This is a genomic window from Salinisphaera japonica YTM-1 (assembly GCF_003788585.1).
Classification (GTDB): Bacteria; Pseudomonadota; Gammaproteobacteria; order Nevskiales; family Salinisphaeraceae; genus Salinisphaera; species Salinisphaera japonica.
This window is the reverse complement of the sequence record NZ_AYKG01000026.1, coordinates 1-43,137: the sequence shown is the minus strand read 5'-3', so window position 1 is coordinate 43,137 and position 43,137 is coordinate 1. Positions and strand designations below refer to the sequence as shown.

Genomic DNA, 43,137 nt, shown 5'->3' with positions numbered 1-43,137 from the left:
CGGCGTTGCGAGTCTTGATCGTGGCACGCCACGACGCGGCGACTCGCGCCTTGCAGGACACGATTTGCGGTCTCCAACGCGGCGCTCGCATGAAACGGCAACAGGCCCTAGCCCACGAGTAGGCGCCGCGCCGGGGCGGCCACCCGTGCCAGCCGCGAAGCCGGCGCGATATCGGCCCAAGCGCTTGCCGGCAGGCGCTCAAGATTAGCCAGAAACCGCTCGGCACAGGCGGCCCAGGAAAACGCCAGGGCATGGGCACGGGCGGCCTCGGGCGATAATGAAAGAGCGCCGTCGATCGCGGTGTTCAGATCGTTGTGCAGGCAGGCGACATGCGGCGCATCGCCCAACACGTCCTGTGGCCCCGGCACCGGGTAGGCCGCCACGGGCAGCCCGCTGGCCAGCGCCTCGAGCAGGACCAGCCCGTAAGTATCGGTTCGGCTGGGAAAGACGAAGACATCGGCCGCGGCGTACCAGCGCGCCAGATCGGTGCCGGTCTGCCAACCGGCAAACACGACGTCCGGATAGGCCGCCTCCAACGCGCGCCGCGCAGGCCCGTCACCGACCACGACCTTGGTGCCGGGCCGGTCCAGTTCGAGGAACGCACGGATATTCTTTTCTACCGCCACCCGGCCGACGTAGATCATCACCGGGCCCGGCCCGTCGATGCGCACGCCGTCGTCTCGCGGGGCGAACACGCGGGCATCCACGCCGCGCGGCCAGAGCACGGTGTTGTCGATGCCGTGGCGGGCCAGCTCGTCGGCCAGCGTGGGGGTGGTGACCATCACCCGCGCCGCGGCCTTGTGAAACCGCCGGATCACACCATAGGTCAGCCGTTTCGGCACGCCCAGACGCATTTTCAGATACTGCGGAAAATGGGTGTGATACGAGGTCGTGAAGGCCAGCCCGTGTGCCCGGCACCAGGCCCGGGCGGCCGTGCCCAACGGGCCCTCGGTCGCGATATGAATCGCCTCCGGGGCGATGGCGGTCAGGCGCTCGCCGATGGCCGCCGGGGTGGCCAGCGCCAGCCGGATATCCGGCTCACCCGGACAGGGCAGACCGCGAAAATCCCCCGGCGTGATGGTCGCGACCGCATGACCGGCGCGGGCCAGTTCATCGACCACGATCGACCAGGTCCGCACCACACCGTTGATCTGTGGGTGCCAGGCATCGGTGACCAGCGCGATCGTCATGCCGACACCGCCAGGCCGCGATCAGCCTCGTTTGTCGTCGCCGCACCGTCCCCGGCTTCTCGCCCCCAGTAAAGGAGCTGCATGTTGCCGGCATGGTCTTCGGTCAGGGCAGTACAGGACTCGACCCAGTCGCCGTCGTTGCAGTAGTCGATGCCCTCGATGGTGCGCCGCGAGGGCGTATGGATATGGCCACAGATGATGCCGTCCACGCCGCGGCGCCGGGCCTCATCCGCCAGCGCCTCTTCGAAGTGGCCGATGAAGGCTACGGCGTTCTTCACCTGGTATTTCAGAAACGCCGACAGCGACCAGTAGGGATAACCCAGCCGGCGCCGTACGGTGTTGAAATAACTATTGGCACGAATCACGCCGCGATAGGCCACATCGCCCAGCACCGCCAGCCAGCGCGCCTGGGTACACACGGCATCGAATTCGTCACCGTGGATCACGAGATACCGCTTGCCGGTGGCGGTCTCGTGGATGCACTCGTTACAGACCTCGACCCCGGACAGGTCGATCGGCAGGTAATCGCGCAGTACCTCGTCGTGGTTGCCGGGCACATAGACCACGCGCGTGCCGCGCTCCCGGTGTAGATCCAGGATCGCCCGGATCACGTCCGTATGGCTGGCCGGCCAGTACCAGGCTTTCTTAAGCGCCCAGGCATCGATGACGTCACCCACGAGATACAGGGTGTCGCAGTGCACCTGGGCCAGAAAATCCAGCAGGCGCTCGGCGCGACAGCCGCGCGTGCCCAGATGAAAATCCGAGATCCATACCGCGCGATAGCGGTGCACCTCGGGCGTGCTGCGGGTTGGCGGACGACGGCGCGGCGTGGCCGCGGGCGGAATATTGGCCAGGGTATCGGCCGAGCGATCGATCAGGTCATCGTCGAAGCGCATGGTTGAGCCTCCGTGCAATCGGGACTCCTTGCAGCGTGGCCCTGCCCGATGACGGTTTGACGACCGTTTATTAACGATGCGATGACAGGCGCCCGGCAACGAACACCCAGCGCCGGGTGAGTCCGTAGTTGAGCCCCATGGCCAGCACCCCGCCCGGCACCACCGCCCATAACGGATGGGTCTTGCCGAACACCGTGCCGGCCACGATGAGGGCATAGACGGCGTAGTTGAGCCCCATGCCGATGGCGTTGACGGCCAGATAGCGCGCCCATTCACGGCCCCAGCCGGGCCCTGCCCGGGCCGCGAACGTGGCATGCCGGTTCACGAACCACGAGCTGCTGGTCGCCGACACGATCGAGACGATACGCGAGACGAGACCGGGCCAGCCCAGACCGTGAACCAGCAGGGCCAGCACACTCATGTCCACGCCAAAAGCCAGCCCGCTCACCGCGGCAAAGACCAGGGCCCGCGGCAGGCGATGCCGCCAGCCTGTCGTGCACGACAACTCGAGGATGCGTTGGCTCATTCCCCGGTGCTAACACGCGCGCCTGACACGTGGATGACGGCCGGCGATGACAGCGGTCATGAAGCCGTCATCGCGGCGTCACCCGAACGTCATCGCCGCTGGCCAGTGTGAGGTCAGGCTTTTATGAACAGGCGTTCGCTCATGTCTGCAACCGCGCTTCCTTTCCTGCCGGCCGGGCGCCACGCCGCCCAGCGTGTGCTCATCCTCGGCGGCGACGGCTTTTGTGGCTGGCCGACCGCGCTGCATCTGTCAGCCGCCGGCTACGATGTGGCCATCGTCGACAATCTCTCGCGGCGCAAGATCGACGTCGAGCTGGAGGTTGACTCGCTCACGCCGATCCGGCCCATGAGCGAGCGCCTGGCCGCCTGGGAAACGATTTCGGGCCGGCGTATCGCATTCCATCGTTTCGACGTGGCCCGCAACTATCAGCGCCTGCTGGATCTGTTGGTGGACTGGCGCCCGGAAGCCATCGTGCACTTCGCCGAGCAGCGGGCCGCGCCCTATTCCATGAAATCGGCCTGGCACAAGCGCTATACGATGGATAACAACCTGGGCGCGACCAATACCCTGTTGGCCGCACTGGTCGAATCCGGTGTGGATGCGCATATCGTTCACCTGGGCACCATGGGCGTCTACGGCTACGGCAGCGCGGGCATGAAGATCCCGGAAGGCTATCTAACCGTGCACGTCGAGGCCGAAGACGGGTCGTTGAGCGCCGACGAGATCCTCTACCCGGTCAATCCCGGCAGTATCTATCACCTGACCAAGACCCAGGATCAGCTGGCGTTCGCCTTCTATAACAAGAACGATCACGTGCGCATCACCGATCTGCATCAGGGCATCGTCTGGGGCACCCAGACCGAACAGACCGCACTCGACGAGCGCCTGATCAACCGCTTCGATTACGACGGCGATTACGGCACCGTGCTCAATCGGTTTCTCATGCAGGCGGCCGTGGGCCATCCGCTGTCCGTGCACGGCACCGGCGGGCAGACACGAGCTTTCATTCATATCCAGGACACCGTGCGCTGTATCGAGCTGGCCATTGCCACGCCGCCGGCCGCCGGCGAGCGAGTCCGTATCTACAACCAGATGACCGAGACCCATCGCGTGCGGGATCTGGCCACGCGGATCGCCGCGCAGACGGGTGCGGCCATCGAATACGTCGACAACCCCCGCATCGAGGCCGCGGAAAACGATCTGCACGTCGCCAACGATGCCCTGATCGGCCTGGGCCTGCGCCCGACCACGCTGGACAACGGCCTGTTCGAGGAGGTCACCGATATCGCCGCGCGCTACGCGCATCGCTGTGACGCCCGGCGCATCGCCTGTGTTTCGCAGTGGCGGCGAACACGGTCCGAAACAGCTGATATGGCGACCGGAATGGTTGTCTTGTAGTCGCCGGTTAGCCGGTGGGCCAACAGGACTGGGATCCCTGCCGGGCCGGCCCGCAGGTCCAGGCCGCCGATCCGGCCAAGCCGTCTCACGAATCAAAGACAACAACGCCTGGTATCGGTCACAAACCGAGGCTTTCTGCAGTCAAGGCGAGGCGTTCAAGCTATATCCCTCATTAAGCGGGTCTATTCAATTCGAGACAGAGAACAGGCACCGCCAGCCGGTCAGGAGCAGACAATCTGCGCAGCACACCGGTCAGCCAGGCTGTGCCCCGGCGTGCCGGGGCTGTCGTGCGCCATAACCTGGCCAAATCACGGCCCCAAACCGTTGATTTAGAAAGATACTGAACGATGGCCGACCGGTTGGAAATTTTTTCTTAGACAAAGGTTGTAAAAGTGGTTTTCGGGCGTAGAATTCCGCGTCTCAGCAGTTGCAGGGCCGGTGATCGAGACAATTCTCGGCGCCGATCTCGTCATCGAGACATTCTGTAGCGGTCACACGTTTGAACCACTGCAACGTCAGAATCAGCTGCTGAATCCGGGCTTGTTCCCTAAAGGCATAATTTGTTTTTTATTCCGCGCCATCGATATCGGTCGAGCGCGGACTGAAACCGGGCAATCGACCGTTTCAGTTCGCCTCGAACGGGTGTCGAAAGCCATGCACAGATGCTTCGGGCATCTGGCACTCGTTTTCAGGAGAATTGAAATGAACAACGTGAAGCTCAACGTTGTGAACGCCCTCGTGGTGCTGGGCCTAGTGGCCGCCTCCATGGCCATGCCGCTGGTCGCCGCGAATCTCGCGGATTCCCAGAGCGTGTCCCAGACCACGATCACGCAGAGCAGTACCGATTACGCCAGCTGATCGTCTGATCAGCCTGCGTTACCGAAAGAGCCCGGCCATCGCGCCGGGCTTTTTTGTGCTCGGCGTTCGTGCGTGGCGACCAGCGCGTACGTGCCAGAATCACGCGACAACTCGCGCATCGTCGGCACGGTTTGTGCTATGCGTGTCACACCATGTATCCGGGCCAACCATGATGTTGTATCGCAACCGATCCACCGGTTTTGTTCTTGTCGCACTTGTGATCGCCGGCAGCGCCGGCGCGGCGACTCCGCCAGACAACGACGACGCGCCAGCGGCCGATATGAAGCTCTCGGCGGCCCGGGACGTGTTCGACACCAAGGAACTGGACACCTCGACCAGCGCCTGCAAGAACCTGGATGACTTCGTCAACGCCAAGTGGATCGCCGACAACCCGATTCCGGACGACCAGACCCGCTGGGGCGCATTCAACGTCCTGCGCGAAAAAAGCCTGGCCGATCAGCACACGCTGGTGAAAGCCGCGGCCGATGACGTGGCCCGCGACGATGCCGACCTGGATCCGCTGCGGGCCAAGATCGGCACGCTGTTCGCCGCGGCCATGGATACGACCGCGATCGAAAAAGCCGGCCTTCGCCCGGTCGAGCCACGCCTGAAACAGATTGCCGGCATCGATAGCCGTGATGCCCTGACCGATTACCTGACCCGGGCATTCGCCGACGGCCAGGGCCAGGTTTTCGATCTCGATGCCAGCCCGGATTACAAGAACGCCGAAAACGTCATCGCCTATGCCTATCAGGGCGGGCTGTCGTTGCCCACGCCGGCCTACTACAGCGGCAAGGCGCACGCCGACGAGCGCACGGCCTATGTCGCCTATCTCACACGGCTGTTCAAGCTGGCCGGCCAGGACAAGGAAACGGCGGAGCAGAACGCCCGCCACACCATGGCCTTCGAGACGGCTCTGGCCAAACACTCGCTCAGCCGGGTCGAAATGCGAGACCCGGACAATCAATACCATTTCGTGAGCCTGGCCGAAGCCGAAAAAGCGACCCCGCACTTCGACTGGCAAGCCTTCTTCGCAGCCCAGGACGCCGATATCCAGAACGGGTTTTCGTTATCCGAGCCGAAATTCTTCAAGGAATTCGACCGGCTGCTGGCCAAGGCCCCGCTGGATCAGTGGCGGGCTTATCTTGCTGCCCACGCGCTCGATGACGCGGCCCCGTTGCTGGCCAAGCGTTTTCGGGATGCCCACTTCGATTTCTATGGCACCACGCTGGGCGGCCAGCCCGAGCAGAAAGCCCGTTGGAAACAGAGCCTGGAAGCCGTCAACGGCGCCATGGGCCAGGCGCTGGGCCAGCTGTATGTCGCCGACTACTTTCCGCCCGAGGCCAAGGCCCGTGCCGAGCAGCTGGTCGACAACATCCGCGCCGCGCTCAAGATGCGGCTACAGAACAACGACTGGATGAGCGACGAGACCAAGGCACGGGCGCTGGATAAATGGGCCAAGTTCCTGCCCAAGATCGGTTATCCGGAACAGTGGCGCGACTGGTCGGGGCTTGCGATCGAACAAGACGTCTTCTACGGCGACATGGAAGCCGCGGCCCGCTACAACCATGCCTATGAGATGGCCTATGTCGGCAAGCACCGCGACCGTCAGCGCTGGTCCATGACGCCCCAGACCGTCAACGCCTACTACAACCCCACCGACAACACCATCAACTTCCCGGCCGCGATCCTGCAGCCGCCGTTTTTCTATGCCCACGGCGATGATGCCGTCAATTACGGCGGCATCGGTGCGGTCATCGGGCATGAATCCAGCCACGGCTACGACGACCAGGGCAGCCAGTTCGACGGCGACGGCAACCAGCGCGACTGGTGGACGGCCGCGGATCGCGAGGCGTTTGATGCGCGCACGGCCAGGCTGGTCGATCAGTTCGCCGCCTACACGCCGCTGCCCGACAAGCCCGAGTTGCATATCAACGGCAAGCTCACCCTGGGCGAGAACATCGCCGACCTGGACGGGCTGACGCTGGCCTACGACGCGCTACAAAAAGCCCTGGCCGACAAACCGGCCGAGGCCAAGCAGACAATCGACGGCTATACCCAGCCCCAGCGTTTCTTCATGGCCTGGGCGCGCGTCTGGCGCGGCCATTCCCGGCCCGAGGCCCTGGAAGTGGCCCTGAACGCCGACCCGCACTCGCCGATGACCTATCGCGCCATCGGCGCGCCCTCGAACATGAAAGCCTTTGCCCAGGCCTTCGACTGCAAGACAGGCGACGCCATGGTGCGGCCGCCGAAAAAACGGGTCGAGATCTGGTAGCCCGCCGCGCCGGGCCTGGCGTCACGGGCCGGCGTTGGCCGCCGGCCCGTGCGACCAATCGCCTAGGGCCCTGGAACCGATTTCATCCTAGTCTAGCCGCCCTGTTTCGCATGGCCCGCTCGACATGACCCCGGTTTTATCCACGCCTGCCCTGCTATCGATCGCGATCGGCGCGGTCGCGGTGCTGCTGTTTCTGATCATCCGCCTGCGGGTGCATGCCTTCGTGGCTCTGACGTTGGTCAGCCTGGCTACCGCCCTCGTGGCTGGCCTGCCGGCCGATCAGGTCATCGATGTGCTTTACGAAGGGTTTGGCAGCACGCTGGCGGCCGTGGCTCTGCTGGTGGGCTTCGGGGCCATGCTGGGCCGGCTGGTCGAGCATTCCGGCGGGGCGCGCGTACTGGCAGATCGCATGGTCGCGGTTTTCGGGGAAAAACGCGCCCCCGTGGCCCTTGGCCTGGCCTCACTGGCCATGGGCTTTCCCATGTTTCTGGATGCCGGGCTGATCGTGATGCTGCCGATCATCTTCGCCGTGGCCCGCCGCCTGGATGGCCCGGTGCTGGCCTATGGCCTGCCGGCGGCGGCCGCGTTTTCGGTCATGCATGTCTTTGTCCCGCCCCACCCGGGCCCGGTCACGGCCACCGCGCTCTACGGGGCCAATCCGGGGCTGGTGCTCATCACCGGGCTGGTACTGGCGATTCCCGTGTGGTGGGTTTCGGGCGTGCTGTGGAGTCGTATTGCCGCGCGCCGCCACCCTTTTGGCGTGGCCGCCGATCTGTTCGCGACCGGCGACGACACGCCCGTGACACAGCCGCCGGGTTTCGCCACGGTGCTGGGCGTTCTGGCGATACCGCTCGTGCTCATCGGCATGAGTGCGGCGCTGGATTTCGCCATTCAGGCCGGCACGGTCAACGCCGACGATGCGCTCGTAGCCGGCCTGCAACTGCTGGGGGCAACGCCGGTGGCCCTGCTCATCTCGTTGTTGGTGGCCGTTTATGTGCTGGGGCTTCGTCGGGGCACGCCGGCCGGCGAGCTCGAGGGCTTGATGGACTCGGCCCTGCCGGCCATCTGCTCGGTGGTGCTGATCACCGGGGCCGGCGGCATGTTCGGTGGCGTCCTACAAGCCACCGGTATCGGCGATGCCTTGTCACAGGCCATGTCCGGCCTGGGCCTGCCGGTCATCGTGGCGGTCTATCTCGTGGCCGTGGTGCTGCGCCTGGCCCAGGGCTCGGCCACCGTGGCGCTGGTCACGGCATCCAGCCTGATGGCGCCCACGGTCATTGCCGGTGATTATTCGGCCATGCAGGTCACGGCCATCGTACTGGCCAGTGCCGCCGGTTCGGTGTTCGCCAGCCACGTCAACGACTCCGGCTTCTGGCTTGTCGGCCGGCTCATGGGCATGGATGTCGCCACCACGCTCAAGACCTGGACCGTGCAGCAGTCATTGCAGTCCGTGATCGCCTTCGCGCTGACGGTGCTGATCTACGTGATTTTCTAGCTGCCGGCCTCGGGATCATCGAGATCAACCTGCACCCAGCGCGGGCTCATGTGGATGTCGATGCTCTCCAACGGCCCGGGGCCGGTGTTCTCGAACTTGTGCGGCACGTTGGCCGGTCCCACGACGACATCGCCCTCACCGGCCTCGATGACCCGCTCACCGATGGTAAAGCGCGCACTGCCCCGACGAATGATGAAAATCTCTTCATAGTCGTGGACATGCAGACCGGGACCATCGCCGACGTGTTCCTGGGTGAAATACAGCACGGTGATGTTCGTGCCGATATCCACACCCTCGAAGAAGCCATGCCACGGCGAGCGGCTTGTCAGCCAGTCATCGGCGGCCAGCATCGCGGTGGATTCATCAGTAACCTGCTTGCTCATGCGCCCTCCACGGCCCATACGCCAGAACGTGTACGCCATACCGTGGCCACCAGTCGGGCCACTAGAAAGACGGTCAGGCCGAACCAGATGCCAGTGAGGCCCCAGCCGAAGAACCAGGATGCCCAGATCAGCGGAAAGAACCCGCCGAGTGCGGCGGCCAGCGTGGTGGTGCGCAGAAACCGGGTATCGGCCGCTCCCAGCAGCACGCCGTCCAGGGCGAACACGATCCCGGCGATCGGCTGCTGAACGACGAAGAACCACCAGGCCTCGGGGATACGGGCCAGCACGGCGGTATCCGAGGTGAACAGCCCCGGCAGCACGAGATAACCCAGCGCAAAGGCCAGGCCCAGCACACAGCCCAGCGCGAACGAATAACGCGTGATCTGCCAGGCCGCGGCCATGGCGGCTTTGGCCCGATGCGCGCCCAGCTCGGCGCCGATCAACGCCTGGGCGGCGATGGCCAGGCTGTCCATGACCAGCGAGAGAAACGCCCAGAGCTGGTAGACGATCTGGTGCGCGCCCACGGCGGCCGCCGAGCTGCGCGCGGCCACGGCCGCGGCCGACAGGAAACAGATCTGGAATGAGGCACTGCGCAGGATCAGATCGCGCCCCAGCACCATCTGGGCCCGCATGATGGCCGGACTGGGCCGGCGAAACGCCCGCTCGCGCGCGATGGCCGCCACGAACATCGCCGCCGATAGATACTGTGCCACCACGTTGGCGATCGCCGAGCCGACCAGGCCCAGCCCCACCGGATAAACCAGCACCGGGCAGAGCACGGCCGATATGGCGTTGGCGATCAATACATAGCGCAGCGGGCGCACGGTATCCTGCACGCCGCGCATCCAGCCGTTGCCGGCCAGGGTGATGAGAATCGCCGGCGCCCCCAGCAGGGCGATGCGCAGCCACTGCGCTGAGCGCGCCGCTACGTCGGCGTCGCCGGCCAACAGCATCGACAGATCATAGGCAAACACCTCGCCCAGCCCGAACACGACCAGCCCCACGAATATCGCCAGCCAGGTCGCCTGGCCGCCCTCGGCCACGGCATCGGCCCGCCGATCGGCCCCGTAGAGACGCGAGGTTCGGGCGGTGGTGCCATACGACAGAAACGTCAGCTGGCTGGTCATCACCGATAGCATCGTGCCGCCCAGCGCCAGGCCCGCGAGAGCAAGCGCCCCCAGATGGCCGACGACCGCCGTGTCGATCAGCACATACAACGGCTCGGCGGCCAGCACGCCAAGTGCAGGCACGGCCAGACCGGCGATCCGACGGGCGGTGATCGGCGCGCCGGCGGCCACCCTAGGTCGTGTCGTCATGAGATAAGCCGGCGCACCGGCGGCCAAGCCGCGGCAAGACAAGGCATCGCGCGTGCGGCGTGGTTATTCCACGTAAACGAGCGATAACGCCGTATTGCGGGGGCTTGGCCACCGGCCCATTCGGGTTGCTCGCGCCGGACGCGCCATGCGGCGTTACGGACCTTGACCGTGGCTGGCCACGCTCGGCGGTCCGCGCCTTGCCTGACACGCCCGGCGCGGGCAATGCGACGGCATATCTCATGACGACACGACCTAGACTCACTCATCGACAACAATCGCGGAAAAAACCAAACGATGCGAAGTGTGCCACAGCGCCGCGCGGCCTTTGGCATGGCACACTTCGCCGCCTATGCAATGGTTGAAACATCGCTCGTTGGTGCAATGGATCGGCGTGGCCCTGGTGGCCGGCGTGGCCGCGGGCCTGATGTTGCCCGAGGCGCTGGTGCCGGTGGCCGCCACGCTGGGCGATATCGTGCTGCGCCTGCTCCAGATGCTGATCCTGCCGATCGTGGTGAGCACGATCGTTGTAGGCATCAACCAGAGCGGGCCCGCCGCGCTTGGCCGAACCGGGGCCGCGCTGGCGGTGTACTACGTCACGACCACGGCCGTGGCGATGAGCATCGGCCTGGTCGTCGCACTTGTCTTCTCCCCGGGCGACGGTCTGAGCCTGCCCGCGGCCGGTGAGGGCTCTGCCCCGACACATCCCGGTACGGCAGCCCTGCTGGCCTCGATCGTACCGACGAATATCGTTACGGCCTTTGCCCAACTGAACATGCTGGCCGTGCTGTTCGTGGCTATCGTGTTCGGCCTGGGGATCGCGATCGCCAGACGCCGTGCTGACGATCCGGACGGTGTCGCCGCGCTCTATCGGGCGGTGTCCGGGCTGGAGACGGTCACCCTGCTGCTGATGCGCTGGGTGCTGGCCGTGCTACCGATCGGCATTTTTGCGATCGTTGCACATACCGTGGCCACCCAGGGCACGAGCGCGCTTGCCGCCCTGGCCCGCCTGATCGGCGTGTTTTATCTCGGCCTGGCCGGGCAGCTGGTGTTCTATGGTGTGTTGCTGCTGATGGCTGGCGTGGGCATCACGGGCTTCGTACGCGGGGCACGCACGGCCACCTTGACGGCATTTGCCACACAAAGCTCGACCGGCACCCTGCCCGTCACGCTGGCCGCCGCCCAACGCCTGGGGGTATCACGCGCGGTGCGCGGCACCGCCCTGCCCTTGGGCGCGACGATCAATATGGACGGCGCAGCTTTGCGTATTGCGGTTTCGGCGGTTTTCGCCGCCAATATCGTGGGCCTGGACCTCGGACTGGCCCAGTTGGCCATGATCGTGGCCGTCGGCACCCTCATTTCGATCGGCACGGCCGGCGTACCGGGGGCCGGCATCGTGATGATTGCGACCGTGTTCTCTCAGGTCGGCCTGCCGATGGAGGCGGTCGCGCTGCTGAGCGCTATCGATGCGCTGGTGGGCATGGGGGCGACCGCCCTTAACGTCACCGGTGATCTGGTCGGGACGGTGCTGATCGAGCGCTTCACCAGACGCCAAACGAACGTGGCCGAGCCGGAGACCGCCGATTAGACGGTCTTTTGCAGGCCCTAGCAACGGCCCTTCTTGGCCAGCCCCGGCGGGCAGCCGTGGCCACGGCGGTCGTGGTCATGATCGCGATAGCGGTGGTCACGCCGGTCGTAGTCGTCGTCATCGCCGAGCTTGTCGGCCACGACCGCGCCACCGGCGCCGCCCAGGCCACCGCCGACGATAGCGCCTGTCTGGCCACCAACCTCGTTACCGATCGCGGCACCGGCCGCGCCGCCCAGGCCGCCGCCAATGGCGTTTTCGAGCGTGTCATCAGCCAGCGCGGCACCGGCCGTCATGGCCAGGCCCAAACCGAGTACAAGCGACGTGATCTGTTGTTTCATGACAATCGTTTCCTGTCTGTTTGTTTTGATCGTTTTGCAGTCGCGCCCGATTCGATTCATGCGCGTTTCGCCGCGGCCCGGCGCATGCCGGTAACGACGCTCAACGGGGCACGGGCACCTCAATCGTCGTCGTCATCATCATTATCGTGATCGTAATCATCGTGGTCATGATCATGGCGGTCGTAATGGTCGTCGTCGTCGCTGAGCTTGTCGGCGACAACCGCACCGCCGGCACCGCCCACGCCGCCACCGATGGCAGCGCCGGCCTGACCGCCGATCTCGTTGCCGATGGCCGCACCGGCCGCGCCACCAACACCCCCGCCGACCGCGTTTTCCAGCGTGTTGTCGTCTGCCAACGCGGGCCCGGCGATACCGAGCAAGCCCAGCAGCAGAACAGTCACGTATTTCATGCAATGCCTCCTTTATCTGGTGGACAACATCGCATGCCCAAATGAATAGCACTTGAATCTTGCCCAACCGATGTATGCGTCATCGGGCCAATCAGGCCAAGATAGGGAGATCGAGAACGCCAGCCGATTCGCTAGATGACTGAAGACAAATCCACTGCCAGCACGCTGACGCTGACAGAGTTCACCCGGCGCAGCCTGATCGTGGGCGCCTGTGCGCTGGCGGTGATCCTGCTGGCCTGGTTCTCCTGGACGACCGCCCACGCCGCGCTGCTCATATTCTCGGCCTTTCTCGTGGCCGTGGGTTTGAACGGGCTGGCGCGCCTGCTCCAGCGCGTGTTGCCGATCAGCCGCCATGGGGCGGTGGCCGTGGTGGCCACGGTGCTGGCGCTGTTTCTGGGCCTATCGATCACCGCCACCACGATGAACATCGCCAACCAGGCGCCCGAGCTCAAGCAACAGGTCGCCCAGTCGATCGACCAGCTGCAATCGCGCCTGGACGACTACAAGCTGACCCAGACGTTTCTGAGCGGCTCGATCATGGGCGAGTCTGGCCAGGGTGAGTCCGGCCAGTCGATCGGCCAGCGCCTGACCGGCGAACTCTCCGGCGCGGTGTCGGTCACCATGAGCACGCTCACGGATTTCTTCGTGATCGTGATCATCGGTCTGTATCTGGCCTTGCAGCCGTCGCTGTATCGCGACGGCCTGTTGCGGCTGTTCCCACCCGGCCAGCGCCAGCGCGCCTGGGATATCTCCGAAGAGGCGGCTGATGCCGTGCGCCGCTGGCTGACAGGGCGCGTGGTGTCGATGACCGTGACCGGCATCGCCAGTGCCGCCGGTCTGGCATTGATCGGCATCCCGTTTGCGTTCCTGCTGGGCCTGCTGGCCGGGCTGTTCACTTTCATCCCGTATCTGGGCGCGCTGGTTTCGGCTATCCCCGCGCTGCTGGTGGCCGGGCTGCACGGCTACTGGCCCATGGTGTATGTGGCCGTGCTTTATATCGCGCTGCACACGCTGGAAGGCTATGTCCTGGCGCCCATGATCCAGAAACGGGCCGTATCGATCGCACCGGGGTTTTTGCTTTCGGTACAGGTCATTGGCGGGGCCATCGCCGGGGTACTGGGGGTCGCACTCGCCACGCCGATCGCGCTGGTGATTGCGGTTATCGTGCAACTGGCTTATGTACGGGATGTCATCGGCGACGAGCCGCATCTACCCGGTGCCACGCACGACACCGATTAATTGATCTTGAGGCCAACAGGGCGAGCGACTATGCAACGACAAGTACTGATCACCGGCGGTAACAGCGGCATCGGCTACGAGATGGCCGCCGCCCTGGTGGAAAACGGCGATCACGTGATCATCGCTTCGCGCGATCTGGCCAAGTCGCAGGCCGCGGCTGACGCCATCGCCAAGGCCGCGGGAACGACCGGCGAGCTGGGCACCATCGAAGCACTGGCGCTCGATCTGGCGGATCTGGGCGATGTCGATCGATTCGCGGCTCGTCTGAGCGAGCGCCTGACGCGCCTGGACGTGGCGATTCTCAACGCCGGGCTTTACACCCACGGCACCCGCGCGCTTGACAACGGCCTGGAGGCGATGATCGGCATCATGCATTTCGGGCATTTCCGGCTGATGCAGGGCCTGCGCGGCCTGCTGGAGGCTACCCCGGGCGCTCGCGTGGTTGTCACGGCCTCGATCGCGCATCGCATCGGGCGTATCCGGTTTGACACCTTCGAAGCACCCAACAAGCACCGGGCCGCGATTCAGGCGTATGCCCAGGCCAAGCTGGCCAATATCCTGTTCACCCGCGAGCTGGCCGAGCGTCTGGGCGAGGCCGATGTCCGCGTGAACTGTTTTCATCCCGGGGCGATCGCCACCGGCATCTGGACCGAGCTGCCGGGGCCGATCCGTAAATTGTTTGGTGCGGTGCTCACCGATACCAAGTCCGGCGCGGACACGGGCATCTGGCTGGCCCGCGACGATGACGCGCTGGCCCATCAGGGCGCTTATCTCGTGGGCCGCAAGCCGGCGACGATCAGCAAGGCCGCCGCGGACAAGCGCCTGGCCCGCACCCTCTGGAGCGAAACCGAGAAACGCCTGGCCCGTCTTGTGGGGTGATGACGGGCGTGTTGAATCAGGCGGGCCGCGAGCGCATATAAGACGATATCCCCACGCACGCGCAGGCAGCGATGGCCACCGATCAACTTCAACGCTTTCTCTTTGACGGCACCGCCGTACGCGGCGAGATCGCCCAGCTGAACACCACCTATCAAGAGGTGCTGGCCAACAACACGTATCCCGAGCCGATTCAACGGCTGCTGGGCGAGCTGTTGGCGGCCTGTGCCCTGCTCACGGCCACGGTCAAGCTCGACGGCACGCTCTCGATGGAGGTGCGCGGCTCGGGCGCGCTGAGCTTGTTGATGGCCGAGTCCAACCCCGGCAACCACGAGCGCGCCCAGCAGCTACGGGCCATCGCCCGCTTCGACGAGGCCGCCTGGGCCGAGCTGGCCGGGCATTCGCTGGAAGAACTGTTCGGCAACGGCCGCGTGGTGATCACGCTGGACCCTCGGGAGGGCAAGCGCTACCAAGGCATCGTGCCGCTCGAGGGCGACTCCCTGGCCGCCTGCGTGGAAACCTATTTCAACCAGTCCGAACAGTTGCCGACACGGCTGTGGCTGGCCGCGGACGACGACAACGCCGCCGGCCTGCTGCTGCAGAAACTGCCCAAGGCGGTCGAGGCCGAGGACACCGATGCCTGGGAGCGCATCAACCACCTGGCCGATACGCTGACCGATCACGAGCTGACGGGGCTTGGCGCCGGTGACGTGCTGTATCGTCTGTTCCACGAAGAAAACACGCGGCTGTTCGACCCGGCACCGCTGATGTTCTCGTGTACCTGCTCGCGCGAGCGCTTTGGCGCAGCGCTGCACCAGCTGGGCGCCGACGAGCTGCGCAGCGTGCTCGAGGAGCAGGGCCAGATCGAGACCCAGTGTCATTTCTGCAACACCACCTATGTCTTCACCCCGGCCGACGTCGAAGCCCTGATCGACAACCCCGACGCCGAGCCGCCCACGGTGCATTGATCGGTAACAGTCCGGATAAAGTTGCACGCCGCGGGCTGTTACCGTCGCGGGCGTGAATTGGACAACCGGTGCCGACATGTCGCTCTGGACCGACCAGACCTTCATCGACGGACAATGGCAGCCTGCCGACAGCCCGGCCGCACGTATCAACGTGATCGACCCGGGCAACGAGGAATCGCTGGGCCATGTGCCTGATGCGGATGCCACGCGCATGCAACAGGCCATCGACGCGGCCGCCACGGCGTTTACCGACTGGCGCCACGCCGCGGTGGGTGAGCGTGCCGACATCCTGCTGGCCTGGTATCAAGGCATGCAGGCCAATCGCGAAGATCTGGCACGCCTGATGACCCGCGAGCAGGGCAAGCCGATCGCCGAGGCCCGCGGCGAGGTCGATTACGCGGCCAGCTTCCTGCGCTGGTTTGCCGAAGAGGCCCGGCGTACCTACGGCGCCACCATCCCGCCGGAAGACCCGACCATGGCCATCGGCACCCTGCGCGAACCGATGGGCGTGGCCGCCATCATCACGCCCTGGAACTTTCCGCTGGCGATGATCACCCGCAAGGTGGGGGCCGCCATTGCCGCCGGCTGCACGGCCATCGTCAAACCAGCCTCACAAACGCCGTTCTGCGCCCTGGCGCTGGCGCGCCTGGCCGACGATGCGGGCATGCCGACCGGTGTGTTCAACGTGGTCACCGGCGCCGGCCGGCAATTCGCCGATACCGTCTGCGCCGATGATCGCGTGCGCGCGCTGTCGTTCACCGGCTCGACCCACGTCGGGCGCAGCCTGTTGGCCCAGGCCGCCGACACGGTCAAGGCCACCTCGATGGAGCTGGGCGGCAACGCGCCCTTCATCGTCTGCGAGGATGTTGATATCGATGTGGCGGTCGAGGCCGCCGTCGCCGCCAAGTTCCAGACCTCCGGCCAGGATTGTGTCGCGGCCAATCGTATCTTCGTGCACCGCTCGATCTATGACGCATTCGTGGATCGCTTCGTTGCCCGCATGGACGCCATGCCCGTCGGCTACGGCCTGGATGAAAACAACGAGATCGGCCCGTTGATCCATACGGATGCAGTGGCCGACATGCAATCGCTGGTCGACGATGCCCGTGATCACGGTGCCGTCATCCACGGGCGCGACCAGAGCCAGGCCCCGGGGCCGCAGTTCTTCATGCCCCAGGCCATCGCCGGCTTCACGCACGAGATGCGTATCGCCACCGAAGAATCGTTCGGCCCCGTGGCCGCCATCGCTGCCTTCGATGACGACGCCGATGCGATCGCCGCGGCCAACGACACCATCTATGGCCTGGCCAGCTATATCTACACCCACGACGATGCCCGTATCCGCACGTTCCTGCGCGGGCTGGATTTCGGCATGGTCGGCATCAACACCATGGATATCACCGGCCCGCACGTGCCGTTTGGCGGCGTGAAGCAATCCGGCCTCGGCCGCGAGGGCGCGCATGTCGGCATCGAGGAATATCTGGAAACCAAGTACTACTGCATCGGCAACGCCCACCGCTGAATACGGCAGCCGGCCGCACGTGCCGCACCACCAAGAGCAGATCTGCATGTCCGCAAAAGATACCGATCTAGGCAATCTCGACGCCGGCGATCTCGTCGGCCTCTACCGCAATGGCGATGCCTCGCCGCTGGAAGCCACCCGCGCCTCGCTGGGGCGTATCGACAAGTTCAACGACAGTGTGAATGCCTTCGTTTATGTCGATACCGACGGCGCCGAAGAACAGGCCAAGGCCTCGGCCCGGCGCTGGGGCCGCGGCGAGCCGCTCTCGCCCATCGACGGCGTGCCGGTTTCGCTCAAGGACCTGACCTCGTGCGCCGGCATGCCCTGTCGCGAGGGCTCGGCCACCACCTCCGACGAGCTGTGTGATTTTGACGCGCCGCCGGTCTGTCGTCTGCGCGAGGCCGGTGCCGTCATCCTCGGCAAGACCAATACGCCCGAGTTCGGCTGGAAAGCCGTCACCGACAACCGCCTGTTCGGCGCTACCTCCAACCCCTGGGACACCAGCCTCACCGCCGGCGGCTCCTCGGGCGGTGCGGCCGCCGCGGCCACGCTCAACATGGGCGTGTTGCACCAGGGCGGCGACTCGGGCGGCTCGATCCGTATCCCCTCGGCCTTCTGCGGCGTGTTCGGCTTCATGCCCACCTTCGGGTGGACCCCGCAATGGCCGCCGGCCAAAATGACCACCCTCTCCAGCATCGGCCCGATCACGCGCCACCCGCGCGATGCCGCGCGCATGCTCAACGTCATCGGCCGCTATGACTATCACGACCCCTACGCCCTGCACGGCCAGCCCGACGACTGGGGCGTGGATCTGAACTGTGACCTGACCGGCCTGCGTATCGCCTACTCCCCCGATCTGGGCTATGCCGACGTCAACGATGAGATCGCCACCCGCGTCAAGGAAGCCGCTTCCAACCTGGAAGCCCTGGGGGCGGAAATCGTCGAAGTCGACCCCGGCTTCGAATCACCGATCGAAATCTTTCGCCGGCTCTGGTTCACCGCCTCGCAGGAAGTCTATTCCCAGTGCGACGCCAACCAGAAAGAACTGCTCGACCCCGGCCTGGTCGACAACGCCCGCAAGGCCGAACACTGGGCCGCCATCGACCTGTTCCGCGCCTACGCCGAGCGCGCCGATCTCACCGCCAAGCTCGAGCACTTCAACCAGGATTATCACCTGTTGATGACCCCCTCCGTGCCGATCCCGCCCTTCGAGATCAACCAGGAAGTCCCGCCCGGCTCCGACCTGCACGACTGGGAAGAATGGGCCCAGTTCTCCTACCCCTTCAACCTCTCCAACCAGCCCGCTGCCTCTATCCCCTGCGGCTTCACCCGGGCCGGCCTGCCCGTGGGTTTCCAACTGGCCGGCGGCCGCTTCGACGACATCCGCGTCCTGCGCGCGGCCAACGCCTACCTCGACGCCTATCCCGCACGCTTCCCCACCGTGCCCAACCCGGCCGAGTTTGCGTAAAAACGGAGCACAAGCACGCACATAAAGAAAAAGACGAGTCCGCGAAGGACTCGTCTTTTTTACGCCTGCAGCTTGCAGGAACTGCGGCCTGCTAACTGACTTTCAGTTAACGAACACCGGACAGTTTTAAGCCACGCAGCTTGTGAGGACTGCCGCCGCGGGGGGGGGGGGGGGGGGGGGCAAGGCCCTCCGGCGGCATTGAACCGCTTGCTCTCTTCATAGGTGGCCACACAACATGCTAGCGTCAGCCCCTCTCGGGGGAGGGGGACACAATGCTGATTGATAACCGCAAGGGGGCCACGGTCGGGGCACTGCTTGAGTCTTGGTTAACGGGCAAAGCCAACCTGAGCGTGCTTACAGCGACCGTATCGCTCTTTGCCTACGCGCCGCTGCGTCACGTGTTGCAAGATGCCGCGCAATCCCGTCTTTTGCTTCCAACACCAAACGACGACAGCAAGCATCTCGTCGAAACTCTCGGCCTGATCGGCGATCACAACGAGCGCGTTTATCGCAACGAACTCACGACCGCTGCCTTGGCAAAACATTTCAGCAACTGGGTTTCTGCAAAAGTCACGGTACGCGCCATGCCGCGCCGTGCAGGGCACAGCCTTTACCTCGTAGAAAATGCCGCAGACACGCGATTCGCGCTACACGGAAGCTCGCCGTTCACGGCGACCGGCCTTGGCCGTTTGCCGGGCGATCATTATGAGATGAATACGGCTTTCGATACGCCCGAGCAAGCATCCGAACTGGCCGATAATTTCAACGCGATCTGGGCGGAGGCCAGTGCAGAAGCCGACATGAAGCCCGCGCTGTTACAGGCGCTCGAAACGATCCACGGCGATAAATCACCGGAACAGATCTACTTCCGTATTCTCCACGCCCTGTTCGAGGACTACCTCGGCGAGCTGGACGAAGAAAACATCATCAAAAGCCGTACGGGCATTAAAGACACAATCGTCTGGAACAAGCTCTATCGCTTCCAGCGCGACGGCGTGCTCGGCGCGATCGACAAGATCGAGCGCTTCAACGGCTGCATCCTGGCGGACAGCGTGGGCTTGGGCAAAACATTCGAAGCGCTGGCGGTGATCAAGTATTACGAGCTGCGCAACGACCGCGTACTTGTGCTCGCACCCAAGAAGCTGCGCGAGAACTGGACCCTCTATACCGTCAACGACACGCGCAATCTGCTCGCCGATGACCGCTTCAACTTCGACGTGCTCAACCACACGGATCTGACGCGCGAAGGCGGATATTCCGGTGAAATCAACCTCGAGACGGTCAACTGGGGCAATTACGACCTCATCGTCATCGACGAGTCGCACAACTTCCGCAACAACCCGCCCCGCAAGGATGGGCTCACACGTTACGGCCGGCTCATGCGCGACATCATTCGCGCCGGCGTGAAAACCAAGGTGCTCATGCTGTCGGCCACGCCGGTCAATAACCGCATGAACGATCTGAAGAACCAGATCGCCTTCATCACCGAAGGCCGCGACGATGCGCTATACAACGAAGGCGTGGCCAGCATCGACGCAACGCTGCGCGGTGCGCAAAAACGCTTCAACGCCTGGCTGCGGGAAGACGAAGACCAACGCACGTCCACCGGCCTGCTGGACGCGCTCAACTTCGACTACTTCAGCCTGCTCGATCGCCTGACCATCGCGCGCTCGCGCAAACACGTCGAAAAATACTACGACATGAGCGAGATCGGCAGCTTCCCGCGCCGTCTCTCGCCCCACAATCTCTACCCCGCCATCGACAGCGAAAACCAGTTCCCCGAGCTGCGCGAAATCAATCGCGATATCCGGCGCCTGAACTTGAGCGCCTACGCGCCGCTGAAATACGTGCTGGCCGAAAAACTGGGCGAATACAGCCGCAAGTACGACATGACGATGGCCAGCGGCTCGGTTTTCAAGCAGATCGACCGCGAGGAAAGCCTGATCCATCTCATGCGCGTGAACCTGCTCAAGCGCATGGAGAGCTCGATCCACGCCTTCGCGCTGACCGTGAACAAGTTGTTGGAGGGCGTACGCGAACTCAAAGATCGCCTCGACAACCACGACGCCTCCGAAATCGAGGAATGGGGCATCGAGGACATCGCCGTCGAAGACAACGCGTTTGATCCCTACCTGGTCGGCAACAAGATCAAAGTGCTGATTCGCGACGTGGACCGCATCCGCTGGCGCCAGGAGTTGGAAGAAGACGAAGCGCTGCTGGTGAAACTCGTACGTGAAGCACGAGACATCGGCCCCGCCCGCGACGCCAAACTCGCCGCCCTGCGCGCGTTGATTGCGGATAAAGCCAGCAACCCGATCAACGCCGGCAACCATAAAGCGCTCGTTTTCACGGCCTTTGCTGACACAGCGGAATATCTCTACACCCAGATCGCGGATTGGGCGCAGAGCGAGCTCGGCCTGCACGTCGGCAAAGTCACCGGCCAGTCGAGCGGCAACCGCAGCACAGTCCCCGGCTTGCGACGCGATATTCCGTCGATCCTGGCTGCCTTCTCGCCGGTCTCCAAGGAGCGCGGTGGCAATCCGAATGACGGCGCCATCGATATCCTCATCGCCACCGACTGTATTTCCGAAGGCCAGAACCTGCAGGACTGCGACCTGTTGGTGAACTACGACATCCACTGGAACCCGGTGCGCATCATCCAGCGTTTCGGCCGCATCGACCGGCTGGGCTCGACCAACGCTGTCATCCAGCTCGTGAACTTCTGGCCGAACATCGAGCTGGACGAATACATCGATCTCGAAGCACGCGTGGCCGGGCGCATGGTGCTGCTCGACATCTCGGCCACCGGCGAAGAAAACGTCATCGAAACCGCTGAAGGCGACGTGATGAACGATCTCGAATACCGCCGCCGGCAGATGCACCAGCTACAGCACGACGTACCGACGATCGAAGATTTGTCCGACGGCATCTCGATCACCGATCTCACGCTCAACGACTATCGGATGGACCTGGGCGAATACTTAAAAGAGCACGGCGATACGCTCGCCCAGATGCCGCTTGGCGCCTATGCGGTCACCGCCATCGACGACCTCATCGCCGACGAAGGCCTGGCCCCCGGCGTGATCTTTTGCCTGCGCAACATGAATGCGCGTGTCCAGGGCGACCCGGCCTATGCGCTGGCACCGCACTATCTTGTCTACGTGGGCGATGACGGCAGTGTGCGGCGCAACTTTACCCATGTGCGGCCCATACTCGATGCGCTGAAGCGCCTATCGCTCGGCCGTGGGCGGCCCGACCGCGCCGCCGTCGCCCGTTTTAACGAGGCCACGAATCACGGTTGGGAGATGGCGCGCTACCGCGAGCAGCTGGCGCGAGCGGTCACCGCCATTACGGGCAAAGCCGAAGAACAAGGCGTAGCTAGCCTGTTCCAGCCCGGCGGCACGGTAATCAGCCGCGATACGTTTCAGGGCATCGACGATTTCGAAGTCGTCGCGTATCTCATTGTCCAAAGCGAATCGAAAGCCGCCTGATGGCATTCGACTACGCCCCGCTCGGACTGCCCGACGCCGCCTGGCTGGGCAAACGCGTCTACAAGAAGCTGTTTCTGGACAACGCCGACTTGTCGGCCGCCGATCGCCGCGCTTTTACCGAGGACGTCGATACCGTCACCTGGCAATACACGCTCAAACCCAGCACGATCAACGTCAACGCCTACCGCGACGACGAGCGCGATTACGGCGAACTCGCCGTCGTACACGCCACGCTCAAGAGCACAAAGCACGCCGCGCGATTGGCCGAACGGATTCACCGCGCCATCCCGTATCCGCTGCTGCTGGTACTGACCTACGATGCCCAATGGGCGTTAAGCACCGCGGACAAACGCGCCAGCCGAGCCGAAGCCGGCGTGACGGTGGCCAAAGACATCCGCACCACGCGCTGGATCGACTCGGACACGCCCACCGACGTCGAACAGGCGTTTGTCGCCAGCCTGGCGCTTGACGAACTGCCGCAGACCGACTTTTATGCGCTCTACGCCGCCTGGCACCAGCGCCTGATCGCGCTCGCCTGCGCCCGACTGAGCGGCCGGTTTCATCTACCGACAGAACACAACACACGCAGCGCGCAACGCGAGCGGCTGGCCGAATGCCACCAGCTCGAACACGACATCGCGCGGCTGCGCGCCGCGATCAAGAAAGAGACCCGCTTCAACCGACAGGTGGAGCTCAATACACGTATCAAGGAGCTGCAGGCGACGCTACGCGACACCGCCGCCGCCCTGTAACGCCCAACAAGACACGCCATGGACAAGCTGGACCCCAAAACCGACGGCACTTCGCAAGACATCGTCGCCGACAATATCGACAAGCTCCGCGAGCTCTTCCCGGACGCGTTCACCGAAGGCTCGGACGCCGACGGCCCGCGCTGGAAAGTGGACTTCGACGCGCTCAAGGCCTGTCTTGGCGAGTACGTGGAAGACGAGCGCGAGCGCTACAGCTTTACCTGGAACGGCAAGGACCGCGCCCGCCGCATCGCCCAGACGCCGTCCACCGGCACGCTACGCCCCTGCCCGGAAGAATCCGTCAACTGGGAGTCCACACAGAACCTGTTCATCGAAGGCGACAACCTGGAGGTGCTCAAGCTCCTGCAGAAGTCGTATCACAAACAGGTGAAGATGATTTATATCGACCCGCCCTATAACACCGGCGGCGATTTCATCTATCCGGACCGGTTTCAGGACAATCTGGATACCTACCTGCGTTATACCGGCCAAGTGGACGGCAACGGTTTTAAAACATCCTCCAACTCGGAATCTGCCGGCCGGTATCACACCAACTGGCTGAACATGATGTATCCGCGCCTTCGGCTCGCGCGGAACCTACTGAAGGACGACGGCGTGATCTTCGTCTCGATTGACGATCACGAAGTGCAGAACCTTCGGCAGATTATGGATGAGGTTTTTGGACCTGAGAACTTTATCACTCAGTTTACCTGGAAAACAGATGGCAACTTCGACAATCAAGCACGTATTAAACGGTGTCATGAATACATACTTTTATATGCAAAATATGAAAGTAATTTCCCACTACCCCCGGTAGTAGATCCAAGCGTTCCAAGAAACAGCAAAATATTCCGAGAAGAAATAAGAAACACCATTGTTAAAAACGGGCCTAAAAATCCAGTTTCATCCATTACACTGCCCGAAGGATTCCCAGCTGCATTCAGCTCAGGATCAATTCGCTGCGAAAAATCGGGGTGGCCACAATATGCGTCCGACGCAAAAATAGCCAACGGAAAACTATTTAAAAGCGTATCAGTTTCGAGCGGATGGAGTTCTCGAGACCTTCTAGAGCAATTTATAGACAATAGATGCAATGCGATTACCGACGCTAAAGGACAACTTACATCGTTTGAAATAAGTCAATCTGGAGCGATTGAGGCGGTCAAAAAGCGATCTGACAACCCAAGTCATGTTATATCGGTAATTTCTGGGCTAGGAGGGTCTCAAAAAGCAACTGCTGAGCTAGAAGAAATTGGAGTGCCTTTCGATGATTACCCTAAACCATCGGAGTTATTGAAATACCTAATCGCGATGGTGGCGGGTAATGACTTTATCGTCTTGGACTTTTTTTCAGGCTCTAGCACTACAGCGCATGCGGTGTTGAAAGCCAACGCGCAGGATGAGGGTGCGCGGCGATTTATTATGTGTCAGCTTCCGGAGCCTTGTAGCAGCGACACAATAGCTGCTAAATCTGGGTTTGACAACATCGCTCAGATTGGTAAAGAGCGTATTAAGCAGGCTTTAAATTCATTGGGCGTGAACCAGTGTGGCTTCAAAGTTTTCAAGCTTAGTGACAGCAACATCGTTCCTTGGGTACCAAGCGATGATGATATTAAAACGTCGCTATTCGACAATGTAGACAACATCCGTCACGACCGCAGCGAGGCCGATGTTCTAAGCGAGCTATTGCTGAAATACGGTCTTGATCTGGCCGTGCCAATCGAAGCGCGTGAGATCAACGGCAAAACCGTGCATATCATCGGCGCCGGCGCCCTCGTCGTTTGCTTGGCCGATGCGGTCGATCTCAATCTCGTCAACGGCATCGCCGCACTCAAGGCCGAGCTTGCCCCGGAAGTCATGCGCGTGGTGTTCAAGGACAACGGCTTTGCCGACGACGTGGTCAAGACCAACGCCGTGCAGATTCTTCGCCAGGCCAGCGTTGAAGACGTGAAGAGTCTTTGAGCACCGCCGGGACGTCGACGTTATGACCCACGATGAACGCAATGATGCAGCAGAAACGAGCGACGAGGAACTCGCCTCGGCCCGCGGTGAAATTCTGGTCTACCAGACCGAAGACGGGGCTACGCGTATCGAATGCCGATTTGAAGAGGACTCGATCTGGCTCAGCCAGACGTTGCTGGCCGAGCTGTACCAGACGAGCAAGCAGAACATCGGCATGCACCTGCGCAACCTGTTCCAGGAACAGGAGCTCGACGCCGCGGCAGTTGTAAAGCATTTCTTTACAACTGCCCGCGACGGGAAACGCTACCGCGTGCGGCATTACAGCCTCGACGCCATTATTGCTATCGGCTACCGCGTGCGTAGCCAGCGCGGCACACAGTTCCGCCGCTGGGCCACCGAGCGGCTGCGGGAATATCTAGTCAAGGGCTTCGTCATGGACGACGAGCGCCTGAAGAACCCGCCCGGCCCCGGCGTGCCCGACTATTTCGACGAGCTGCTGGAACGCATCCGCGATATTCGCGCCAGCGAGCGGCGGATGTATCTGCGGGTGAAGGAGATTTTCACGCTGGCCGCAGACTACGATACGAGCGATGCCGAAACCACGCGATTCTTCCAGCATATCCAGAACAAGCTGCATTACGCGGCCACGGGGCATACGGCAGCCGAGTTGATCAGCCAGCGCGCCGATCACAGGCAGGCCAATATGGGGCTCACGAATTGGGAGGGCGACACCGTGCGTTCACGAGATGTCACGGTCGCCAAGAACTACCTGAGCGCCGGCGAGATCGATGACCTGAACCGCATGGTGGTGATGTGGCTCGATTTCGCCGATAACCAGGCCCGCCGCCGCCAGCAGATATTCATGCAGAACTGGCAGGACAAGCTCGACCAGTTTCTGGCGTTCAACGACTGGCCGGTGCTTGATGGCTATGGCCGTATGCGCAAACGCTCGGCCGACGACAAGGCCAAGGGCGAGTACCGGCAATTCGATGCACGTCGGCGCGCGCTCAAGGAGGCCGAGGGCGAGGCGGATACGCTACGCGCGCTCGAAGACATCGCGCGCCAGGCGCCGCAGCGCGACGACGACAACGGGGATAACCAGGGATGAAGTTTCAGTTCGACGCTGAGCTCGACTATCAGCGCGAGGCCATCGACGCCGTCGCCGATCTGTTCGAAGGCCAGGAGATCTGCAGTACGAATTTCACCGTCGCGCCGCTGAAAAACGAGCCGCAGATGGGTTTGAGCCTGGGCCAGTCCAGCGGCGATCTGGGTGTGGGCAACCGGCTGCGCCTGCTGGACGAAGATCTGCTCGACAACCTGCAAGCCATTCAGCTGCGCAACGGCCTGGCCCCGGCCAGCGAGCTGGCCTCGCGTGATTTCACGGTCGAAATGGAGACGGGTACCGGCAAGACCTATGTGTATCTGCGCACGCTGTTCGAGCTGAACCAGCGTTATGGCTTCACCAAGTTCACCATCGTGGTGCCGTCGGTGGCGATCAAAGAGGGCGTGTACAAATCGCTCCAGATGACAGAGCCGCACTTCAAGGGACTGTACGACAACACGCCGTTCGATTACTTCGTCTACGACTCGCAAAAACTCGGGCAAGTTCGCAATTTCGCGACCAGCGACACCATTCAGATCATGGTGATCAATATCGATGCGTTTCGTAAAAGCTTCGATGATCCGGACAAGGCCGACAAGGCCAATATCATCCATCGCCCACACGACCGGATGACGGGCAACAAGCCCATCGAGTTCATTCAGGCCACGCACCCGGTCGTGATCATCGACGAGCCCCAGAGCGTGGCGAATACCGAGAAAAGCCGCGAGGCGATCGCCCAGCTCAACCCGCTGTGCACGCTGCGCTACTCCGCCACCCATCTCGACAAACACCACATGGTGTACCGGCTCGATTCCATCGACGCCTACGAACGCAAGCTCGTCAAACAGATCGAGGTGACGGGCGTCGAGGTGCGCGACAGCCATAACAAGGCGTACATCAAGCTGCTCCAGACCGATAACCGCAACAGCCCGATCCGCGCGCAGGTGGAGCTCGACACGCTGCAGAAAGGCCTGGTCAAGCGCAAGAAGAAATGGGTGCGAAGCGGCGAGGATCTGTTGGACACCACCGGCGGCCGGACGGTCTACGACGGCTATATCGTCGACGACATCTACTGCGAGCCAGACAACGAGTACATCAGCTTCACCAGCAAGCCAGAGGTCATCCGCCGCGGCGAGGTGATCGGCCAGGTGGATGAAGACGAATACAAGCGGCTGCAGATCCGCAAGACCATCGAAGAGCACCTGGACAAGGAGCTTCAGCTCACGCCGATGGGCATCAAGGTCTTGAGCCTGTTCTTCATCGATCGCGTGGCCAATTACCGCAACTACAACACCGACGGCGAGCCGCAGCCCGGCAAGTACGCGCGTATGTTCGAGGAAGAGTATATCCGCGCCGCCCGGCTGCCGAAGTATCAGTCGCTTTTCGGCGAAGTGGATATCGAGACCGAGGCACACGCTGTCCATAACGGCTACTTCGCCGCCGACAAGAAGAAAGACGCGCGCGGCAACGTACGCCTGAAGGATTCGAAAGGCGAAGGCAAGACACAGGCCGACGAGAGCGCCTATCAGCTGATCATGCAGGACAAGGAACGGCTGCTGAGCTTCGAATCCCGGCTCAAGTTCATCTTCTCCCACTCCGCGCTGCGCGAAGGCTGGGACAACCCGAACGTGTTCCAGATCTGCACGCTCAACGAGACTGCCTCGGTGATGAAAAAACGCCAGGAGATCGGCCGCGGGCTGCGGCTGGCGGTAAACCAGAGCGGCCAGCGTGTGCACGGTTTCGAGGTGAACCGCCTGACGGTAATGGCCAACGAATCCTACGAGGATTTCGCGCGCCAGCTACAGAAAGAGATCGAGCAGGACGAAGGCATCCGCTTCGGCGTGGTAGAGAAGCATCTGTTCGCCAGCATTCCGATCACCGATGACAACGGTGAGCCGGGATATTTCGGCACCGAACTGTCCGAGACGGTCTGGCAGCATCTGCTGGAACACGACTATATCGATGCCAAGGGCAAGGTGCAGGACGCACTCCGGGCCAATCTCAAGGCCAACACGGTGTCCCTGCCTGACGAAACCGCCGAACACGCGGGCGCCATCACTGCCGTGCTGCGCAAGGTGGCCGGTCGCTTGAATATCCAGAATCGAGACGACCGGCACGAGGTCAAGCTCAACAAGGCCGTCTACCTGAGCCCGGCGTTCGAGGCGCTCTGGAACCGGATCAAGTACAAGACCACTTACCGCGTGGATTTTGATGTTGAGAAGCTCATCGAATGCTGCGCGACGGAGATGCGCGATCAGCTGCGGGTGGGCAAGGCCAAGTTCATCACGCGCACCGCGCGCCTGGACGTGAACCGCGGCGGCGTCGAGGCGACCGAAGTTAACGAAACACCGGCGACCTATGACCGGCGCGACTTTGCCCTGCCCGACATCCTGAGCTTTCTGCAGAACGAGACGAATCTCACCCGCCGTACGCTGGCCCGCATTCTCGTAGACAGCGGCCGGCTCGATGATTTCAGGAACAACCCGCAGAAGTTCATCGAACAGACGTTACAGATCATCCGCAATCAAATGCGCCTGTTCATCGTCGACGGCATCCAGTACCACCGCATCGGCGACGACAGCTTCTATGCCCAAGAGTTGTTCGACTTCAACGACAAGGACATAGCGCCACTTGCCGGTTATTTATCGAGCAATATGCTCGAGGCCGAGAAGTCGGTCTACGACTATGTGATTTACGACTCTGAGGTCGAGCGGGACTTCGCCCGTGCCTTCGAGCGCAATAAGGAAATAAAGCTCTACGCGAAGCTGCCGCCATGGTTCCAGATCGATACGCCCCTTGGGTCGTACAACCCGGACTGGGCGGTCGTCGTCGAAACTGCAAGCGTCGAGAGACTCTATTTCGTCGTCGAAACCAAGGGCAGCCTGTTTACCGACGCACTCCGCCCGGTCGAGAAAGCCAAGATCGAATGCGGCAAGGCGCACCTAAGCGCGCTCGATGAAAACGTCGCCTTCCGTGTTGACGATCGCTTTGAAAGCTTCATGGACGCCTTCACTGACTGACGCCGGCGAGATTACTTGTCGTCCCACCCGTCTTCATCAAGATCGTTGAGCTTGCTGTAGTCGATATCCTTGAACGACTCGCGGGCGCGGCGGTTCTGGTACCAGACATAGAAGCCCCAGACCGCGACGATAACCACTGCGATGGCGAAGATGATCCAGAGGGCATTCATGGGCGGTATCGATGGTGGTGTTCTTGGCGCTTGAGAGGATGCCACGTCTGGCGAGGTGCCGGCGATCGGCTTTTATGCACGGACTTGTCCACAGATCGTTGATACTTATCGACAGGCTCATCTGGCCTGGCCAAGCCTGTTTTGGCGTGCCGTTACCGTGCCGCGCGGTGTGACTGTCGGTGATGTGCTTGCCCGGCGCGCACGGTACGTTTGGGCCTTGTCGTTGCCTTGATGTAGCGATGGCAAGGCAGCATGCAATCCGCGGGTTGTTTTTACGCGCTGTTTTAATCGGGTACGACCTTGGTCGATCGACTCAGGTTTGATATTTACGTAAGCATTTGATTTATAACAAATTACTTCGATTTATTGATCAAGTTGGGGCGTATTGAGCGCATACGGCATGTGCGGCGCTTCGTGCGGGTTGTCCGTACGCTCTCGGCGCGCGTGTGAAAGCCATTGGCGGTGTGCCCGGTGAGACATGCGCGACACAGTTGGGTTGTTTTGATGTCCGTGCGCGTTGGTGACGATTGCGGTTTGGCCGCCGGGAGATACGTCGACGGAGCGCCCGGGCTTGTGATTTCCCCACAGTTTTATCCACAGGTGTTGCATGTGAAACAAGCCGGTCGTTTTCGTGCGTTCATTTGCCTGCTCTGACAGCTGGGCGCGCGCTTCGCGGGCTGGCGTTCACCCCGATGCGTCAATCAGCGGTTGTATACGATACGACTCGCCTCGATATAGATGCCATCGTATTTCCAATGTATGGAGTCTGGATCGTGTCATCTGTTCTTTTCGAGCCTTACGACATGGCCGGCCATCGGCTGAACAACCGCGTCATCATGGCGCCCATGACCCGCGCCCGCGCCCGCGGCGATGTGCCCGACGAGCTGGGGGCGCTGTATTATCGCCAGCGCGCGAGTGCCGGGCTGATCATCTCGGAGGGCTCCCCGATCTCGCGCGAGGGCCAGGGCTATCTGTTCAACCCCGGCATCTTCGGGCCTGATCAGATCGCGGGTTGGAAGAAAGCCACCGCGGCCGTGCATGAACGCGGCGGGCTGATCTTCTGCCAGACCTGGCATGTGGGTCGGGTGTCGCATACGTCGATTCAGATGAACGGTGGCGCGCCCGTTTCGGCCTCGGCCAAGCAGGGCGGCATGGCCTTCGGCTGGAATGAGCAGGGTCAGCCGGACATGCTGGCGGCCAGCACGCCGCGCGCTGCCACCACCGAGGAATGTCATCGCCTGGTGGCCGAGTTCGGCCAGGCCGCGGTCAATGCCCGCCAGGCCGGTTTCGACGGCGTGGAGGTTCACGGCGCCAACGGCTATCTGTTCGAGCAGTTCATCAACGCCGAGCTCAATGATCGCACCGATGCCTACGGCGGCTCGCGCGAGAACCGCTGCCGGCTACTGCTGGAAGCCATCGATGCCTCGATCAAAATGATCGGCGCGCATCGCGTGGGCGTGCGGCTGACGCCCTACGGCACGTTGTTCGATATGCCGCACTACGACGATACTGAGGCGACCTATCTGTATCTGGCCGATGAACTGTCCAAGCGTGATCTGGCCTATGTACACATCATGGATCAAGGCGCCCAGGGCCAGGACGCGCTGCCGCGTGAATTCCTGAAAACATTCCGCCAGGCCTATACCGGCACGCTGCTGTTCGCCGGCAACCTGGACGAAGCCGAAGCCAAGCGGCTGATCGAGGACGAGGTGATCGATCTGGCCGTGTTCGGCCGGCCCTTCACGTCCAACCCGGATCTGTTCGAGCGTTTGTACAACGGCTGGCCGCTGGCCGAGTTCGACCCGGACACCTTCTACGGCGGCGATGCCCGCGGCTACGTCGACTGGCCGACGTATCCCGAGGAGCAGGAGCGCAAGGCTCGCTTTAACGAGGACTAAACGCCTGCCCTCGCCGTGATGTTCAGTGCGCATGTCTTCCAGGCATGCGCATTTTTTTTGGATGACAGACCGGTATGATCGAGCGCATGAGCAAAACCTTATCGGCCGAGCCACAGGCCATTGTCGACGACGCGGTGCTGGAGGCGGCTCGCGCGCTCGTTCGACCGGGCCAGCGCACGCTGCTGGGCATCGTGGGCGGGCCGGCGGCCGGCAAGTCCACGGCCTGTGCCGCGCTGGTCGCTGCACTCGGCGCCACGGCCGTTGGCGTGCCCATGGACGGTTTTCATCTGTCACAGCGCGTGTTGGCCGCCCTTGGCCGCAGCGAGCGCAAGGGCGCGCCCGATACCTTTGATGCCAGTGGCTATTGCGCGCTGTTATCGCGTATTCGACACGCGCCCGGCACCGCGGACACGGTGTATGCGCCAGATTTCGATCGCGGGCTGGAAGAGCCCGTCGCAGCCCGTATCGCGGTGGCACCGGATGTTCCGCTGGTCGTGACCGAGGGCAACTATCTGCTGCTCGATGAGGCGCCCTGGCCCGAGGTTAGGGCCCGCCTGGATGCCGTGTGGTCGATCGATATCGATGATGCCCGGCGCAACGCCTGGCTGCTGGCGCGCCACATGAAACACGGACGCAGCGAGACCGAGGCCCGCGCGTGGATCGCCGACAGCGATGCCCCGAATGCAGCCCGTATTGCGGCCCGTGCGCATCAGGCCGACCGGCACCTGACCTGGCGCGGGGCGCGGCTTTGTTTTGCCTGAGCGAGGCTCTCGGATACGTTCTATGGCAGCTCCTCGCCCCGGGCGGTCTCCCACAGCGAGTACCAGTCTTCACGCAAGAGGCTGATATCGGTTGCCTGGCCACAAGCCGCGATACGTGCGGCGTCGGTCGTGCCGATCACGGGCTGGATTCGTGCGGGGTGACGCATGAGCCAGGCCAGGACGATCGCCTCGCGGCTGGTGGCATAGCTGCGAGCTAGTTGGGCGACACGCTCGGCCAGGCGCTGACGTGTCGGCATCGCCCCGGACAGGTTGCGCCCGGACAGCCAACCGCCGGCCAGGCTGCCCCACGCCTGGAGTTGTATCTCGCCGGCTACGCCCTGCTCGATCAGCCCCGGGCCGAAGTTGACGCTGGCCCCGCCACGATGCCCGGCCAGCACCTCTTCTTCGAAGGCATCGCGCGCCAACAGGCTCATCTCCATCTGGTTGACGACCAGCGGCTGGGCGATCGCGCGTTGTAGCAGCGCGATCTGTGGCGCGTTCATGTTCGACACGCCGAAGTGGGCCACCTTGCCCTGGGCCTGTAGACGCGAGAACGCCTCGGCGATGGCATCCGGTGCCATTAACGGATCGGGGCGGTGCAGCATGAGAATATCGAGCTGCTCAATGCCGAGCCGCTGCAGCGAGCCGTCCACTGAGGCCATGATCCACTCGGGTGATAGATCATAGCGCTTGGTCCCTTGCGCATCGGCGAACCGAATTCCGCATTTGGACTGGATGATCATCCGCTCCCGCAGGCCGGGCGACTCGGCCAGCGCGGCACCGAAGGCGCTTTCGGCCTTACCCAGGGCATAGATATCGGCGTGATCAAACACCGTGATGCCAGCGGCCAATGCGGCCTCGATACAACGGCGCGCCGTGTCGACGTCGGCCCGCGTGATATCGCCTGTATCCCAGGGCCCGCCCAGGCCCATACAGCCATAGACGATCGGACTGGCTGAAGACAGCGCGCGGTGAATAGGCAGATCAGACATGCGACAAGCAGCGATGGAAAAACCTGATAACCAGCGTATTCGATAAAAACCGGGTGTGTCATGACCTCGCCGGACGCAGCGCACGTCGCACAGGCAGGCCAGCATCACGTTTTTACGCCGGCGTTATCCACATCGCGTGAAAACACTGTGAAACGCTTTTATGGCAAGGGATTCACGTGGAACCGGGCCGGCTGTCCACATGAGTTGTACACAGTGTTATACAGAAAAGACGCCGTATGCAGCCCGTTCATCGGCTGCGCGCTCGACCAGGCAATCATGACGGTGTCGCAGCGCGTGATGTCGCTGCTATGAGAAGACCGCCCCGGCGACGGGTTCACTGGAAACCGATTTCAGATAGGGTCGGGGCTTTCATCAGCGAAGGCAGCGTCATGAGCAAACAGGCGATCGGCGTTATCGGCATGGCCGTCATGGGTCGCAATCTGGCCCTGAACATCGAATCCCGCGGGTACGCGGTCTCGGTCTATAACCGCTCGCGAGAGAAGACCGAGAGCGTGGTCGAGGATTTTCCGGATCGGAATCTGGTGCCCAGCTATTCGATCGAGGATTTCGTCGCCTCGCTCGAATCGCCGCGGCGTATCCTGTTGATGGTCAAGGCCGGTGAAGGCACCGATCACGTCATCGAAGAGCTGCGCCCGCTGCTCGACGAAGGCGATATTCTCATCGACGGCGGCAACACTTTTTTCAAGGATACGATCCGCCGCTCGAAAGAGCTGTCCGAGCACGGCTTGAACTTCATCGGCACCGGAGTTTCCGGCGGCGAGGAAGGCGCGCTGCGTGGGCCCTCGATCATGCCCGGCGGGCAGAAAGAAGCCTACGAGCTGGTCGCGCCTATTCTCGAGCAGATCGCGGCCAAGGCCGAAGACGGCACGCCGTGCACCACGTATATCGGCCCGGACGGCGCCGGTCATTACGTCAAGATGGTGCATAACGGCATCGAATACGGCGATATGCAGCTGATCTGCGAAAGCTATGCCGTGTTGAAGCATATCGTTGGGTTTTCCAACGCCGAACTGGCCGATATCTTCGCCGAGTGGAACAGCGGCGAGCTCGACAGTTACCTGATCGAGATCACCGCCCAGATCTTCACCAAGAAAGACGACGAGACAGGCGAGGATCTGGTCGACAAGGTGCTCGACCGCGCCGCCCAGAAAGGCACCGGCAAATGGACCAGCCAGTCGGCACTCGATCTGGGCGTGCCGCTGCCCTTGATCACCGAATCGGTCTTTGCGCGCGTATTGTCGTCGCTAAAAGAACAGCGCGTGGCCGCATCCGAGCAGCTCACCGGGCCGAGCGATACGCTCGATATCGGCGACAAGGCTGCCTTCGTGGAAGCCGTGCGCAAAGCGTTGTATCTGTCGAAGATCATCTCGTATGCCCAGGGCTTTGCCCAGATGCGCGCCGCGGGCGAGGAATACGACTGGCCGCTGGACTATGGCCGGATCGCCGCGATCTTCCGCGAAGGCTGCATCATCCGCGCGCGCTTCTTGCAGAAGATCACGGATGCCTACTCGGCCGAGCCGGAGCTGGCCAATCTGCTGCTGGACCCGCACTTCAAGGATATCGCCGATCGTTACCAGAGCGCGCTGCGCGAGGTGGTGGCCACGGCCGTGAAAGCCGGCGTGCCCGTGCCCGGTTTTGCCTCGGCGATCGCTTATTACGACGGGTATCGCAGCGCGCGGCTACCGGCCAATCTGCTCCAGGCCCAGCGCGATTTCTTCGGCGCGCATACCTTCGAGCGCACCGATCGCGACGGCACGTTCCACGCCCAGTGGAACGAGCAGTGATCAAGGGCTGATCATCGACCGATCCGCCCTGCCCGGCGCCTGTTCGCAGCGCGCCGGGCGGCTCGGCTCGCTCAGGCGCGCTTGTCGCCCATGAACCAGCGCATGAGCGGCGGCTCGATACGCCGACGCACCGCGCGCACGAAGCGCTCCTGAAAGACGACACAGAACGCGATCGTGCCCGCCAGGAAAATCGGATACGCCCAGAACGATAGCGTGATCTCACCGGCCGCCTGCGTACAGGCCTGCCAGTGTCCGGTCAGGCACAGCGTCGGCTCGCCGCGCACGATCTTTTCGACCCGCGTGTAGAGCGTGTACAGCGGAATATGCAGCGCGAACATGGGCAGCGCGGCCCCGCCAAGTTTTACCGCCCAAGTGTTCACATTTTCCGAGCCCGCTGCCGGGGCCCGTGCGGCCAGATACACCGCGGCCAGACAGGCCGGCAAGAGCAGGCCGTCGTGCAGCAGGTAATAGAACGCCGAGCCAAAGGTCAGAAACCACTGGCCGAGACAGAACGAGGCCACGATCAGGGCCAGCAACCCGGCGACCTGACCGCGGGATAGCGCCAGGCCAGCATCACGCCGCCGGGCATAGAGCGCATACAACAGGATACCGGCCACGAATTCCGGCATGCGGATGATCGGGTTACGGTGCAGGATGCCGGTTTCGGGCGTGTCGAAATTGGTCGTGGCGATAACCACCAACGCCGGCACGATATAGATCAGGCAAGTGATCGCCAGTGCGCGAGCGTAGTGCTTGAGCCGTAGCAAGGCCGGGCCGATCCACGGGAACCAAAGATAGAAGAAGAACAACACCGAGATCGACCAGGCCGGCGGGTTGAAGGTCAGATAGAACGGGTTCCAGGCCTGGAGCATCACCAGATTCAGGCCCAGATTCACGAACAGCTCGGTGTTGCCCATGAGATGACGCATCTCACCGGCAAACAGCACCGGACGGTTGATGTCGTAAGACACGAACCGGAACGTACGCACCGCATCCCCCGGCGTGATCGCCAGCCAGGCCACGAGCTGGACCACCACCACGGCCAGGATCAACGAGCCGATATGGATCGGATACAGGTTCGAGAACCGCTTGATCCAGAAACTACGGGCCGGCTCGCGCATGCCGTAGTGCCGGTCGGGTTTTAGATACACATGGCTGAGCAGAAACCCCGACAGCACGAAGAACGTGCTGGTGGCGAAAAACCCCAGATCAGTGATGTAGTGGGTCCACACGCGCAGCGGCTTGTACACATGCAGCGTGTGAAACAGGATGATGAAAACGCCCAGACCGAAACGCAGCCACTCCAACCCCATGAAACGCTCGCGCGCCGGGCGCGCCGGGCTTGATGACAGCGTCAGGCTTTCTTCCGCATGGCTTGCCACAATGTCTTCCCCCGGTGATTCCTTGATCGGTGCGATCAATCTCGCAACCCCTGGCGCCGTTATGCCCCCGCCATGGTGACCCTGGCTGAACGCCGGCTCAGCGCGGGGTGAGCCGCCACCAGATCACCACGCCGATTGTAGCTGTCACCCGTATCGCGATGCCGGTCGCCACGCTGTGGCGCTGCCATAGCGTCAGCGCTCTGGTGTGACCGCTCGGTAGATCGTTCATCCGAGCCGCGTTCCCTGAAGCTGACGGGTGCTGAAATCCGTCAGACGTAAGGAGCAAACCCGGATGAACACGCACAAGAATGCGCGACTCACGGTTCACAGTCGACAGGCGCTGGTGCAGCGCACGTATCGTCGAGGCGCGTCTTGCGCGCGCGCCGCGATGAGGCAGGCGATGGCATTCAGGCCGGTCGCGCGCGTCGCCGGCGGCTGGGCGACTCGTTTGTCGGTGCGTCGCGACGCGATGGGGCCAACCGGCTTATCACGGCTTTCTCGTGCGCCTGCCAGTCCGCGCGTGTCAGAGGCGCCAATCCGTGCGCGGCCCGCGCACGATCACACTGATCGCTTGGCACCCCGTTCTCCCCGGCCGCCATGACTTCACGACACACGCTCGGCCGGCGGTCGTAGATACGGCACGTTGTGCAGCCGCCGACATGACCTGTCAGGGCCACGCAGCGCACCGGCGATGACTTTGTACCCACCATGACCAATCGATGGGCATCGAGCGGCTGGGTCAGGGTCTCGGGCACACCGGGGCCGACCGGCCCGTGGATCGTTTCTATCCAATGAAACGCCACGCGATAGGTCGCACAACAGGCCCCGCAGTTCATACATGGATGCATAGCCAATCTCCCGCGCCTTACCGTCGACGAGCACGGCGCGTCTCGATCTTATACCGGCTAACGACGCAACGGCGCCAACAACCCGCGTAGATCGTTATGATCGATCTCGTACATCAGCCGCAACAGCCGCCCGATCTCGCCCTGCGGCACGCCCTGGCGCGCAAACCAGGCCAGATAATGCCCCGGCAGATCCGCGATCACGCGCCCGGCGTACTGGCCGAACGGCATGGGCGTGGTCACCAGCCGTTCCAGATCATCCTCATTCATCGCACAACACACGACACGTCATGCATCGACTCAACCCCGACAAGTTGTACCACTCGAAATGGACGGCCGCCGAGCCGGCAAACGGCGAGAAGCATTTCATCGTCATCGAACTTATTCGCGATGATGACGAGCACGTGGTGCAGGTGATGCTCCAGGCCGTGCTGACCAAACGTAGCTTCACCCTCGCCTGGCGCGTGCTGCAGGACGACACCCGCTGGCGCATCGGCTGGCAGTAGCCGGCACCTCTAAACAACGGATCGCGCGAACGCCGGACATAAAAAAGGCGGGCTACAAGACAGCCCGCCCGGTCTTGCGCAGTCTATGCGCGCTTTACAGCGGCACGACCTTGGTAGCGCAAGGGCCCTTCTTGCCCTCGCCTACTTCGAATTCCACTGCCTGCCCGTCCTCAAGCGAGGCGAAACCCTTCATCTGGATTTCGGAATGATGAACGAACAGATCCTTGCTGCCGTCTTCAGGAGCGATAAAGCCGAAGCCTTTCTCGGAACTAAACCACTTCACTGTGCCTTTGGCCATACTTAACTCTTGGTCTTAATTAATAAATGCAGTTACCTGCCCTTGCAGCATACCTGTCGTGGGCCTCGTGCATAGCAGAAATTCACTCGTCGGGCGTTGGCGACGGCGTTTCGCCGGGCCACAGGCCGGCCAAAACATGGCTAACCGCTGCCCTTGGCCGGCTTAAAGCCAATCAATTCAATGCCTTGCGTCTTGTTCCGCGGGCGCGCTCAACCTGTCTGGCAGCTGTACAAGCCGCACAAAAATAGTTGCGGCCCCTATGCACGAACAAGCCAAAACATCGTGATGTGCGCGTTATATACGCGATTGGGCCGGCCGGGCGGGCCATTGGCCCCCGGAAAAACGCGTGCTTGATACAGACACCAATAGAGCACGGCCGGCGTGTGAGCTAGGTTAGCGCTGCGGCAGTGCCCATACTGCCTCTGATTTCCGTTACCGTCGTCGAGACCGATATGTCCGAACCCGTTCCCGTGTTGCCCGATGCCGTGGGGGGCAGCCGTCAGGCCCTGGATGCCGCCGTATGGCCCTTGTCCTATTATCTGGATACGTCGGCGGGCTACGAGGCGCCGCCGGTGCTGTTAATTCATAGCGTCAACGCCGCGGCCTCGGCCTATGAGATCAAGCCGATCTATGAGTATTTTCAGGGCCGGCGCACGGTGGTCGCACTTGATCTGCCGGGCTATGGTTTTTCGGCCCGCCATGCCAAACGCTATACGCCGGATCTCATGACCGCGGCTATCCAGGCGATGGTCGATCATCTGATCGAAACGACCGGGCACAGCGCCGTCGACGTGCTGGCCTGTTCGGTCTCCTGTGAATACCTGGCGCGCGCGGCCCAGGCCCGGCCGGACGCCTATCGCAGCCTGGCGCTGGTCAGCCCCAGCGGCTTCAATCGCGATCCCAACGAGGTCGGGCCCAGAGCCTATACCCGGGGCAAGCCCTGGCTGTATCGACTGCTGACCCAGTCGTCGAACTTCGCCCGCTTTGTCTTCAACGGGCTGGCCAGCGAGAAGAGCATTCGTTTTTTCCTGGAAAAGACATGGGGCGAGAAAGACGTCGACCCCGGCGTGATCGACTATGCCTGGAAAACGGCCCACCAGCCGGGCGCGCGTCATGCGCCGTTCTCTTTTCTATCCGGCTATCTGTTCTCGACGGATGCCGCCGATCTGTATGTCGACCTGGCGCCGCCGATCTGGCTGGCCTATGGCACGAAAGGCGATTTCACCAATGATGCGGTCAACAATATGCTGAAACAGCACGCGGCCTCCACGCAGCAGGCGTTCAATGCCGGGGCCCTGCCGCATTTCCAGCAGCCTGAAGCGTTCATGGCCGGCTACGAGGCGTTTCTGGATCAGGTGGGCTGATCGGTCAGCGTTTCGGCCCGGCTGCGCAGCGCGTATTTCTGGATCTTGCCGGTCGATGTCATGGGCAGCGCCCCGAAGACCACGCTTCGGGGCACCTTGTAGCCGGCCAGATGCTCGCGACAGTAGGCGATGACCGCCTCGGCCGTGACCGACTGGCCCGCGCGCAGGGCGATGAAGGCACAGGGCGTCTCGCCCCAGCGCGCATCCGGACGCGCCACCACGGCCGCGCTGGCGATCGCCGGATGGCGTGACAGCACGGACTCGATCTCCAGCGAGGAGATGTTTTCGCCGCCCGAGATGATCACGTCCTTGGCCCGGTCCGCGATACGGATATAACCGTCGGCCTCGATCACGCCGAGATCGCCGGTGTGATACCAGCCGTGGGCAAACGCCTTGGCCGTGGCCTCGGGATTCTTCAGATAGCCCTTCATCACGATATTGCCGGCAAACACCAGTTCGCCCAGCTGCGCGCCGTCGCGGGCCACCTCGGCACCGGTATCGCGATCGATAACGGTCATGGCCTGCTGCGTGGGATAACGCACGCCCTGTCGGGCGTTTCTTGCCACCCGCGCCTCCAGGCCCAGCTCGGCCCAGTCGGCCTGCTTGGCACACAGAGCGGCCGGGCCATAGGTTTCGGTCAGGCCATAGACATGGGTGAGCGATACGCCCACCGCTTCCATGCCTTCGATCATGGCGGCCGGCGGTGCCGCACCGGCCACCAGGCCGTACACGGTCTGGGGCAAACCGGCAAACGCCTCGGGCCCGGCCTCGATGAGCATGTTGTGCACGATGGGCGCACCGCAATAGTGGGTGACGCCATGCGTGTGCAGCGCCGCGATGATCGGCTCGGCGGCCACCTGACGCAGACAGACGTTGGTGCCGGCCTTGGCCGCCAGTGTCCAGGCGAAACACCAGCCGTTGCAGTGGAACATCGGCAGTGTCCACAGATAGACCGCGTGGGTGGGCATGTCCCAGACCAGCGCATTGGTCATGGCGTTCAGATACGCGCCGCGATGATGATAGACCACGCCCTTGGGGTCGCCCGTCGTGCCCGAGGTGAAGTTCAACGAGATGGCATCCCACTCGTCGCTCGGCGGCGCCCAGGCGAAATCGGCCTCGCCCGTGGCGATGAAGGCTTCGTAATCCATCTCGCCGATCAAGGCTTCATCGCCGTCGTATTCGGCGTCGTCGATATCGATGACGAGCGGCGGCTCGTCCAGACCGGCGATGGCCTCGGCCATCACCGGCGCGAAAGCCCGGTCCACGAACACGATGCGTGCCTCGCCAAAGCCCAGCATGAAGCCAAGCGTTGTGGCATCCAGACGCACGTTCAGCGTATTGAGCACGGCGCCGATCATCGCCGGGCCGAAGTGCAGTTCGTAGGTGGCCGGGATATTGGGTGCCATGACAGCCACCGTATCGCCGGCACCAATACCTTGTGCGGCCAGCGCACCGGCCAGGCGTCGGCAGCGCGCATAGGTCTCGGCCCAGCTCTGACGATAATCCCCGTGAATCAGCGCACAGCGCTCGCCGTAAACCTCGCCGGCCCAGGCCAGAAACGCGGTCGGCGACAGCGCCACGTGATTGGCGGCGGTCTTGGGTAGATCGGCATAGGCGCCCGACATGACAACTCCTGTTCGTTACTGCCTTATTCAAGCCGATAACAGCGCTGTTTCACAGACGACGATCGACGTAGACGCCGGGGTTTCACGTCGCTGTCATGAACACACTCTAGCCTGCACGGCGCATTTCTTATCCATAGTCATCTTGCGTGCCAGGGGGCCATCATGAGTTCAGAGATCGAAGACCACCGGTTGTTCAACGACAGCGAGAACGAGCCGTTCTCCACCGTGCTGGAGCGTCGCGTATCGCGTCGCAACATCATGCGCGGCGGCCTGGGGGCGGCTGCGGCCACGATGTTCGCGGGTTTCGGCGCCACCGGCTGCAGCGATGACAACAACGTCGATACTGACAGCGGCGGTAACGATAGTGCCGGCGGCGGCATGAATCCCGATACCGGCATGGACGACAGCGATCTGTCCGCCGCCATGGCCCTGGCCTTTCGCGCCGTGGCCGGCCAGAACGGTGATCGGGTGAGCGTGCCCGACGGCTACTCGGCCCAGGTGCTCATTCCCTGGGGCACGCCGATCAATGCCTCGGCCCCCGAATTCTCGGCTGATCTGGCCTACACGCCAGAGATTCAGGCCAACACCGTGGGCATGAACCACGACGGCATGCACAACTTCGCCCTGGCCGAAGACACCGCCTCGAGCGATTTCATCCTGGCGCTGAACAACGAATACATCGATCAGAGCGCGCTATGGGCGCCCCAGGGCGGGCCCAGCGGACGCGAAGACGGCGAAGGCGGGCGCCCGCCGGCCGAGGTACGCACCGAGATCAATGCCCACGGCGTGACCATCATGCGCGTAACCCGCGACGACGACGGCCAGTGGGCACCGGCCGACGACACCCGTTATAACCGCCGCATCACCAGTGCCACACCCTGCAAACTGGCCGGCCCGGTGGCCGGCTCGGCCTATGCCATCACCGCCTATTCCAACGATGGCACGTCCACCCGCGGCACCAACAACAACTGCGCCAACGGTTATACGCCCTGGGGCACGTATCTGACCTGCGAAGAAAACTGGCCCGCCGTCTTTCGCAAGGATGCCGGGCGAGAGGCCGACGACGACCGGCTTGGTATTCTGACCGGGGGCACCCGCTACGGCTGGGAGACCGCGGCCAAACTCGCCGACGACACCGACGGTGAATTCAGCCGGTTTGATGCCACCCCGCGTGCCGAGACGGCCGCGGGCGATTATCGCAACGAGCCGCGCACCTTCGGCTATATCGTGGAGATCGACCCCTATACCCGCGAATCACGCCCGGTGAAGCGCACCGCCCTGGGCCGGTTCCGTCACGAAGGCTGCTGGCCGGGCAAGCTGGTTGCCGGCCAGCCCGTGGTCTTTTATACCGGGCACGACTCGCGCAACGAGTATATCTACAAGTTCGTCTCCGACACGCCCTGGAACCCGGCCGATGCCCACATGATCGGCGGCAGTTATGATCGCCTGGCCATCGGCGACAAATACATGAACGCCGGCACGCTCTATGCCGCGCGCTTCAACGCCGACGGCAGTGGCGAATGGCTGCCCCTGACCCCGGACGCCACAGTCGCCGACGGCAGCCAGACGCTGGCCAGCGCCCTGAATCTGGCCGCCGACGATCAAGCCGGCGTGATCATCAACACCTGTGATGCCGCCGACTGGATGGGCGCGACCCCGATGGACCGGCCCGAATGGGGCACCGTCGATCCCGACTCCGGCGCGGTCTATATGACGCTGACCAACAACTCGGACCGTACCGAAGACGACAGCCAGGCCACGTTCACCGAAGGCGGCGATGCCATCACCGACAACGGCGTGGGCTATGCCACGGCGCCGGTGAACGCCGCCAACCCGCGGGCCGACAACGAAAACGGCCAGGTCATCCGCTGGGTCGAGCCCGCCGTGGGGGCCACCACCTTCGAGTGGGATATCTTCGTCTTCGGCTCGATCCCGCAGTCCGGCGCCGACGACAACCTGTCGAATCTGGGCGCCGACAACTATTTCTCCAGCTGCGACGGCCTCTGGTACGACGACCGCGGCGACGGTAAAGGCATTCTCTGGATCGAGACCGACAGCGGCTCGGAGTACACCAACGATCAGGTACTGGCCGTCATCCCGCAGAACGTCTCGGCCGGCGCCAATGATCCCTCAATCATCAACTCGGCCAACCAGACCGAGCTGAAGCGTTTCGCGGTCGGCCCGAACGGCTGCGAAGTGACCGGTATCTTTGCCACGCCGGACAAGAGCGCACTGTTCATCAACATCCAGCATCCGGCCAACTGGCCGGCGGGCACGGATGCCACCCGCGATACCCAGGGCCGGATCCGACCGCGCGCATCCACGGTCGTGATCCAGAAGACAGACGGCGGCCCCGTGGCGGTCTAGATACCATCTCGCCCGACTGAAACCAAGCGGCTCACCGAGCGATCTGAGGCTGATAAG

At 62.9% G+C, this 43,137-nt stretch carries 37 protein-coding genes; 22 read left to right on the top strand and 15 right to left on the bottom strand.

Translation table 11 applies throughout. The features are described 5' to 3' along the window. Window positions 1-107: 107 nt before the first annotated feature. From SAJA_RS09180 to SAJA_RS09170, 3 genes are all read right to left on the bottom strand, one after another. Entirely contained in the window at window positions 108-1,190 is a 1,083-nt protein-coding gene (locus SAJA_RS09180) for a glycosyltransferase family 4 protein (protein ID WP_123658372.1), read from the bottom strand. Further along, window positions 1,187-2,086, bottom strand: coding sequence for a UDP-2,3-diacylglucosamine diphosphatase (locus tag SAJA_RS09175; protein ID WP_123658371.1), 900 nt, complete (start codon window positions 2,084-2,086; stop codon window positions 1,187-1,189). The genes SAJA_RS09180 and SAJA_RS09175 overlap by 4 nt, the downstream gene beginning before the upstream one ends. Window positions 2,087-2,156: 70 nt before the next feature. Next, a complete protein-coding gene (locus SAJA_RS09170) occupies window positions 2,157-2,612 on the bottom strand; it encodes a GtrA family protein (RefSeq protein WP_123658370.1) in 456 nt (151 codons plus the stop codon). Between the two features lie 141 nt (window positions 2,613-2,753). On the opposite strand from SAJA_RS09170, the gene SAJA_RS09165 reads away from it, so the two are divergent. The 4 genes from SAJA_RS09165 to SAJA_RS09155 all read left to right on the top strand — a co-directional run bounded on the left by SAJA_RS09165 (window position 2,754) and on the right by SAJA_RS09155 (window position 8,638). Then, window positions 2,754-4,010 carry an NAD-dependent epimerase/dehydratase family protein gene (locus SAJA_RS09165; protein WP_123658369.1) on the top strand — a complete coding sequence of 419 codons (1,257 nt, stop codon included), beginning with the start codon at window positions 2,754-2,756 and terminating at the stop codon, window positions 4,008-4,010. 702 nt (window positions 4,011-4,712) lie between these two features. Next, window positions 4,713-4,868 carry a hypothetical protein gene (locus SAJA_RS15145; protein ID WP_184999830.1) on the top strand — a complete coding sequence of 52 codons (156 nt, stop codon included), beginning with the start codon at window positions 4,713-4,715 and terminating at the stop codon, window positions 4,866-4,868. A 172-nt stretch (window positions 4,869-5,040) separates the two neighbouring features. Further along, window positions 5,041-7,143: a M13 family metallopeptidase gene (locus tag SAJA_RS09160; RefSeq protein ID WP_221180186.1), complete on the top strand. Its 2,103-nt coding sequence runs from the start codon at window positions 5,041-5,043 to the stop codon at window positions 7,141-7,143. 124 nt (window positions 7,144-7,267) lie between these two features. Continuing rightward, window positions 7,268-8,638, top strand: coding sequence for a GntP family permease (locus tag SAJA_RS09155; RefSeq protein WP_123658368.1), 1,371 nt, complete (start codon window positions 7,268-7,270; stop codon window positions 8,636-8,638). On the opposite strand, the gene SAJA_RS09150 is transcribed toward SAJA_RS09155, so the two are convergent. Together SAJA_RS09150 and SAJA_RS09145 are read right to left on the bottom strand one after the other, a co-directional pair. After that, window positions 8,635-9,021: a cupin domain-containing protein gene (locus SAJA_RS09150; protein WP_221180185.1), complete on the bottom strand. Its 387-nt coding sequence runs from the start codon at window positions 9,019-9,021 to the stop codon at window positions 8,635-8,637. The two genes, SAJA_RS09155 and SAJA_RS09150, sit on opposite strands and share 4 nt — an antisense overlap. Then, window positions 9,018-10,337, bottom strand: coding sequence for an MATE family efflux transporter (locus tag SAJA_RS09145; RefSeq protein WP_123658367.1), 1,320 nt, complete (start codon window positions 10,335-10,337; stop codon window positions 9,018-9,020). Before SAJA_RS09145 ends, SAJA_RS09150 begins: the two co-directional genes overlap by 4 nt. Window positions 10,338-10,686: 349 nt before the next feature. On the opposite strand from SAJA_RS09145, the gene SAJA_RS09140 reads away from it, so the two are divergent. Beyond that, the gene (locus SAJA_RS09140; RefSeq protein WP_123658366.1) at window positions 10,687-11,922 is read left to right on the top strand and encodes a dicarboxylate/amino acid:cation symporter; all 1,236 of its coding nucleotides are present in this window, start codon (window positions 10,687-10,689) and stop codon (window positions 11,920-11,922) included. Between the two features lie 17 nt (window positions 11,923-11,939). Here the strand turns inward: SAJA_RS09140 and SAJA_RS09135 are convergent, their stop codons facing one another. Then, window positions 11,940-12,260 (bottom strand): glycine zipper domain-containing protein, encoded by a 321-nt coding sequence (locus SAJA_RS09135; protein ID WP_123658365.1) that lies wholly within the window; start codon window positions 12,258-12,260, stop codon window positions 11,940-11,942. A gap of 119 nt (window positions 12,261-12,379) precedes the next feature. Continuing rightward, window positions 12,380-12,670, bottom strand: coding sequence for a glycine zipper domain-containing protein (locus SAJA_RS09130; RefSeq protein ID WP_123658364.1), 291 nt, complete (start codon window positions 12,668-12,670; stop codon window positions 12,380-12,382). A 135-nt stretch (window positions 12,671-12,805) separates the two neighbouring features. On the opposite strand from SAJA_RS09130, the gene SAJA_RS09125 reads away from it, so the two are divergent. The 10 genes from SAJA_RS09125 to SAJA_RS09080 all read left to right on the top strand — a co-directional run bounded on the left by SAJA_RS09125 (window position 12,806) and on the right by SAJA_RS09080 (window position 29,067). Beyond that, a complete protein-coding gene (locus tag SAJA_RS09125) occupies window positions 12,806-13,909 on the top strand; it encodes an AI-2E family transporter (protein ID WP_123658363.1) in 1,104 nt (367 codons plus the stop codon). Window positions 13,910-13,939: 30 nt separating this feature from the next. Beyond that, entirely contained in the window at window positions 13,940-14,788 is an 849-nt protein-coding gene (locus SAJA_RS09120; protein WP_123658362.1) for an SDR family NAD(P)-dependent oxidoreductase, read from the top strand. Window positions 14,789-14,859: 71 nt separating this feature from the next. Continuing rightward, entirely contained in the window at window positions 14,860-15,753 is an 894-nt protein-coding gene (gene hslO, locus SAJA_RS09115) for an Hsp33 family molecular chaperone HslO (protein WP_123658361.1), read from the top strand. 76 nt (window positions 15,754-15,829) lie between these two features. After that, entirely contained in the window at window positions 15,830-17,275 is a 1,446-nt protein-coding gene (locus SAJA_RS09110) for an NAD-dependent succinate-semialdehyde dehydrogenase (protein WP_123658360.1), read from the top strand. Window positions 17,276-17,321: 46 nt separating this feature from the next. After that, window positions 17,322-18,743: an amidase gene (locus SAJA_RS09105; protein WP_123658359.1), complete on the top strand. Its 1,422-nt coding sequence runs from the start codon at window positions 17,322-17,324 to the stop codon at window positions 18,741-18,743. A 272-nt stretch (window positions 18,744-19,015) separates the two neighbouring features. Further along, window positions 19,016-22,234 carry a helicase-related protein gene (locus SAJA_RS09100; protein WP_184999829.1) on the top strand — a complete coding sequence of 1,073 codons (3,219 nt, stop codon included), beginning with the start codon at window positions 19,016-19,018 and terminating at the stop codon, window positions 22,232-22,234. Then, window positions 22,234-22,986 (top strand): DUF4391 domain-containing protein, encoded by a 753-nt coding sequence (locus SAJA_RS09095; RefSeq protein WP_123658358.1) that lies wholly within the window; start codon window positions 22,234-22,236, stop codon window positions 22,984-22,986. Before SAJA_RS09100 ends, SAJA_RS09095 begins: the two co-directional genes overlap by 1 nt. 18 nt (window positions 22,987-23,004) lie before the next feature. Then, complete coding sequence (locus tag SAJA_RS09090; RefSeq protein ID WP_123658357.1) at window positions 23,005-24,945, top strand: site-specific DNA-methyltransferase; 1,941 nt, start codon at window positions 23,005-23,007, stop codon at window positions 24,943-24,945. A gap of 22 nt (window positions 24,946-24,967) precedes the next feature. After that, on the top strand, window positions 24,968-26,053 hold the full coding sequence (locus tag SAJA_RS09085) for a virulence RhuM family protein (RefSeq protein WP_123658356.1): 1,086 nt from the start codon (window positions 24,968-24,970) through the stop codon (window positions 26,051-26,053). Further along, entirely contained in the window at window positions 26,050-29,067 is a 3,018-nt protein-coding gene (locus SAJA_RS09080; RefSeq protein ID WP_123658355.1) for a type III restriction-modification system endonuclease, read from the top strand. Before SAJA_RS09085 ends, SAJA_RS09080 begins: the two co-directional genes overlap by 4 nt. Before the next feature lie 11 nt (window positions 29,068-29,078). Here SAJA_RS09080 and SAJA_RS15140 read toward each other — a convergent pair whose 3' ends face one another. Further along, window positions 29,079-29,237, bottom strand: coding sequence for a hypothetical protein (locus SAJA_RS15140; RefSeq protein WP_184999828.1), 159 nt, complete (start codon window positions 29,235-29,237; stop codon window positions 29,079-29,081). Window positions 29,238-30,010: 773 nt separating this feature from the next. On the opposite strand from SAJA_RS15140, the gene SAJA_RS09075 reads away from it, so the two are divergent. Both SAJA_RS09075 and SAJA_RS09070 read left to right on the top strand, forming a co-directional pair. Then, window positions 30,011-31,135, top strand: coding sequence for an alkene reductase (locus tag SAJA_RS09075; protein ID WP_221180184.1), 1,125 nt, complete (start codon window positions 30,011-30,013; stop codon window positions 31,133-31,135). 86 nt (window positions 31,136-31,221) lie between these two features. Further along, window positions 31,222-31,896: a nucleoside/nucleotide kinase family protein gene (locus SAJA_RS09070; RefSeq protein WP_123658353.1), complete on the top strand. Its 675-nt coding sequence runs from the start codon at window positions 31,222-31,224 to the stop codon at window positions 31,894-31,896. A 20-nt stretch (window positions 31,897-31,916) separates the two neighbouring features. On the opposite strand, the gene SAJA_RS09065 is transcribed toward SAJA_RS09070, so the two are convergent. Continuing rightward, window positions 31,917-32,888 carry an aldo/keto reductase gene (locus SAJA_RS09065; protein WP_123658352.1) on the bottom strand — a complete coding sequence of 324 codons (972 nt, stop codon included), beginning with the start codon at window positions 32,886-32,888 and terminating at the stop codon, window positions 31,917-31,919. Window positions 32,889-32,948: 60 nt separating this feature from the next. Between SAJA_RS09065 and SAJA_RS09060 the strand changes: the two genes are divergently transcribed. Then, entirely contained in the window at window positions 32,949-33,200 is a 252-nt protein-coding gene (locus SAJA_RS09060) for a hypothetical protein (protein ID WP_123658351.1), read from the top strand. 77 nt (window positions 33,201-33,277) lie between these two features. Beyond that, window positions 33,278-34,693: an NADP-dependent phosphogluconate dehydrogenase gene (gene gndA / locus SAJA_RS09055; protein WP_123658350.1), complete on the top strand. Its 1,416-nt coding sequence runs from the start codon at window positions 33,278-33,280 to the stop codon at window positions 34,691-34,693. Between the two features lie 71 nt (window positions 34,694-34,764). On the opposite strand, the gene SAJA_RS09050 is transcribed toward gndA, so the two are convergent. The 4 genes from SAJA_RS09050 to SAJA_RS09040 all read right to left on the bottom strand — a co-directional run bounded on the left by SAJA_RS09050 (window position 34,765) and on the right by SAJA_RS09040 (window position 37,190). Next, complete coding sequence (locus SAJA_RS09050) at window positions 34,765-36,075, bottom strand: acyltransferase family protein (RefSeq protein ID WP_221180183.1); 1,311 nt, start codon at window positions 36,073-36,075, stop codon at window positions 34,765-34,767. A 97-nt stretch (window positions 36,076-36,172) separates the two neighbouring features. After that, entirely contained in the window at window positions 36,173-36,304 is a 132-nt protein-coding gene (locus tag SAJA_RS15485; RefSeq protein WP_281272404.1) for a hypothetical protein, read from the bottom strand. A gap of 178 nt (window positions 36,305-36,482) precedes the next feature. Next, on the bottom strand, window positions 36,483-36,923 hold the full coding sequence (locus SAJA_RS09045) for a YkgJ family cysteine cluster protein (protein ID WP_123658349.1): 441 nt from the start codon (window positions 36,921-36,923) through the stop codon (window positions 36,483-36,485). A gap of 57 nt (window positions 36,924-36,980) precedes the next feature. Then, window positions 36,981-37,190, bottom strand: a complete 210-nt coding sequence (locus SAJA_RS09040; protein ID WP_123658348.1) for a DUF3820 family protein — start codon at window positions 37,188-37,190, stop codon at window positions 36,981-36,983. 20 nt (window positions 37,191-37,210) lie between these two features. Between SAJA_RS09040 and SAJA_RS09035 the strand changes: the two genes are divergently transcribed. Beyond that, on the top strand, window positions 37,211-37,426 hold the full coding sequence (locus SAJA_RS09035; protein WP_123658347.1) for a TIGR02450 family Trp-rich protein: 216 nt from the start codon (window positions 37,211-37,213) through the stop codon (window positions 37,424-37,426). Between the two features lie 94 nt (window positions 37,427-37,520). On the opposite strand, the gene SAJA_RS09030 is transcribed toward SAJA_RS09035, so the two are convergent. Next, window positions 37,521-37,724: a cold-shock protein gene (locus SAJA_RS09030; protein ID WP_123658346.1), complete on the bottom strand. Its 204-nt coding sequence runs from the start codon at window positions 37,722-37,724 to the stop codon at window positions 37,521-37,523. 452 nt (window positions 37,725-38,176) lie between these two features. Between SAJA_RS09030 and SAJA_RS09025 the strand changes: the two genes are divergently transcribed. Beyond that, on the top strand, window positions 38,177-39,088 hold the full coding sequence (locus tag SAJA_RS09025) for an alpha/beta fold hydrolase (protein ID WP_123658345.1): 912 nt from the start codon (window positions 38,177-38,179) through the stop codon (window positions 39,086-39,088). On the opposite strand, the gene SAJA_RS09020 is transcribed toward SAJA_RS09025, so the two are convergent. Continuing rightward, window positions 39,076-40,713 carry an acyl-CoA synthetase gene (locus SAJA_RS09020; RefSeq protein ID WP_123658344.1) on the bottom strand — a complete coding sequence of 546 codons (1,638 nt, stop codon included), beginning with the start codon at window positions 40,711-40,713 and terminating at the stop codon, window positions 39,076-39,078. The two genes, SAJA_RS09025 and SAJA_RS09020, sit on opposite strands and share 13 nt — an antisense overlap. 162 nt (window positions 40,714-40,875) lie before the next feature. Here SAJA_RS09020 and SAJA_RS09015 point away from each other — a divergent pair, with 162 nt between their 5' ends. Continuing rightward, window positions 40,876-43,080: a PhoX family protein gene (locus SAJA_RS09015; RefSeq protein WP_123658343.1), complete on the top strand. Its 2,205-nt coding sequence runs from the start codon at window positions 40,876-40,878 to the stop codon at window positions 43,078-43,080. Window positions 43,081-43,137 lie beyond the last annotated feature (57 nt).

Excerpts from the sequence above, each read along its gene's own strand:
- SAJA_RS09175 (WP_123658371.1), bottom strand. The coding sequence starts at position 2,086 with ATGCGCTTCGACGATGACCTGATCGATCGCTCGGCCGATACCCTGGCC.
- SAJA_RS09105 (WP_123658359.1), top strand. The coding sequence starts at position 17,322 with ATGTCCGCAAAAGATACCGATCTAGGCAATCTCGACGCCGGCGATCTC.
- SAJA_RS09170 (WP_123658370.1), bottom strand. The coding sequence starts at position 2,612 with ATGAGCCAACGCATCCTCGAGTTGTCGTGCACGACAGGCTGGCGGCAT.
- SAJA_RS09080 (WP_123658355.1), top strand. The coding sequence starts at position 26,050 with ATGAAGTTTCAGTTCGACGCTGAGCTCGACTATCAGCGCGAGGCCATC.
- SAJA_RS09090 (WP_123658357.1), top strand. The coding sequence starts at position 23,005 with ATGGACAAGCTGGACCCCAAAACCGACGGCACTTCGCAAGACATCGTC.
- SAJA_RS09085 (WP_123658356.1), top strand. The coding sequence starts at position 24,968 with ATGACCCACGATGAACGCAATGATGCAGCAGAAACGAGCGACGAGGAA.
- SAJA_RS09180 (WP_123658372.1), bottom strand. The coding sequence starts at position 1,190 with ATGACGATCGCGCTGGTCACCGATGCCTGGCACCCACAGATCAACGGT.
- SAJA_RS15485 (WP_281272404.1), bottom strand. The coding sequence starts at position 36,304 with ATGAACGATCTACCGAGCGGTCACACCAGAGCGCTGACGCTATGGCAG.
- SAJA_RS09165 (WP_123658369.1), top strand. The coding sequence starts at position 2,754 with ATGTCTGCAACCGCGCTTCCTTTCCTGCCGGCCGGGCGCCACGCCGCC.
- SAJA_RS09065 (WP_123658352.1), bottom strand. The coding sequence starts at position 32,888 with ATGTCTGATCTGCCTATTCACCGCGCGCTGTCTTCAGCCAGTCCGATC.
- SAJA_RS09020 (WP_123658344.1), bottom strand. The coding sequence starts at position 40,713 with ATGTCGGGCGCCTATGCCGATCTACCCAAGACCGCCGCCAATCACGTG.
- SAJA_RS09110 (WP_123658360.1), top strand. The coding sequence starts at position 15,830 with ATGTCGCTCTGGACCGACCAGACCTTCATCGACGGACAATGGCAGCCT.
- SAJA_RS09025 (WP_123658345.1), top strand. The coding sequence starts at position 38,177 with ATGTCCGAACCCGTTCCCGTGTTGCCCGATGCCGTGGGGGGCAGCCGT.
- SAJA_RS09145 (WP_123658367.1), bottom strand. The coding sequence starts at position 10,337 with ATGACGACACGACCTAGGGTGGCCGCCGGCGCGCCGATCACCGCCCGT.
- SAJA_RS09140 (WP_123658366.1), top strand. The coding sequence starts at position 10,687 with ATGCAATGGTTGAAACATCGCTCGTTGGTGCAATGGATCGGCGTGGCC.
- SAJA_RS15145 (WP_184999830.1), top strand. The coding sequence starts at position 4,713 with ATGAACAACGTGAAGCTCAACGTTGTGAACGCCCTCGTGGTGCTGGGC.
- SAJA_RS09120 (WP_123658362.1), top strand. The coding sequence starts at position 13,940 with ATGCAACGACAAGTACTGATCACCGGCGGTAACAGCGGCATCGGCTAC.
- SAJA_RS09160 (WP_221180186.1), top strand. The coding sequence starts at position 5,041 with ATGTTGTATCGCAACCGATCCACCGGTTTTGTTCTTGTCGCACTTGTG.
- gndA (WP_123658350.1), top strand. The coding sequence starts at position 33,278 with ATGAGCAAACAGGCGATCGGCGTTATCGGCATGGCCGTCATGGGTCGC.
- SAJA_RS09045 (WP_123658349.1), bottom strand. The coding sequence starts at position 36,923 with ATGCATCCATGTATGAACTGCGGGGCCTGTTGTGCGACCTATCGCGTG.
- hslO (WP_123658361.1), top strand. The coding sequence starts at position 14,860 with ATGGCCACCGATCAACTTCAACGCTTTCTCTTTGACGGCACCGCCGTA.
- SAJA_RS09150 (WP_221180185.1), bottom strand. The coding sequence starts at position 9,021 with ATGAGCAAGCAGGTTACTGATGAATCCACCGCGATGCTGGCCGCCGAT.
- SAJA_RS09130 (WP_123658364.1), bottom strand. The coding sequence starts at position 12,670 with ATGAAATACGTGACTGTTCTGCTGCTGGGCTTGCTCGGTATCGCCGGG.
- SAJA_RS09070 (WP_123658353.1), top strand. The coding sequence starts at position 31,222 with ATGAGCAAAACCTTATCGGCCGAGCCACAGGCCATTGTCGACGACGCG.
- SAJA_RS09100 (WP_184999829.1), top strand. The coding sequence starts at position 19,016 with ATGCTGATTGATAACCGCAAGGGGGCCACGGTCGGGGCACTGCTTGAG.
- SAJA_RS09125 (WP_123658363.1), top strand. The coding sequence starts at position 12,806 with ATGACTGAAGACAAATCCACTGCCAGCACGCTGACGCTGACAGAGTTC.
- SAJA_RS15140 (WP_184999828.1), bottom strand. The coding sequence starts at position 29,237 with ATGAATGCCCTCTGGATCATCTTCGCCATCGCAGTGGTTATCGTCGCG.
- SAJA_RS09015 (WP_123658343.1), top strand. The coding sequence starts at position 40,876 with ATGAGTTCAGAGATCGAAGACCACCGGTTGTTCAACGACAGCGAGAAC.
- SAJA_RS09035 (WP_123658347.1), top strand. The coding sequence starts at position 37,211 with ATGCATCGACTCAACCCCGACAAGTTGTACCACTCGAAATGGACGGCC.
- SAJA_RS09060 (WP_123658351.1), top strand. The coding sequence starts at position 32,949 with ATGACCTCGCCGGACGCAGCGCACGTCGCACAGGCAGGCCAGCATCAC.
- SAJA_RS09135 (WP_123658365.1), bottom strand. The coding sequence starts at position 12,260 with ATGAAACAACAGATCACGTCGCTTGTACTCGGTTTGGGCCTGGCCATG.
- SAJA_RS09155 (WP_123658368.1), top strand. The coding sequence starts at position 7,268 with ATGACCCCGGTTTTATCCACGCCTGCCCTGCTATCGATCGCGATCGGC.
- SAJA_RS09095 (WP_123658358.1), top strand. The coding sequence starts at position 22,234 with ATGGCATTCGACTACGCCCCGCTCGGACTGCCCGACGCCGCCTGGCTG.
- SAJA_RS09030 (WP_123658346.1), bottom strand. The coding sequence starts at position 37,724 with ATGGCCAAAGGCACAGTGAAGTGGTTTAGTTCCGAGAAAGGCTTCGGC.
- SAJA_RS09040 (WP_123658348.1), bottom strand. The coding sequence starts at position 37,190 with ATGAATGAGGATGATCTGGAACGGCTGGTGACCACGCCCATGCCGTTC.